At 53.8% G+C, this 57,671-nt stretch carries 38 protein-coding genes (2 of these 38 cut by a window edge); 19 read left to right on the forward strand and 19 right to left on the reverse strand.

The features are described 5' to 3' along the window. A protein-coding gene (locus HG66A1_RS21015) for an Ig-like domain-containing protein (protein WP_145188555.1) crosses the window boundary here: on the reverse strand, positions 1-5,526 show its 5' portion. 4,017 nt of this gene lie to the left of the window's left edge; only the first 5,526 of its 9,543 coding nucleotides appear in the window; the start codon lies at positions 5,524-5,526; its stop codon lies beyond the left edge, outside the window. A gap of 333 nt (positions 5,527-5,859) precedes the next feature. Between HG66A1_RS21015 and HG66A1_RS21020 the strand changes: the two genes are divergently transcribed. The 5 genes from HG66A1_RS21020 to HG66A1_RS21040 are packed head-to-tail and all read left to right on the forward strand — an operon-like array spanning position 5,860 to position 14,751. Beyond that, positions 5,860-7,977, forward strand: coding sequence for a TolC family protein (locus HG66A1_RS21020; protein WP_145188558.1), 2,118 nt, complete (start codon positions 5,860-5,862; stop codon positions 7,975-7,977). Then, on the forward strand, positions 7,974-9,857 hold the full coding sequence (locus HG66A1_RS21025) for a hypothetical protein (protein ID WP_145188561.1): 1,884 nt from the start codon (positions 7,974-7,976) through the stop codon (positions 9,855-9,857). The genes HG66A1_RS21020 and HG66A1_RS21025 overlap by 4 nt, the downstream gene beginning before the upstream one ends. A gap of 55 nt (positions 9,858-9,912) precedes the next feature. After that, positions 9,913-10,731, forward strand: coding sequence for an efflux RND transporter periplasmic adaptor subunit (locus HG66A1_RS21030; protein WP_145188564.1), 819 nt, complete (start codon positions 9,913-9,915; stop codon positions 10,729-10,731). Positions 10,732-10,737: 6 nt separating this feature from the next. Further along, on the forward strand, positions 10,738-12,594 hold the full coding sequence (locus HG66A1_RS21035) for an efflux RND transporter periplasmic adaptor subunit (protein WP_145188567.1): 1,857 nt from the start codon (positions 10,738-10,740) through the stop codon (positions 12,592-12,594). Between the two features lie 18 nt (positions 12,595-12,612). Then, a complete protein-coding gene (locus HG66A1_RS21040; protein ID WP_145188569.1) occupies positions 12,613-14,751 on the forward strand; it encodes a biotin/lipoyl-binding protein in 2,139 nt (712 codons plus the stop codon). Between the two features lie 122 nt (positions 14,752-14,873). Here the strand turns inward: HG66A1_RS21040 and HG66A1_RS21045 are convergent, their stop codons facing one another. From HG66A1_RS21045 to HG66A1_RS21065, 5 genes are all read right to left on the reverse strand, one after another. Further along, the gene (locus HG66A1_RS21045) at positions 14,874-16,676 is read right to left on the reverse strand and encodes a TolC family protein (RefSeq protein WP_232106631.1); all 1,803 of its coding nucleotides are present in this window, start codon (positions 16,674-16,676) and stop codon (positions 14,874-14,876) included. 689 nt (positions 16,677-17,365) lie between these two features. Further along, complete coding sequence (locus tag HG66A1_RS21050; protein WP_145188572.1) at positions 17,366-20,836, reverse strand: efflux RND transporter permease subunit; 3,471 nt, start codon at positions 20,834-20,836, stop codon at positions 17,366-17,368. 18 nt (positions 20,837-20,854) lie between these two features. Next, the gene (locus tag HG66A1_RS21055; protein ID WP_145188575.1) at positions 20,855-22,078 is read right to left on the reverse strand and encodes an efflux RND transporter periplasmic adaptor subunit; all 1,224 of its coding nucleotides are present in this window, start codon (positions 22,076-22,078) and stop codon (positions 20,855-20,857) included. Positions 22,079-23,515: 1,437 nt separating this feature from the next. Continuing rightward, complete coding sequence (locus HG66A1_RS21060) at positions 23,516-23,773, reverse strand: Imm31 family immunity protein (protein ID WP_197996733.1); 258 nt, start codon at positions 23,771-23,773, stop codon at positions 23,516-23,518. Between the two features lie 94 nt (positions 23,774-23,867). Continuing rightward, positions 23,868-25,469 (reverse strand): hypothetical protein, encoded by a 1,602-nt coding sequence (locus tag HG66A1_RS21065; RefSeq protein WP_145188581.1) that lies wholly within the window; start codon positions 25,467-25,469, stop codon positions 23,868-23,870. 167 nt (positions 25,470-25,636) lie between these two features. Between HG66A1_RS21065 and HG66A1_RS21070 the strand changes: the two genes are divergently transcribed. Together HG66A1_RS21070 and HG66A1_RS21075 are read left to right on the forward strand one after the other, a co-directional pair. Then, the gene (locus HG66A1_RS21070; RefSeq protein ID WP_145188584.1) at positions 25,637-26,224 is read left to right on the forward strand and encodes a DUF1294 domain-containing protein; all 588 of its coding nucleotides are present in this window, start codon (positions 25,637-25,639) and stop codon (positions 26,222-26,224) included. A gap of 321 nt (positions 26,225-26,545) precedes the next feature. Further along, a complete protein-coding gene (locus HG66A1_RS21075; protein ID WP_145188587.1) occupies positions 26,546-26,968 on the forward strand; it encodes a hypothetical protein in 423 nt (140 codons plus the stop codon). A 52-nt stretch (positions 26,969-27,020) separates the two neighbouring features. On the opposite strand, the gene HG66A1_RS21080 is transcribed toward HG66A1_RS21075, so the two are convergent. The 4 genes from HG66A1_RS21080 to HG66A1_RS21095 all read right to left on the reverse strand — a co-directional run bounded on the left by HG66A1_RS21080 (position 27,021) and on the right by HG66A1_RS21095 (position 29,666). After that, a complete protein-coding gene (locus tag HG66A1_RS21080) occupies positions 27,021-27,497 on the reverse strand; it encodes a hypothetical protein (RefSeq protein ID WP_145188590.1) in 477 nt (158 codons plus the stop codon). A 49-nt stretch (positions 27,498-27,546) separates the two neighbouring features. Continuing rightward, complete coding sequence (locus tag HG66A1_RS21085; RefSeq protein ID WP_145188594.1) at positions 27,547-28,089, reverse strand: hypothetical protein; 543 nt, start codon at positions 28,087-28,089, stop codon at positions 27,547-27,549. Positions 28,090-28,166: 77 nt separating this feature from the next. Beyond that, positions 28,167-29,093, reverse strand: a complete 927-nt coding sequence (locus tag HG66A1_RS21090) for a hypothetical protein (protein ID WP_145188596.1) — start codon at positions 29,091-29,093, stop codon at positions 28,167-28,169. Positions 29,094-29,129: 36 nt separating this feature from the next. Beyond that, positions 29,130-29,666 (reverse strand): hypothetical protein, encoded by a 537-nt coding sequence (locus tag HG66A1_RS21095; RefSeq protein WP_145188599.1) that lies wholly within the window; start codon positions 29,664-29,666, stop codon positions 29,130-29,132. 89 nt (positions 29,667-29,755) lie between these two features. On the opposite strand from HG66A1_RS21095, the gene HG66A1_RS21100 reads away from it, so the two are divergent. Next, a complete protein-coding gene (locus HG66A1_RS21100; protein WP_145188603.1) occupies positions 29,756-30,025 on the forward strand; it encodes a MafI family immunity protein in 270 nt (89 codons plus the stop codon). Positions 30,026-30,131: 106 nt separating this feature from the next. Here the strand turns inward: HG66A1_RS21100 and HG66A1_RS21105 are convergent, their stop codons facing one another. The 6 genes from HG66A1_RS21105 to HG66A1_RS21130 all read right to left on the reverse strand — a co-directional run bounded on the left by HG66A1_RS21105 (position 30,132) and on the right by HG66A1_RS21130 (position 39,007). After that, positions 30,132-30,566, reverse strand: coding sequence for a hypothetical protein (locus HG66A1_RS21105; RefSeq protein ID WP_145188606.1), 435 nt, complete (start codon positions 30,564-30,566; stop codon positions 30,132-30,134). 212 nt (positions 30,567-30,778) lie between these two features. After that, positions 30,779-31,156 (reverse strand): RDD family protein, encoded by a 378-nt coding sequence (locus HG66A1_RS21110; RefSeq protein ID WP_197996734.1) that lies wholly within the window; start codon positions 31,154-31,156, stop codon positions 30,779-30,781. A 321-nt stretch (positions 31,157-31,477) separates the two neighbouring features. Then, positions 31,478-32,824 (reverse strand): DUF1501 domain-containing protein, encoded by a 1,347-nt coding sequence (locus HG66A1_RS21115; protein WP_145188612.1) that lies wholly within the window; start codon positions 32,822-32,824, stop codon positions 31,478-31,480. 155 nt (positions 32,825-32,979) lie between these two features. Further along, positions 32,980-34,509, reverse strand: a complete 1,530-nt coding sequence (locus HG66A1_RS21120; protein ID WP_197996735.1) for a DUF1254 domain-containing protein — start codon at positions 34,507-34,509, stop codon at positions 32,980-32,982. A gap of 56 nt (positions 34,510-34,565) precedes the next feature. Further along, complete coding sequence (locus HG66A1_RS21125; RefSeq protein WP_232106632.1) at positions 34,566-37,250, reverse strand: arylsulfatase; 2,685 nt, start codon at positions 37,248-37,250, stop codon at positions 34,566-34,568. Between the two features lie 326 nt (positions 37,251-37,576). Then, the gene (locus tag HG66A1_RS21130; protein ID WP_145188615.1) at positions 37,577-39,007 is read right to left on the reverse strand and encodes a carbohydrate porin; all 1,431 of its coding nucleotides are present in this window, start codon (positions 39,005-39,007) and stop codon (positions 37,577-37,579) included. A 404-nt stretch (positions 39,008-39,411) separates the two neighbouring features. On the opposite strand from HG66A1_RS21130, the gene HG66A1_RS21135 reads away from it, so the two are divergent. The 7 genes from HG66A1_RS21135 to HG66A1_RS21165 all read left to right on the forward strand — a co-directional run bounded on the left by HG66A1_RS21135 (position 39,412) and on the right by HG66A1_RS21165 (position 51,490). Beyond that, entirely contained in the window at positions 39,412-40,383 is a 972-nt protein-coding gene (locus HG66A1_RS21135) for a magnesium transporter CorA family protein (RefSeq protein WP_145188618.1), read from the forward strand. Between the two features lie 313 nt (positions 40,384-40,696). Continuing rightward, a complete protein-coding gene (locus HG66A1_RS21140) occupies positions 40,697-41,950 on the forward strand; it encodes a sodium-dependent bicarbonate transport family permease (RefSeq protein ID WP_145188621.1) in 1,254 nt (417 codons plus the stop codon). A gap of 76 nt (positions 41,951-42,026) precedes the next feature. Beyond that, positions 42,027-42,338, forward strand: coding sequence for a P-II family nitrogen regulator (locus tag HG66A1_RS21145; RefSeq protein ID WP_145188624.1), 312 nt, complete (start codon positions 42,027-42,029; stop codon positions 42,336-42,338). Between the two features lie 328 nt (positions 42,339-42,666). Continuing rightward, complete coding sequence (locus tag HG66A1_RS21150; RefSeq protein WP_145188627.1) at positions 42,667-44,070, forward strand: DUF1501 domain-containing protein; 1,404 nt, start codon at positions 42,667-42,669, stop codon at positions 44,068-44,070. Between the two features lie 366 nt (positions 44,071-44,436). Then, complete coding sequence (locus HG66A1_RS21155) at positions 44,437-47,157, forward strand: MGH1-like glycoside hydrolase domain-containing protein (RefSeq protein WP_145188630.1); 2,721 nt, start codon at positions 44,437-44,439, stop codon at positions 47,155-47,157. A 301-nt stretch (positions 47,158-47,458) separates the two neighbouring features. Next, complete coding sequence (locus tag HG66A1_RS21160; RefSeq protein ID WP_145188633.1) at positions 47,459-49,867, forward strand: arylsulfatase; 2,409 nt, start codon at positions 47,459-47,461, stop codon at positions 49,865-49,867. Between the two features lie 213 nt (positions 49,868-50,080). Further along, on the forward strand, positions 50,081-51,490 hold the full coding sequence (locus tag HG66A1_RS21165) for a carbohydrate porin (protein WP_145188636.1): 1,410 nt from the start codon (positions 50,081-50,083) through the stop codon (positions 51,488-51,490). A gap of 41 nt (positions 51,491-51,531) precedes the next feature. On the opposite strand, the gene HG66A1_RS21170 is transcribed toward HG66A1_RS21165, so the two are convergent. From HG66A1_RS21170 to HG66A1_RS21180, 3 genes are all read right to left on the reverse strand, one after another. Further along, positions 51,532-52,101 carry a hypothetical protein gene (locus tag HG66A1_RS21170; protein ID WP_145188639.1) on the reverse strand — a complete coding sequence of 190 codons (570 nt, stop codon included), beginning with the start codon at positions 52,099-52,101 and terminating at the stop codon, positions 51,532-51,534. A 66-nt stretch (positions 52,102-52,167) separates the two neighbouring features. Continuing rightward, positions 52,168-53,205, reverse strand: coding sequence for a sodium:calcium antiporter (locus tag HG66A1_RS21175; RefSeq protein ID WP_145188642.1), 1,038 nt, complete (start codon positions 53,203-53,205; stop codon positions 52,168-52,170). 139 nt (positions 53,206-53,344) lie between these two features. Further along, positions 53,345-54,784 (reverse strand): sigma-54-dependent transcriptional regulator, encoded by a 1,440-nt coding sequence (locus tag HG66A1_RS21180; protein WP_145188645.1) that lies wholly within the window; start codon positions 54,782-54,784, stop codon positions 53,345-53,347. A 311-nt stretch (positions 54,785-55,095) separates the two neighbouring features. On the opposite strand from HG66A1_RS21180, the gene HG66A1_RS21185 reads away from it, so the two are divergent. The 4 genes from HG66A1_RS21185 to HG66A1_RS21200 all read left to right on the forward strand — a co-directional run. Beyond that, positions 55,096-56,199, forward strand: coding sequence for an NAD-dependent epimerase/dehydratase family protein (locus HG66A1_RS21185; protein ID WP_145188648.1), 1,104 nt, complete (start codon positions 55,096-55,098; stop codon positions 56,197-56,199). Continuing rightward, a complete protein-coding gene (locus tag HG66A1_RS21190; RefSeq protein ID WP_145188651.1) occupies positions 56,196-56,837 on the forward strand; it encodes a vitamin K epoxide reductase family protein in 642 nt (213 codons plus the stop codon). The genes HG66A1_RS21185 and HG66A1_RS21190 overlap by 4 nt, the downstream gene beginning before the upstream one ends. Before the next feature lie 20 nt (positions 56,838-56,857). Further along, positions 56,858-57,214, forward strand: coding sequence for a hypothetical protein (locus tag HG66A1_RS21195; protein WP_145188654.1), 357 nt, complete (start codon positions 56,858-56,860; stop codon positions 57,212-57,214). Between the two features lie 179 nt (positions 57,215-57,393). Beyond that, on the forward strand, positions 57,394-57,671 hold the start of the coding sequence (locus HG66A1_RS21200) for an aconitate hydratase (protein ID WP_145188658.1). It continues 1,675 nt past the right edge of the window; the window shows 278 of its 1,953 coding nt (coding positions 1-278); it begins with the start codon at positions 57,394-57,396; its stop codon lies off the right edge, out of view.

Below are 57,671 nucleotides of genomic sequence, written 5' to 3' on the forward strand. Positions count from 1 at the left end.
GTTCCCCGCATCAATGTCGGCCCGACTGATCACCTGATTCGACGTCACATCAACGCCAGAAAGTTGTAACGCACCGACAGACTCCAGCGATGTGATCTGGATACTCGTCAGCGTATCCCCGTCCAAGTCATTAAAATTGAAGTCGGCTGCGGTGAAGGTGTATGCCGTATCTTCGCTTGTTGACACCGTATTATCAGCCGCCGAGGGCAGATCATTCACCGGTGTCACATCCACGGTCATGGTATATGATACAGCGGAATCGGCAGTACCGTCATTCACCGAGAAACCAAAGCTGTCATAACTGACACCGCTGGCATTCGCCACCGGCCTGAATGTGAGATTCCCTGCATCAATATCCGCCCGGCTGATCACCTGGTTCAGCGTCACATCCACGCCAGATAACTGCAGAGCCCCCACCGACTCCAGCGAACTGATTCTCATACTCGCCAGCGAATCCCCATCGATGTCGCTGAAATTGAAGTCAGCGGCCGTAAAGATATAAGGAGTATCTTCATTCGTGGAAACGGTATTATTCGCCGCCGTGGGTAGATCGTTAGCGGGAGTCACATCCACGGTCATCGTGTATGCAGTAGCGGAATCGGCAGTACCGTCTTTCACCGAGAAACCAAAGCTGTCATAACTGACGCCACTGGCATTCGCGACTGGCGTAAACGTCAGATTCCCCGCATCGATGTCTGCCCGGCTGATCACCTGGTTCAGCGACACATCCACGCCCGACAACTGTAAGGCTCCCACCGACTCCAGCAAAGTGATTCTCACGCTCGCCAGCGAATCCCCGTCCATATCATTAAAATTAAAGTCTGCTGCGGTGAAGGTAAAAGTTGTGTCTTCACTGGTCGTGACTGTGTTATCCGCCGCTGTAGGCAGATCATTGACGGAAGTCACATCCACGGTCATTGAGTACGCAGCAGCCGAATCGGCGGCACCATCATTTACAGTGAATCCAAAACTGTCATAACTGGTTCCACTGGCATTCGCGACCGGCGTAAACGTCAGGTTCCCCGCATCGATATCCGCCCGACTGATCACCTGATTCAGCGACACATCCACGCCGGATAACTGCAAGGCCCCCACCGACTCCAGCGATGTGATTCTCACACTCGCCAGTGGATCCCCGTCGATGTCATTGAAATTAAAATCAGCCGCATTGAAGACATAGGGCGTATCTTCATTGATGGTAACCGTGTTATCTGCTGCGGTGGGCAGATCGTTGACTGAGGTCACATCCACGGTCATCGTGTATGCAGCAGCGGAATCGGCAGTACCGTCATTCACCGAGAATCCAAAACTGTCATAACTGACACCACCGGCATTCGCGACTGGCGTAAACGTCAGATTCCCCGCATCGATGTCTGCCCGACTGACAACCTGGTTCAGAGTCACATCCACACCGGATAACTGCAGCGTCCCCACCGTCTCCAGCGAAGTGATCCTCACACTCGCCAGTGCATCGCCGTCGATGTCATTGAAATTAAAATCGGTAGCCGTGAAAACATACGTTATATCTTCAGCAGTAGTAACCGTGTTATCTGTAGCTGTGGGGAGATCGTTAACCGAGGTCACATCCACGGTCATGATATATGTCGCCACAGAATCCGTGGTACCGTCGTTCACTGAGAAACCAAAGCTGTCGTAACCTGAACCACTCGCGTTCGCTACGGGAGTAAACGTGAGATTACCCGCATCGATGTCGGCCCGACTGATCACCTGATTCAACGCCACGTCTACGCCGGATAACTGCAGCGCACCGACCGTCTCCAGTGTTGTGATTCTCACACTCGCCAGGGTATCACCGTCGATATCACTGAAATTAAAATCGACTGCCGTAAACGTATAGGTCGCATCCTCACTCACGGTAATCGTATTGTCGGCAGCGACAGGAGCATCGTTGGTTCCATTCACATCGACGGTCATCAGATAGGCGGACGCCGATTCCAGGGTGCCATCATTGACACGAAATTCGAAGTTATCATATCCGACGCCACTCACATTCGCCCCGGGTGTAAACGTGAGATTCCCGGCGTCGATGTCAGCTCGACTGATTACCTGGTTCAACGTCACATCCACGCCCGACAATTGCAGTTCACCCACACTTTCCAAAGCGGTGATCCGAACGCTCGCCAGTAAATCGCCGTCAATATCACTGAAATTGAAATCCGCGGCGGTGAAAGTATAAGGCGTATCTTCGCTGGTCGTCACTGTGCGATTTGCTGCCTGCGGACCATCATTCACCGGTGTGACATCAATAGTCATCGTGTAACTGGCGACCGAATTGACGGTGCCATCATTCACGCGAAAACCGAAGCTGTCGTAACTCACTCCATTGGCGTTCGCCACAGGTGAAAACGTCAGGTTTCCTGCATCAATGTCGGCCCGACTGATCACCTGGTTCAACGTCACATCCACGCCCGACAGCCGTAACGCACCGACAGACTCCAGCGAAGTAATCTGCACGTTCGCCAGTGAATCACCTTCGATGTCACTAAAGTTAAAGTCGGCGGCGGTGAAGACGTAGGACACATCTTCATTTGTCGTGACGGTATTATCCACAGCCGTCGGTGCATCGTTGACCGCAGTCACATCGACCGTCAGCGTAAAGGCAGCGACTGAATTCGCCGACCCATCATTAACTGTGAATCCAAAACTGTCGTAGCTCGTGCCACTCGCATTCGCTGCTGGCAAATAAGTCAGATTGCCGGCATCGATGTCAGCCCGACTGACCACTTGATTCAGCGTCACATCTACCCCCGAAAGCTGTAAGGCTCCCAGGGTTTCCAGGGTCGTGATTCGGACGCTTGCCAGTGTATCCCCATCAATGTCGCTGAAATTAAAATCCGCGGCAGTAAAGACATATGCGGTATCTTCATTCGTCGTCACCGTGTTATCCGCCGCTGTAGGGGCATCATTCACAGGCGTGATGTCAACCGTCATAGCATACCAGGAAACTGAGTCTGCAGTCCCGTCATTCACGGAAAATCCGAAGCTGGCATAACCTGCCCCGTTGGCATTCGCCACCGGGGTAAATGTGAGATTGCCCGCATCAATGTCGGCCCGGCTGATCACCTGGTTCAGCGTCACATCCACGCCCGAGAGTTGCAAAGCCCCCACCGTCTCCAGTGAAGTAATCTGCACGCTCGCCAGCGAATCTCCCTCGATGTCACTGAAATTAAAATCGACCGCCGTAAATGTGTAGGCGGTATCCTCACTCGTGCTCACGGTATTGTCAGCAGCCGTTGGAGCATCATTTACTGGAGTGACATCGACGGTCATCGTATTGGAGGGAGCAGAGTCCAGCGTCCCGTCATTCACAGTGAATCCGAAGCTGTCGTAACCCGTACCACTGGCATTCGCCACTGGTGAAAACGTGAGATTCCCCGCATCGATGTCAGCCCGGCTGATCACCTGGTTCAATGTCACATCCACACCCGACAATTGCAGAGATCCCACGATCTCCAGAGCGGTAATCCGGACACTCGCCAGGGGACTCCCTTCGATGTCGCTATAATTAAAGTCGGCTGCGGTGAACGTGTAAGGCGTATCCTCGCTGGTGGTCACCGAATTGTCAGCAGCCGTCGGTGCATCGTTGACCGCGGTCACATCCACCGTCATGGTGTTCGAGGGTGAGGATTCCAGTGCCCCGTCGTTCACAGTGAAACCAAAGCTGTCGTACCCCGAGCCACTGGCATTCGCGACCGGAGTAAATGTGAGATTCCCCGCATCAATGTCAGCCCGGCTGACGACCTGGTTCAATGTCACATCCACGCCTGACAGCTGCAGTGCCCCAACCGTCTCCAGTGCCGTAATACGTACGCTTGCCAGGGTGTCACCGTCGATATCACTGAAATTGAAGTCGGCTGCGGTAAATGTGTATGGCGTGTCCTCACTGGTCGTCACCGTATTATCTGCTGCGGCGGGTGTTTCGTTCACGGGAGTCACGGTCACCAGAATCGTCTGCGTATCACTGCCGCCAAACCCGTCGCTGGCCTCGACAATCACTTCATAAATGTTGTCGGTGTTGTTGTCGGTCGGACTTTCATAATCGGGAGCAGAGAGAAAGGCGAGTTCCCCCGTGACGTCATCGATCGTGAAACGACCCGCATCTGCGCCACCCGATATCGCATAGCTCGGTGTATCCAGGTTCCCATCGGTCGCGGTTACGGTCGTCACTGCCGTCGAGTTCTCGGCCACATTCACCACCGCCGCTGCCCCGCCACCATCAGAGGTGATCTCCGGTGCTTCGTTGACCGTGTAACTCACCTGCACATTGTCGATGTATAAATACTCGACAAACAGGATCCCCAGCAGCCCCCCATCGTAGCCAGATTCAATCTGGATACGGATCTGTGTATCTGCTGCCATGTAGGACGAAATATCCCGGCTATAGGCTCCGTTATAATCCGTCAGGGTATCCAGCACGGTCCAGGAACTCCCCCCATTATCGGAAATCTGGACTGAGAAGGTGTCACCAGCTTCGGTTCCGCTGGAGACCGCATCGAAAGAGAGAGTTGCATCGTGAGCCGTCGTAAGATCGACTTCACGGGTCACGCTGTTGTCAGCCCCGCTGTCGCCCACCATCCGCAGTTCACCACCGGTAATTCTGACATCACCCGTACTGGCGCTCTGAGCGCTTCCCGAATTATCGTACTCCACCCAGTTGCTGTTCCAGTTCTGGGTGCCGTCATTATTACCATAAGACTGACTGCCGAACTGGTCACGCACCGTCTCCGTTGCCAGCAGGCCCAGCCATTCATTCTGTACCAGGGATGAGAACACCACGTCGGTCTCCAGATCCCCCAGTTCATACTCCAGATCCCAGTCTCCCCCCAGGCTGGCTGCACCCGTATCATCTGAACTCGCGGCGATGTCGGCTCCCGTCAGTTCCTGAATCTGTCTCAGTAGTTCCTGACCGGAATCGGTGGCTGCCAGGTCACATCCGTAAAACAGCAGATCGGTTCCTGTAGAGAACGACGCACTCCAGCCGGTGATGGCTTCCGAAAAGCGATCGAGATTCTCCAGGCTCAACCAGGTCGCCCCCAGTTTGACCGACTGCGGCGTTCCATGCGAAACAAAATGGATTGCATCCACTTCAGAATAATTTTGTAACGCTTCACTGATCTGCAGGATCCCGTCCTGCTCACTGTCCAGTAGAATGATTTCGAGTTGACGCTGCTCGTCGTTCTGGGCCAGCAGGTCATCAATCAGCTGCTGGTAATGGTCGGTCGACTCATCGATAAATACGAGTTCCAGATCGCGATTCGCCTCGTCAAACGCATCGGACAGCCCGAACTCCTGCAGCAGGTCATCGACAGAGTCACTCAGAGTGGACGATTCTTCTGCAGGCACATCTGCAACCTGCATCGTTTCAGCACCATCAACGGATGGGGCGGGACTGACACTGGTTGTAGCACTGGTATCCGCATCCGCGGTCAGGCTCGGATCGATCACATCCACGGGCAAGGGAACCGCACTCAGCATCAGCAGCTCTTCGAGCTGGAATGCCTCCACAACGCCGCCTCGGGGGCGCGTTTCAATAGACCTTCTCGTCCAGTATGTAAAGGGGTTCCAACACACTTTTGAGGACCTTTTCGGGGACAGGATCCGGTTCACCTTGTCTCGATTCCAAACGAGAGGACGGGCATTTGGAATCACGGGCTTACGCTCTGCAGAAAAACTCTAGGTCCCCGATTTCAGGCAGGTCGGCGTGAGCCTCCCCTACCAAGGCAAATTTGTACATTGCATTGTTTTCCCCTCAGAGGCTGGTAGGGCAAAGACCTTAACTGTCCGCAAAGACAGGTAAAGTAATCAAGAACAGGGATTTAAAAGAGAGATAACGATTAAATGAACTTTTATGTTGGTGGCGTACATAGAATGCACAAGGCTTTTCCCTCCATTGATCAGAACCACCACAGTCGACTCTGGCCCGTTTTTCTATTGGTCGTCTGGGGATGCTCGGGTTGCGCGCTGCTTCCGGGCCAACTCAACTCGAAAGCTCTCATCGAAAACAAAGTCACCGCAAGTGAGGCTTTACCCTCAACGTCGATCATACAGGCGGAGCACGAGACTGCTGAGTCCGATGCCGCTCAAGAAGATTCGCAGATCAGCCTGGCCGCGCACGAAGTGCAGGATTCCAGATCCCTTCCCCGTCAGAGTGCCAATACGCCGGTGGCTCTGTTGCCGCCTGACTTCGAAACACCCCCTGAGCCTCCAGTACGAACTGCAGCCGTTCCCCCTGTGAAATCAGACTACCAGCTGACGCAGGCGATCACTCCCTACACTCCGCTGCCTCCTGCCCCCGACTCTACTAAACCTTCCCGTTTACCAGAGTCGTTTGCAGGTGATGCATGGAGCACCCAATTGATTCCGCAGAACTTCACTCCCTGGTGGGCCGACAGTGTCACCCTGCAGTTCCGACCTCAGTCTCACCAGAGCCCGGTGAATGTGAATACGCTGATTCAGGAAACGCTGTTGAATTCGTCCCAGGTACGCATCATCAACGACGATCCCATCATCGCTGAAACGGCAATCACACAGGCGATGGCCGAGTTTGATCCCAAGCTGTTTATCGAATCCAAGTTCAACCGCATCAGTATCCCGTCCAGCAGCACCCTTGATACCGGGACGAATTTCAGTCGGCTGCGGGAAAACAACTGGAGTTCGAACTTCGGCGTAAGACGTAAAAACAGTCAGGGGGGGGAGCTTGAGTTTTCACAGCAGTTTGGTTTGAACACCAGCAACTCGATCTTTTTCGTCCCGCCCAACCAGGGAGATACCCGGCTGACATTGAGTTATAACCAGCCGCTCCTCAATGGCCGGGGAGAGGCTTACAATGAAAGCCTGATCGTGCTCGCGGAACTGAATACCGACATCACCACCGATCGCACCCAGGCCGCTCTGCAGGATCATCTGCTGAAAGTGACCGAAACCTACTGGGAACTCTATCTGAACCGTGTGCTGTTTATCCAGAAGCAGAAACACCTGCAGGACGGCATGCGGATCCTGAAGTACCTCGAACAGCGTTACAACATCGATTCCCTGCAGAGCCAGATCGCCCGCGCCCGGGCAGCCGTGGCCAAACGACGCTCGGAACTGATTCGCATTGAAGCCGCCGTACAGAACTCCGAAACACGCCTGCGGGCTCTGGTCAATTCACCCCAGCTCAAATCCAGCCCGAACCTGGAACTAATCTCAATTCAGCAGCCCATCGACAACAGCCTGCCCGTCACCATTGAAGACGCCATGGCCACGGCCCTTGAGTACCGCTCGGAAGTTGATATCGCTTCCCGCGAGATTGAGGCAGCCCAGGTCCGGCTGGGAGTCGCCTGCAACGACCTGCTTCCCAAACTCGACCTGGTTCTGGAAACATATCTCTCCGGCTTGAAAGGGGAATTTGATCTTTCCCGCGCCTGGGTCGATCAGTTCAGTGTCGGGGAACCCAGTTATACGGCAGGCCTGGTGTTCGAGGTTCCCCTCTATCGTCAGGAAGCCCGCTCACGTCACCTGCAGCGATCAGTCGAACTCCGCCGCCTGTTGAGCCGCTTCGAACTGACCGTGGAAAACCTGCGTGCAGAAGTGGAAACAGCCGTCCGTCAGGTCAGGACAGCGAACCGGAACTTACAGAGCCAGTACCAGGCCATGATCGCCGCGGAAGCGGATGTCGAATTCCTGCAGCGTCGCTGGGAAATGGCCCCCGGCCTGGATCGCGCATCCAGCTTTCTGCTCGAGGACCTGATCGACTCCCAGGACCGCCGGGCCGAGGCAGAGCAGGCCTTCGTCACAGCCCAGGTGGACCACGTGCTCAGCCAGACCCGCTTGAACCGGGCCACAGGCACTATCCTGCGACAGGAACGAATCGTTCCCGAAGCCATGTCCGAAGGTCCCGTCCCCAGTTCTGAACAAGACGCACCGCCGCCGGTAGTCCCCGCCGATTCTGATCAGCAACAGGGGCCTAAGCTATGAAACGTCTCTGGACCCGACAAACGCAGCCCGCACACGACCGCGAGCTACTGGCGCACGTGCCAACGCTTGCGTCTTCCTTACAGCAGCTTGGAGATACCGAACTCACCAGCCGTTACCAGCAGTTGAAACAGCAGAATCACAATCCCTCTGAGCAGACTACGATCCAGACCTTTGCCCTCGTCTCCGAAGCAGTCCGCCGTACTCTGGGATTGAATTACTATCAGGAACAACTCATGGCTGGCCTGGCGATGATCCGCGGTGAGATCGTGGAGATGCAAACCGGAGAAGGAAAAACGATCACCGCAGTCTTACCAGCCTGCTGGTACGCGCTGGCAGAGCGTGGCGTGCACGTCATGACGGTCAACGATTACCTCGCGGAACGCGATTTTGAAACACTTTCTCCGGTTTATCAACGCCTCGGCTTGACTGCAGGCCTGAATCAACCGCGTTTGACCGCAGAAGAGAAACAAACTGCCTACGCAGCCGACATCACGTATGGGCCGGGGTATGAGTTCGGTTTTGACTATCTCCGCGATCAGATCATGACGCTTTCTCAGCAACGTACCCGACTGGGGGGTCAGTTTACCCGCACTCTGAATGGCCAGTTGCTGAACACACCACAACCGGTACAGTCTGCGCATGCGGTGGCAATTATCGATGAAGCGGACAGTGTGCTGATCGACGAAGCCACCGTTCCATTGGTCCTCTCTTCGCAGGGGGGACAGCCGGCAGACAACGCAGACGTTTACCAGGCGGCACGACAGGCGGCACTTACTCTCAAAGCGGGGCAGGATTTCCTCGTCAATCAGCAGGCCTCCGAATTACAGATCACCGACCTGGGCATCCTCCGTCTGTCAGCAGATCGCAGCCTGATTCCCATCGAACGCCTTGATCGTCCCTGGATGCAATATGTCGAACAGGCACTGCGGGCCGAATTGTTTTATCATCGCGACCTGCATTACGTCGTCATTGAAAACCGCGTGCAGATTGTCGATCCGCATACCAGCCGCATTTTCACCGATCGCACCTGGCGGAATGGTCTGCACCAGGCCGTGGAAGCTAAAGAGGGAAAACCGGTCACTACAGAGAGCCAGCCGATCGCCCGGATCATGCGACAGAAATACTTCCAACTTTACGATCAACTGTGTGGCATGTCGGGAACCGTGCAAGGCTGCCAGCAGGAACTGAGAGAGGTATACGGAGCCCACTACTCTCACATTCCCCCACACCGGCCCAGTCGCAGGACGGATCTCCCCGTCCGCCTGTTTAGCGATCAACACAGCCGGGAACAGGCCCTCGTGCGTACGATTCAGGAAATGCAGCCCACTCAACGGCCGATACTGGCAGGCACAGCCGATATCGATGCCAGCCGTCGACTCTCAAATATGTTGCATGAACTGGGAATTGCACACCAGCTGTTGAATGGGATCCAGGATGCCGAAGAGGCGGCTGTGATCGCAGCCGCAGGGCAACCGCAGACAGTCACCATAGCTACGAACCTGGCAGGTCGTGGAACAGATATTCAACTGGGGCTGGGTGTCGCTGAGTCAGGCGGTTTGCATGTACTGGCCGCCGGCTTCCAGCTGACCGAACGTATCGACCGGCAGTTAATCGGACGTGCTGCCCGTAAGGGGGAACCTGGCTCAAGCCAAATCCTGGCATCGCTCGATGACGCCCTGTTCCGCCAGGCAAAGTCCGCCTGGGTCGATTCACTGAAGCTACTGGCTGACAAGACCGGCGAAATCCCTGTCAGCAGACAGATCCTGGGAAAAATTACGAAGACCCAACGCAGAATAGAAGAGACTGGCAGGCAGCGCCGGAAACAACTGACCCAGTATGATGACTGGTTAAGCAGCGCCACCTGCAGTACGTGGAACTGATCCCATTGAACTGAACTGGAAACGAGTCTGATTATTTAACAAGCGTGGAGTGCAGATGTATTCAAGACGAATCAATTTCTGGATCTTGATGAGCCTGACAGGACTGCTGGCCTGCAGCCCGCTCCGCGTTTTCGCTGTCGAACTGGAAGGGTACACCGAACCTTACCGTACGATCCGGGTCGCCACAGACGAAACAGGTGTCATCGATCAGATTTTTGTGAGCGAGGGGGAAGCGGTCCCGCAGGGAACGCCACTCGTGCGGCTCAACAATGATGTCTACCAGGCCATGCTGGCGGTCGCAGAGCAGAACATGAATGCCCGGGGACGTCTGGAAAGTGCCCGCGCAGAACTGGAACTGAAAAGCGAACGCCTCAAGATCCTGCAATCACTGCGAGAGGAAGGCAACGCCCGCCAGGAAGAGGTCGATCGGGCCCGCTATGAAAATGCCGTGGCGAAAGCCAACATCCAGACGGTTCAGGAAGAACTCCTGTCCCGCAAACTCGAGTATCAGAAAATCAAAACCCAAATCGACCGTCGCACGATCCGAGCGCCGATTTCCGGCGTCGTCAGCCTGATCCACAAAGAGCAGGGCGAATTTGTCGCCCCCAACAGTCCCGAAACCATGACGCTCGTGCAACTCGATCAGCTACTGGCCTACTTCACGCTAACCAGCCAGCAGGCCGCACAATTACACATCAACGACAAGATCAGAATTTCATTTAAACACAACCAGTCCTCAACCGAAGGAACGATTGAGTACATTTCACCAGTCACCGATGCCCAGAGCGGCACCGTGCTGGTCAAAATCCGGATCGACAACCAGAAGGGAGATTTTCGCAGTGGCGAACGTTGTACGATTCAATTGGAAAGTTAATCTGCCATGCATCCGGAAAGCACTCATCCGAAACAACGACCACCGGTTCGCGTCCTCAATCACAGGGGACGTCGACATCGTAGTCTGCACAAATCCCTGTTGCGCTGCGCACTGACAGCTCAGACATCTGACGAACTGCTACACGCATTACTTGGAGAACTGAAACAGCACTGTCAGCCGGCGCTGATCCTCTATTACCGCCCCGCGGTATCGGAAAACCAAGCCACCAGTCGAATCCTGTATCAACAGTCGACATCCACACCTGATGCCGCCCTGCTCTCACAGTTGAACCAGGTCTGTCAGAGCAGCATCCAGAGTAAAGAAGTCGAGATTCAACCCTGCGTCGACATTAACTTCATGCTTTATGCGGCCCCCATTACCGCCCGGGGACTGGCGGCTGACGCGTTGGGAGTGGTCTTTTCCGCGACAAATTCAACCGAACCGTTCTCGCTGCTCCTGCAGGCACTCGCAACTCATATCACGCTCTGGCACACGCTGCGCGAGGGGCTGCAGCAGGAACAGCATGCCCGCGACTCCGCTGCGATTGTGGAACTGCTTTCAAATCTGTCTTGTTCCACGAACTTCACCCAGGCAGCCGGCCAGACCGCCTCTGACCTGGCCGATTACCTGGATTGTCGTCAGATTGCGATCGGCAGTCAAGAAGCGACTCGCACACGCTGTCGCCTGGTGGGACTCTCGGGCTGCCCCCAATTTGACAAGGCAGCAAAATCGGTTGGACTCATCGAAGCCGCCCTGGATGAAACACTCAGGCAACAGACATCACTCGTCTGGACCGATCAACACAGTACTGAAAATCCCGAGCTTCAATCACTGCAAACGGTTGGAGAGCAACTGCAGACGAAATCTATTCTCTGTGTCCCACTCACTTGCTCTGACCAGCAGGCAGACACCGTAGTCTGTGTTGTCGACCTCCCGCTGGATCGAATGAAACAGACGCAATGCCTGCTGGAAGCCGCCAGTCAGCCCCTGGCAAATGCCTTACATGCTGCACAGAGGCGATCGAGTCTGAGAGAAAACTGGAAGGTGGCTGTCCGTCAGTCGCTGCAAGGAAAGACCCGCCGCGCAGTTCTGGCTGCTTGCCTGCTCTTCACGGCCCTGATGTTCGTTCCCTGGCCGTATCAGGTCAAATGTGCCTGTCAGCTGGAACCGGTGATGCAGCGGTTCGTCGTCGCCCCGTTTGCCGGTTCCCTGGAAACCATGCTGGTCGAACCGGGAGACCTGGTTCACCAGGGAGACGTACTGGCCCGAATGGATCCCCGGGAACTTAAATGGAAACGGGCCAGCCTGATTTCAGACCAGAACCAGGCGATCAAACGTCGCGACTCTGCCCAGGCGGCCCGCGACTTTACGACCCAGCAACTTTCACGACTGGAAGCGGAACGCCTGGGGCTGGAAATCGAGCTGCTTGATCATCGCATCAACAATCTGGAAATCAAAAGCCCTGTTGACGGGATCGTTGTCGCGGGAACTTTGGACTGGGCCGAAGGGGCTCCTCTGGAGATTGGCGAAGCACTATTTGAAATCGCCCCGCTGGATCAGATGGTCGTAGAGGTCGCCGTACCCGATTCCGAAATCAGTCATGTACGGGAAGCCCAGAGCGTTCATATTCGCCTGGAAGCGCTACCCGATTCAGACCAGACCCTGCTGCTGGAACGTATTCATCCCCGGGCAGAACTGCGGGATGAGGCTAATATTTTCGTGGCGGAAGCCGCCGTGGATAACAGCCAGGGCCTGCTGCGACCGGGGATGAAAGGGCGGGCCAGTATTCAGACCACCCCACAGCCCATCTACTGGATCCTGTTTCACAAACCGTGGAATCTGATCAGGAAGTACCTGTATTAAGTGTTGGAAGGTGAGAGCATGCAGCCCGATGTGAGTATCCGCGATTTTTTCAGCAGCCGGCTCAAACTGCGCGCGGATCTGACTTTCACGCTCCAGCATGCCAATGGTGAGGACTACTACACCATCAACGATTCGCTGCACTCGCGTTACTATCGTGTTGGTCAGACCGAATACACGTTCCTGCGACTGCTCGACGGACGGTCGACTGTCCAGGAGTGTTACAGCAAACTCTCAACCGCGTTCCCCTTTCATCAACTCTCGCAGGACGACATTATCAGTCTTTGCCAATGGGCGTTCGGCAGTGACTTACTGAAAAACCAGGATGAGCGACTGCGTCCGGCTGGCGCCGATCAACGACCAGCGACAGCCTGGCTTGCAAAATTGAATTTCCTGATCTTTCGTCTGCCGATTGGTAATCCGGACCGGCTCTTCTCCCGACTGGCAAACGCCTGGGGTTGGCTGTTCTCCGCGCCGGCGTTGATTGCCTGGTGCAGCCTGCTGCTCTGGGCCCTGTTTCGCATTGGCCTGAACTGGGACGCATTTTATAGTTCATCTCAAACGATTCTCTCCGCAGACAACTGGATCTGGCTGGTCGGCTGCTGGGTGATTCTCAAGCTGTGTCACGAGTCAGCACACGGCATCGTCTGTAAGCTTTACCAGGGCACCGTTCGCGAAGCAGGATCGCTGTTCGTCCTGTTCGCCCCGCTCCCTTATGTCGATGTCACTTCCAGTTGGAGCTTCCCCTCCCACTGGTCACGGATGCATGTCGCCGCAGCTGGACTCTACGTCGAACTGTTGATCGCAGCCCTGGCCGCTCTGGTCTGGGGACAGACTTCGCATGCCTGGCTGAACCATGCCTGCTTCAACATCGTTTTCACCGCGAGTATCACCAGCCTGCTGTTTAACCTGAACCCGTTGATGAAATTTGATGGCTACTACATTCTGGTTGACTTGCTGGAAATTCCCAACCTGTATACGAACGGGCAACTCTGGATCAGGCAGTGGGCCAAACGAACGTTTCTCGGCGTGCATACCCTGCTCCCCAACTGGTCGCGGCGCGTCCGGCTGATCATAGCCGGCTATGGAATCGCCTCGCTCTGCTGGCGGATTCTGGTCTGCATCACCCTCACGGTCGCTGCGGCGACTCTGCTGGAAGGAGCTGGAGTCATCCTCGCCGCGATCGCGATTACACTCTGGATTATCCAGCCTGTCTGGCGGTGTGTTAAGTATGTTGCAGTCGGGAAGCCGGGGGAAGCTCCGCAACGAGGCCGATTTGTACTGGTCACCGGTTCTCTGTTGTTAACCAGTTTTCTGGTCTTGGCCTACGTCCCCTGGTTGGGAAACTTCCAGGCACCGGCAATCGTGGATTACCCCCCTCAAGGAACCGAGCACGCTCCCCTCCCCGGCTTTATTAAACAGATCGAAGTGCAAAGCGGACAACAGGTTCACCGGGGACAGACTCTGATCCAGTTAGGAAATCCCGATCTGGAACTCGAGCTGGCGAAACTGAGAATCGAAATTCAACAGTCAGAGTTACGTATCCACCAGTTCGACCAGCAACGCAAAATCGCAGAGCGACAGGTCGAACAGGAAGTACTGCAGGACCTACAGACAAAACTTCAGGAAAAAGAACGACTGTTCGAAGAGCTGACGATCCGCTCTGAAATCGACGGTCGCGTGATGACCCGCAATCTGCAGGCAAAGCTCGGAACGTATGTGAAACAGGGAGATCCCATCATCACCATTGGAGACGACCGCCACAAAGAGCTGCACATCGCCGTTGCGCAGCATGAGCTCGAGCATTTCCTGAACTCACCAGGCAACACCGTCCTGGCACATCTCCCTCACCATCCAGCGATTCCCTGTCCGGTGCAGAAGGTGGTCCCTCGTGCCAGTGTGACGTTAACTCATCCCGCACTCGCAGCAGCCTACGGCGGTGCGCTGCCTGTCAAACCAGCGTCCTCCGAAAAACAGGGAGACGAATACGAGCTACTCGATCCCCGGTTCAACCTCGTTATCTCGCTCGCCTCAGAGCAGTCTTTAGAGCTTTATGCAGGACAGCGGATTGATGTCACCTGTCGGCCTCAGCACTACTCCGTCGGCCGACATCTGTACTACCAGGTTTCCAGCTGGCTCAACAAACGCCTGGAAGAGTAAGAATTACCGTTGGATCCGAACGATAGTCCTGTGACGGCCAGCTGTTCTAATCAATAAAAAAACGCCTGGTAAAACAGGAATAGATCCGTCCCACCAGGCGTTATCGTTTTCTTACTCTCAGACTACAGGCTGTCCTCACGCAGCGAAGGAGGCAGTGCCGCATCGCCGACCGGCGGTGTCAGACTGACTTCGCCCAACGAAGGCGGTTGTGACTCGTCCTCAGTCTGTGCTGATTCCAGACTGACTTTACCCGGTGCAGGTGCGGGTGGCAACACGATTTCCGTGACGGGAGCAGCCGGCGGTGCCTGGTCTTCCGAACCTGTCATCAGTCTGGCTTTACCCGAGGCCGATGTCATATCGAAATTGTCTGGTACAGGAGGCACACCCATACCACCGTCCATTTGAGGCGGCTCCGGGCTGAAGTGTTCGTCATACACTTCGCCGGCATTCGACATCAGGAAACCACCACCGAGAGCCTGGTAGGTATTGACGATCGCAGACAACTGCTGCTGCTTGGTCTCGATCAGGTCGGTTCTCGCTTCGAGCAGGTCACGCTGCGAGAACAGCACGTCGATGTATTCCGCCCGGGCGTTCTGGAACAGCTGAGTCGCTACCGAAACAGATTCTTCGAGGGCTTTCACCTGGCTATGCTTGAGCTCGACACTGGAACGATATTTCTCGACTTTGGAGATGCCGTTCGCGACTTCCGTGAATGCATTCAGCACTGTCCGCTGATAATGGTAGATCGCCTGGATCTGGCGGGCGTTTGCATTCTTGTAATCTGCCTGGATGGCTTTCTTGTTAAGCAGCGGTGCGACCAGACCACCGGCGGCATTCGCAATGAATGCACCGGGATCAAACAGGTAACGGGGATTGAAAGCCTCGTATCCCACGCTGGCAGTAATATCAAACCGGGGGAAGAAACGAGCCCGGGCGACCAGCACATCCAGACCGGAAGCAGCTACTTCGCGTTCCGCAGCCTGAATATCACGACGATTCAACAGCAGCTGTGAGGGAACACCGACGTGCAAAGGCTGCGAATCGAGCTTGATGAAATCCCAGCCAACCCGGTCCACTGCTTGTGGATAACGACCAACGAGGAAGTTGATTTTGTTCTCGACTTCAATAATCCGCTGACTCACGATCAGCTTTTCACTCTCGTTCTTACGAACTTCCGCCAGGAATCGCTGGACACCCAGCTCGGTTCCCCGAGCCGCATCCTTCTGGAACTTTGCTACTTCCAGGCTCTTCTTCTGTAGTTCAATGGTCTGATTCAGATAGACCAGTCGCTGATCCAGGGCAGCCAGTTCGTAGTAGTTGTCCGCGACCTCAGCCACCAGTTGGGTGACGAAATAGTTTCGCAGTTCAATTGCTTCGCACAAACGCTGTTCTGCAGCATCGCGGGCGTTTCTCAATTCCCGCCAGACGTCAATCCGCCATAACAGATTCGCAGACAGTCTTACGTTCCCCAGAGGATCCGGGAAATTTGCACCGCCTGAACCCGGGTAGGTCAACTGATCCTCAGCGGCTCCCAGGGGAGTGAAGCGACTGGTCCGATCAAAACCACCATCGGCTCCGACCGTGACGAAGGGAAGATAAGCACCTCGTCGCGACAGGACTTCGTTGCTGGCGACCTGGACTTCCCAGTTGCGGATCTGCAGTTCCTGGTTCGATGCCAGCCCCTGACCAATCAGAAAGGTCAGCGTCGGATCATCAAAGAATTCCTTGATGCCCACGTCAGCGGAGCTGTCGACACTTGCTCTCCCGCTGAAGTCATCCGGCAAAGGAGCTCCTTCGGAGGCACCAAACAGATCCGGGATCTGACAACCTGAAAGCAGCAACATGCTGCAGACCATCGCCAAAGCAATCACATGCGGTTGCTGGATCGCGTTATATAAAAAAACAGTGGGGGAGTTCCATCTCATTATTCTGCACCCTGCGACTGTCGTCATTCCTGTTAAACAGTGAAACTGAATTCTTCGCGATTCTTTCGGGGGGACACAGTAGCATCCGCCCCGGAGAATATCCGAAATCCTTCCGGATGGATCCGATCAAAACAATCGAACCGAGACAGCTGAAACGAGGCGGGTATCTTGAGAGCCGTCTCAAATGTTATCGGCAGTTATTTCGCTGCAGACCACAGAATCATGCAATCCACTATATTGCCTGCAGCAATTTAAATTCACATAACAGCATCAACGAAAGCGTCGTACTGCAATACAAGCACTTCCCGTGTAAGTGCAGGATAGGACTGTCACTTGTGAATTTTTTTCGTGCTGAAAAGACACAGTTACATTTGCAGAAGCTGTGGAGACTTTGCGGCCTGTCCCCACACCGGCAGGCAGTATGTAAGACGTTCGCAGAAAGATACGATCGGGAAAGCCTGTCAAACTTTTCCACCTGTTGACACGCATGAGGAACGCGTGCAGGAGTTTCATTTAACGCCCAGGCGACTCAGGAAAAGCTTGCGCAATCGATACGGTTTCACATTTGAAAATCAGAGTTTCTTGTACTGATTGATGTGACTTACAAAAAAACACGCACGGCGCTGAACCAGATATTTGTGGTCCAGCACCGTGCGTTCTCTCCTGTTTACACGACCGTCACAGGCTCGTTAATGCTCAGGTGCCTCGTGGTGATCACTGTGACTCCTGTGCTCGACCAACTCGCTGAGCGGTTCATCATGCTCATCCTTGATGAGCTTCTTCCCGTCAGACATCTTGGCGAACAGATAGTACAAACCGGGGATCACAAACACCCCGATCAGGGTCCCCATGAGCATCCCGCCGACCGCCGTGGTACCAATCGTTCGGTTACCGATGGCACCCGGTCCCGTGGCTCGTACCAGGGGAACCAGACCCGCGATAAACGCGAACGACGTCATCACGATCGGTCGGAATCGAAGCTTACCACCTTCGACCCCCGCATCCTTGATGCTCAGTCCTTCCTGGCGTCGCTGTACCGCGAATTCAATAATCAGAATCGCGTTCTTACCCAACAGCCCCACCAGCATGACCAGACCAATCTGACAGTACACATCGTTGGCCAGGCCCATCGACTTCAGCATCAGGAACGAACCAAACAGACCAACGGGCAGCGAGATAATTACCGCCAGGGGCAGAATGAAACTCTCGTACTGTCCTACCAGCACCAGGTACACAAAGATCACTACGATCGCAAAAATGTAGATCGCCGTATTCCCCTTGCTGGCCTCGTCGTACGCCAGCCCCTGCCAGCCGATACCATAACCGTGAGGCAGCGTCTTTTCCGCCACTTCCTTAATCGCATCGATCGCCTGACCGGAACTGTAACCCGTCGATGGAGCTCCCTGAATAATCGCCGTCGTATACAGGTTATAACGGTTGATTTCGTTCATCCCCTGCATCTTCTTGATCTTCATAAACGCTGAGTAAGGTACCATCTCTCCTTCATCGTTTTTGACGAACATGTTCCGCAGATCTTCAGGATACCGGCGAAACTCCGGAGCGGACTGCACATACACTTTGTAGAACTGTCCGAAGCGAATGAAACCCTGCTCCCACGTACTACCCACGACAATCGAAAGGTTTTCCATCGCGTCTGCAATCGAAACCCCCTTCTGCATCGCCACGTCGTTATCAATCACAACTTCGTACTGCGGATAGTTATTCGCGAAGAAGGTAAACAGCCCCTTCAACTCTTTTCGCTTACCCAGTTCCGCCAGGAAGTTCTCCGTGATTTTACCGAACGCGTCGTAGTCGCCACTGTTAGTCTTATCGAGCAGACAGAGCGAGAAACCACCGGCTGCACCGAAACCGGGCACCGCAGGCGGCTCGAAGAATTCAAGCTTCACGTTGGCAATCGACCGCCCTTTCTGTTCGAGCTCTTCGATGATCTCTTTCGAAGTCAGCTTCCGCTCGGACCAGGGCTTCAGGTTAATCAGACAGGTACCCGCGTTGGAACCACGACCTTCCGTCAGAATTTCGTAACCCGCCAGTGAAGTCACCGAAGTAATTTCATCGAACTCTTCACAGATCTTCTGCAGTTCATGCGACTTCGAGTTCGTATACTCCAGCGTTGAACCGGGGGGCGTCTGAATAATCCCGTAGATCACCCCCTGGTCTTCCAGCGGAATGAACCCGGAGGGCAGCACTTCGTTGACCAGCAAAATCCCGTAACCGAAGACACCAATCACAATCATGGTGAAGATACGCCGGGTGATGATCAGACCCACAATCCAGGTAAACGCATTCGTCACCTTGTCCACACCCCGGTCGAAGTAGTACAGAAAGATGCCGATCGGCCCCTTCTTTTTCTTCTCATTGGGTTCACTGCCGGAGAAGACCGCCCGGAACGTAAAGGCGAACAACACCGCCATCACGACCCCGATAATCACGGTCCGCATATGCGTCAGTTCAACCTGTTCCGAAAGCACTTCGTGCACGATCTCCACGTGCAGCAGTTCGTAAACGCCATACCCCACCGCAGCCCCGAGGAAGACACAAAGAAATCCCCGCAGCACAAAGGCATACCGGCCGCTGATCTTCTTGAGCAGGCGGTTAATCAGACCGACAATCCCCTTCTGTTCGACATAGCCGGTATGCGGCTTGAGAATCATCGCACACAATACAGGCGTCAGTGTCAACGCAACCACACCGGAGAGCACAATCGACATCGCCATCGTCAATGCGAACTGACGATAGAACACACCCACCGCCCCGGGCATGAAGGTCACCGGAATAAACACGGAGGTCATCACCAGGGTAATCGCGATGATCGCACCGCTGATTTCCCCGATCACTTCCTTGGTAGCTGCATAAGGTGAAAGGTGCTTGGCGTGCATCTTTTCGTGCACCGCTTCCACCACCACGATCGCGTCGTCGACCACAACCCCGATCGCCAGCACCAGTGCGAACAGCGTGATCAGGTTGATCGACATGCCGAACATACTCATAAAGAAGAATGTCCCGATCAACGATACCGGCACCGCGAGCGTCGGAATCAGCGTACTGCGGAAGTCTCCCAGAAACAGGAAGACCACCAGCGACACCAGGATAAACGCTTCGAACAGGGTATGCAGCACCTTCTCGATAGAAGCATCCAGGAAGTTAGAAACGTCGTAACTGATCGCGTAGTCCATCCCCGGCGGGAATGACTCCGTCTTGATCTCTTTCAGCTTCTCCTTCACTTTCGCAATCACGTCCGCAGCGTTAGAGCCTGGAATCTGCTTAAGCACAATCGACGCGGAAGGATAGCCGTCGATGTCCGAATACAGGTCGTAGAACGATGATCCCAGGTTAACCTTGGCCACATCCTTTAAGCGCAGAATCTCCCCGTTCGGGTTGGCGCGCAGGATGATGTTCTCGTACTGCTCCGGTTTATTGTAACGGCCGACCCAGGTCAACACGTACTCGATCGTCTGCGACGTCGTACCCGTCGCCTGACCGAGTCGTCCGGGAGAACCGATCATACTCTGTTCCTTGATCGCCTCCATCACGTCTGCGGAAGAGATTTTATAGGCCCGCATCCGGTCCAGATCCAGTTCGACCCGCATCGCATACGCACGGTTACCAAGGATCTTCGCCCGGCCCACCCCGCGAATACGTTTAATTTCGGGGAGCAGGTTCACCGTGGTATAGTTGTAGAGGAAGTTCTGATCGACATTCGGGTCTTTACTGTAGACGTTCACGTACATCAACATACTCGTCATGTTCTGCATGACGATAATCCCCTCACGCTCCACGATGGGGGGCAGACGGTTCTTCACCATCTGGATGCGGTTATTCACGTTCAAGACCGCCGTGTTCGGGTCGGTACCCGGTTCAAAGATGATCTTGATCGTGGCTTCACCCGCACTGGTGGCTGCAGAGCTCATGTACCGCATGTTGGGTACACCGTTGATGGCGCGCTCCAGGATCACCAGGGTGGAGTTGACCAGAATCTTGGCACTCGCACCTGGATAGGAGACGGCCACAACCACACTCGGTGGGGCGACAGACGGAAACTGGGAAATTGGCAGGGCCGTGATCGCCAGCCCACCCATAAACAGGATGAGCAGCGAGATGACCATCGCCAATGCCGGGCGATGTAGAAATTTAGCGAACATATTATTGATCTTACCTGCTTATTCCGCGTGATATTTCAGGTTACTGAGTACTTCCTTTGGGTCACGGAAATCGTATTTGATCTTGTCGCCATCCTTCACCTGACGAATACCCTCGAGAATGATCCTCTCGCCTTCCTTGAGACCACTCTTGAGCACGAAGATATCATCCTGTTCGCCCTTGATCTCAATGTCTCTCTGGTGCACGACGTTGTCCTTATCAACAACGAACGCATAGCGTTTGGCGAGAATCTCGAAAGTCGCTCTCTGTGGTATCACGAGTAGGTTCTGCAGGGTGCGATGAATCAAAATCGTTCCGGTCTGACCGTTACGCAGCAACCCTTCCGGATTCGAAAAATCCGCGCGGAAGGGGATGTTCCCCGTCATGTTATTAAAATCAGCTTCAATTGCACCGATCTTCCCTTCTTGAGGAAAGATTTCGCCGTTGGCCAGTTTGAGTTCGATCTGCAGATGGTCCGATTTTCCGCCATCCTTATCCAGCTCGGCTTTGTACTCCAGGTACTGTGCCTCGGGCACGTTAAAGTAAACCCACATCAGACTGTTGTCGGACATGGTCGTCAGCACGTCTCCCTCTTCAATCAGACTTCCCAGCTGATTCCGCTGGCGGTCGACAATCCCGTCGAAGGGGGCTTTGACATTCGTAAATCCCAGTTCCGCCTGGGCCAGTTGCACTTTGGCTTTCGCTTTCGCCAGTTCCGCTTTCTTCAGCGCAATCTCCTGTGACGAAACGATTCCTTTATCCATCAGTGACTGGGCGTTATCCAGCTCAATCTGCACGCGATTGGCTTCCGCCAGTTCTGATTCCATCCGGGCCTGGAACAGCGTCGGCAGGATCTTAAACAGCAGATCCCCTTTCTTGACGTGCTGTCCTTCTTTAATATTAATCTTTTCCAGGTAACCGCCTTCCAGGGCACGGACTTCGATGTGCTGACAGGAGTGAATCTGACAGACATACTGCTGGGTGCTGATCACATCTTTTTTGACCGGAGTCGTCACAATAATCTTGTGTATCGGGTGATGTCCCCCTTCTTCGTGTCCCTCACCGTGAGACTCTGCATGCGCACCGCCATGTTCTTCAGCGTGACCTTCCCCATGTTCTTCGCCATGTGCCTTACCTGGCGCAGCGGTGTGAGATTCGGCGTGAGTCTGCGGGAGATACTCGCAACCGGTTAACGAGAGTGAAATCAGAGCCAGAAAACTGGCGACAGTCATTGTGTTTTTCATGGTCTTAAATGTTCCTCTGATGTTAAGCCCCGGGCAGGTTGGTCAGGAGTGTCGGTAAGTGAGGAAGTAGTGGTATGAGCTAATATTTTGTTCCTCAGATGACAGCACGGGAGAAACCCGTTCCTGCCGGACTGCTGACGAGAATATGCATATCCAATGCCAAAGCACGCGGAAAACATCCACTGCTGAACAGTCGTCGTACCCGTTCGCAAAAATCTGTCATTCTTCACTTGACGAATTTCACTTCCTGTCCCATGCAGAGAATTCCCCCTGATTTTCGGGAGATTCCCGCCTTGATCGTAAACAAACAACCTGTATCCCCCCCCTGATTTCCACCGCGCGACCACACTTTTATTTTTTTATGAAACAAATCTGTATTCCCCGAACCAGGCCCCTGTCTCACTCTGGGAACAAGGAATCGCCTCAGCACCCTGAAAGATTCTGCAGACCCTGCACCCGCTGAGTGCAAACTCTTGCAGGGTGTCAAATCCCGTTCCCAGTACTCAATTTACCTCTTTTTGCTGTCGGAACGTTCCCCTGAACGTCCCCCACTTTCACCTGCAGAATTTGAACTTGATCGCCCCATTCCGAATCGTATGCTGGTTCCCTTCTGGCTCGCGCGCGAGGCGGGTCGGCGCTCACGGAAACAGTCGGAACCAGTGATACATCTGCACCTGAACCAGCATCGATTTTCACCATGTTTTCAGACAAACAGTTCGCACCGCTGTGCCATTCACGTTCCCACTGTTCAGGGCAAACCGGGACAGAGTCCGGACGAACCAGGACAAAATCCCGGACAGAGCAGGACAAAATCCGGCCACATCGGGACAAAATTCTGTCTTGACCCCCAGCCGCCAATCCCCAGGATGCAACAACAGCGGCAAGCAATATCCATACACCACAGATGAAATCATGATCCATTTGAAACTCACTTGATCGGGTGCTCCCGGATGTAATCCACGATTGCCACAGGCAATAGGAGGCCGCAGAACAAATGCGCTAGAGTGAGAAACCGATACTCACCAACCAACCGATCGCGTCTAAAAATTAGCCGCAGGGCGTTAGCCCCGGTTGAAACGATGATCGCCAACACGCATTCAATTTCAGAGGCGCACTCCGGCACCACAACGCCCCCTGCATCGGGTACTCCCGTATGCAATCCACGATTGCCGCAGGCAACAAGAGGTCGCAGAACAGATTCGCTAGAGTGAGAAACCGCACCTCACCAGCCCACCGATTTAACCTGATACCATAAGCCGTAGCGCCTATTCCCCGATCAGACGCATCCCCCCGTGAGCGGCAAAGCGCTAGCTGCCGGTAACCAGGGTCGACGCCGAATACAACACCGGTGGCGAGCGCCATTCCGCTTAGAATAACAAACCGGAATTCATACAGAACGCCAGAAATTTAGAACTTAGAACAGCCAACCGAACTGTTTTACTCCTTCAATGATCCTTCACCACTCTCAGGATCAACTATCACTCTGATAGAATCTCCAGAATAAAAATCGCTGCGCTGTTTCATTCTGCCAGTCTTAATAAGCTGGCTCTCACTGACGTCCCAGGTTTCCTGCGTGGAAAATAACGAAACCGCATACCCCCAGCAGCCGGTTTCTTCGTCTTGAGACATCCCCATAATGGCACCTTCTTCGCCAGAGATTCCCCGCAGACCCTCATCAGAACCGGCCTCGACCACAACGACTTCATAGAACTGAAATTGATTCGATTTCGAACTCACAGACTGCTCCATCCTGTTTCACATAACCTCAGCATTGAATACCGCATCGACCTCACTCCCGCGTCCCCTGCACCGTCCCCTTCAGCTTCCCATACACACCCTCACCCCAGACAACGCGCGCCTGCTGCAACCGCTTCACATCCGTCGCTGCAAACGCAGTCGCCCCGATCTCCTGACCGTCCTGACGAATCACCAGTCGCCCCGGTTCAATACAGAACTCCAGTTCCAGCGGCTGATCCTTCCATTTCAACTGCGCTGCCAGATTCCCGGGCATCTCAAATGCCAGCACGGCTCCATATTCCCGTCGCTGCGCATCGGTCAGAAAGGTGTACTGATCCGACCAGGGATAGGTCCCCTTGGAAGAGGTCGAGACCATCAACGCGCCCCCCAGCGGCACCAGTCCGGTAATGCGCTGCCCCCAGTGATTGAGCACCAGTTTGTGCTGCACCGCCTCCACCTCGTAAGGATGCACCGTCTTATCCGTCAGTTCGGGATGCGAAAACATCCGCCCCTCAGAAAACCAGCGGTCGGCGTCTGCGTCGTACCGCCACAACTCGGCCCAGGGCCAGACCCCCACAAACAGATCACCCCGGTAAATCGCCAGCGTCTGGGCTTCACGGGCACTCGGCGAAACCCCCGGCAGCCGGGGCGGCCAGCCAGAAAGCTGCCTGATTTCAGTCCCCCCCGTATACTCAAACAGCTCGCCCGACGGATACTGGGCCAGCAGCAGCCGGTCCCGAAAGTTCAGCATCGAATAAACCTGGTAGCTGCTTTTGTCGCTGGCTTCCAGAATCGTCCGCCACTTTGTTCCGTCGAACACATAGACGCCTCCCCAGTTCGAAACTGTGAGCAGTTCATTCCGAAACTGCCCCCAGGCGAACGGCGTCGCTCCCACAAATTTGCAATCGATACTCACCGCCCGCGACAGATCCACCGGTCCCCCATCCGACGGCTTCCAGGGACAGGCCACGACCTTCGTAAAGCCCCCCTGTTCGGACCGCTTGCCATGATAGAAACAGAGAAAGCCCTGCGCATAATAAAAGTTGTAATAGCGGCCTTCTGCAGGAGGCGCAAGAATGATGCGTCCATTATAGGCCGCCCGGTTGGAAGAAAACGTGAGTACGCCGGTACCGACTCTCTGCATCCCATCCCCGGATCCCACCGGCCCCGTGGGAGGCTCCGGCGTATCGATCCACTTCCCGGCTGCAGGATTCCAGGTCCGCAGCGCTCCGGGACGATAACCACTCCAGGCAGAAATCGTCTGGTTCAGATCCAGCAGATACACGCCCGTGTCCAGATCCGGATGAGGCAGACGTTTCGTCTGCGCCGTCGGTATGGTGCCCGGCTGTTTCACATAAAACTGCAAAGTATGCCGATCCCCGCGAAAGCGGGTGTTGTAGACATCCATCAACCCCGCCCCGGCAATCACGGTGCCATCCGCATCCCGCAGCTCAAACAGCGAACCGAAGCTCTGACCGACATCCTCCCCCAGATCAACCCGGGCCGAGATCTTAAGCAACGGCGGTGCAGCCTTCTCCGGTTCCGCAGCATTACTTTTGACAGACTCCAGACAAAGGAAACCAAGACAACCGGTCAACAGCAGACAGAAACGCATCATGGTGCGGCACTCCACAGGCGGGTTTTCGGAACGCATTTGAAGCATCCATCCTAAAGCTCCACCAACCGGGATACAACCAGAAATCGATTCCTGTTTTTACTCACGCGCCATCATCGAATCCGTTTCCTGCATCCGCTACAATGAGTTCCCAGTACCAGACTCACAATTCAACACATAATCCCCCCAATCAAAAAGTATTCTGAATGCGTTCACAGGGAAAAATCACACACTGGGATGATGAAAAAGGCTTTGGCTTTATCACACCCCAAGACGACGGCACTGAGGTCTTCGTGCACATCAGCGCTTTCACACGAACTACACGCCGGCCGCAGACAGGCGATCCTGTTTCGTACGAAACAACCCCGGGCAAAGACGGTAAAACCAAGGCCGAGCATGTCCGTTTTTCAGATCAGTCAGTAGTCAAGATTTTGTGCAGCGCTCCCGCTGTTCTGTTTACGGTACTCTTTATCTGCTTTCTACTGGTCTCGGTCTATTTCAACCGGCTCTCCTGGCTGGCACTGGTGGCATACGGTGCCGCGAGCGTGATCACATTTATCGCCTACGCCTGGGATAAATCAGCGGCTCAACGGGGAAAGTGGCGGACAGCAGAAGCGACCCTGCACTTGATGTCATTGGTGGGCGGCTGGCCCGGCGCCCTGGCCGCACAACGCCTGCTGCGACACAAATCCAGCAAACAGAAATTCTTAGTTGTGTTTTGGCTGACCGTCTTCCTGAACGTGGCAGCAATCGGCTATGTAGTCTGGCACGGTGATTTCGGCTTGATCAATTAACTGATCAATACGAAATCACAAGACAAACAAAATGAGTCGAAGGGTGTTGCCCCGGATAGACGCTTCCCCGTGAGCGGCAAAGCGCTAGCTGCCGGTAAGCAAGGTTGACGCGGAATATAACACCGGTGGCCAGCGCCATTCCGCTCACAAAAACGGAGTATCAAAGAGGAACAGGCCCTGGTTTCTCTTCCTGTTTACGAACCACGAACGTCACGAAAGACACGAAAATCCCCTGTGCGCAGTATTATTCAACAGGTAGTATTAAAAGGATTGAACCGGACTCCAGGTAACTCACCAGTTCTTTAACAAGGCCCGCTTAAGATGAAACAGCTCAAAGTAATTTATGAGTGTATGATGGGCTGCCTCATCGTCGTGGGCGGCGGTTTCATCATCTATCACCTGGACACAACGAATTATGCAGTTTCGCGCATCGAGAAACTGGGGGGAGGGGTTCGTTCCGACACCGCCTGGGGATCAACCCTCTACGAAATCGTCAATCTCAACGACACGCCTGCTACGGACAGTGATCTCGAATGTGTGCGGAAGCTTCAACCGTACTCAGGTGTCTATCTCAGAAATACGAACATCACGGATCAGGGCCTCAAACATCTGCATGGTCTCGCGGTAGACGAAATCGACCTGACCGGCGCCGATGTTTCAGATTCCGCAATCGCAGAGCTGCTGGCCACAATCCCCGCAGACGTAAAGTGTCACATCATACGTGATCCGAAGACTGGGATGTAGCAGGTGTCAGGAACCTTAAATATATAGTCCACAGAGCAGTCCTGGCCTCTTTTTAGTCTCCTGGCAAGAGATCTAACCAGTCAATGTCGCAATTGTCAAATTTTTGACGAGCCGGATGTGTCTCAGATAAATTCATAACCTCAATCAAATGGGCATAGAAAGGATCATATACTTCATCATATCTCGCACGAATACTGAAATCACCTCTTAGAATATCTGAGAAATACTTTGTCAATAATCGACCAATGAATTGAAAATTGCTTTCTCCTTTTTGAATCTGATCGTTTACACGACGAAGATGTTGAAGCACTAGAAGCCCCATGCATCCGCCACTCTCTGCATTCGGTTCACATATTTCGACATTCACTCCAGCACTTTCATATCGGTCAAAATTAAACTTGAGCACACAGGCATTACTCTTCAACTCATATCTCTCTTGAGCTGCATGAACGAACTTAAAATCAAGAGAGCCTGGAATAACCTTCAAGACCTCATTTACATTGTAAATCCGCTCTTCTTCTAAATTCATTTTTAGTTCTATGACCTTTTTCTGCTCATATCATCTAAACCCTCTGTCGCTACTCTTTTTCATTGTCAGCAGGTTTGATTGCCATCAGCGAAACAAGTGCGAGAACAAGGCCAATCAAACACGATGCACTGACATGCTTTAACAGGGTCAGGAGAGTATTGTCAGAGAAGATCAACACGGGAGTCTCCCCAAAGAGAACCCGCCTGATTTCCAATTCATACCAGTTACTCAATATGTAACTGTCACTCCCGATTACCGATCTGCCATCTTCAGTTTTATACTCCGATGGAAACGAAGCAATAATCAGGTAGGAAAACAACAGAATGTAAAAAGCGATCGTTGAACACATTAGCCAAACCACGCGAAAACGTTTGGTTTCGATCGCCAGCAGCGTAACAAGTGCAAGCACAAATCCCATTAAACACGCTGCACTGAGATGCCAGAACAGGATCAGGCGAGTACCATCATAACCGAACGACCCTTTAGCAACCCCAAAGAGAGCCCCCCTTACTTCCAGGACATACAAAGTGATCAGGGCACACAATATCCAGATCACGCTGAAACGTCTGGTTTTGACGAGACTCAAAATCATCTGTACGCCGCTCTTAATGATGAGACCTGCCTCCGAATGACACCTTTTACTGACTACACTCAAGCTACTTTCGTATTCTACGAGACAACAGGTTTCTGAACGTATTCTAACTTTTCGAGTTGCTGGTCAGTCATGCCATCGATACATACCTGAATAGGGCGGGCACAAAAATGAACGGCGTGAACACTGAGTAGCCAGTCCAATGCACGTTTGGAAACAATATTGGGATATGTTGAACTGAAACCACCACCATAGATGAAATCAGCACCATCCCATTTGTGACCTTCCATGATCTGAAAGCGTCTTTGCGTTACAGGTGAAAACTTCAGTCGCTTATCATTGGGCCCTTTATGCCCATCAATACTCGTTGCCACATAATTAGAACAGTCTGGACATTGCAGATTGCTAAAACCACATTCTTTACAAAAAAGATTTTGCCGACCACAAAAAGGGCATTCATCTTTCGCCCCCTGGATTCTTAGCTGGCGCGTACACTTCTTACCCATGAACTGAATGGCAAATAATAACGGAGCATCAGGATATTTTTCTCGATAGTGTGAATCTACAGTGAGAGGAAGAAAATCTGTTCCTTTAAGACCACTCTTTTCTATGCGCTCCTTGAATGATTCCGTGACTATTGGATATTGATAGTGCATGGAACTCACAAGGTTGAATTCGGAATAGAGAGTATTTTCATCATACTCAGGTTTCAGTTTGAGATAACTGGCATATTCTTCCGTGACATGATTCTTATCCAACTGACAGCGTTTATTTGCTCTGAACTTCTCGTCAGTAATCTCTCCCCGAAACCATTGTTTTCGAGTCTGTCCATGATGATTTCTAATGCTCAATTCATCTTCAGTTGGAGTCCTTGAGCTAAAGAAAGTCCAGCCTTCAGTTGTAGAATTAAAGACAAACGAATCATTGAGAGGTATTTCAATATCGAAAAAAGTACCTGATTTCAGAGTACCTGAATCGTCTAAATAAATATGATAATCACTCATGAAATTTATGCCCTGCGCCAGTTCGTTATATTCTTCTTAGTTCTTTGGGCTGATGCGATTGAAGCAATGCTGTTCCGCTAGATCACTGACATCCTCTGAATCAACATTGGATAGCAGGGCAACATGTGGGACAAGATATACTTTTCCATCTAAATCCATAACAGACATCTTGTCATAAATGGTTTCCGAAATCGGATCACCAATGCATTCGTTAAATTTGACTACCCCCGCATTTAAAGTAGCCACGCGACTTATCGAAGTCTGATGATTGGGAAAGTGAATTGAAAAGATCACTTTGTATTTATCTGTTTTTCCGGACTTGGAAGGTATAATTTTCAGTGTGACAGGTGATGTTCCTCTTTTCCAGATGCCAGATAAAGATTGGCCTGAAATGTGACCTGAATTAGCCAATAGAGCTTTGTCAGAATGGGGAGCGGTAAGATGCTGCTTCGATATCCAACTTTCCAGGTCTTCACTGGTTAAACGAAAATAATTGGATGGGAAAAAATAGCTAACCAAAACCAAAAAGCAAAAAAATAAGAGACATAACAAATGCACCATATTTTTTGGCACCAACACTCTCTTTAACATATTCAAGGCAGAGTGTTTTTCATAGATTCTACTCACATAAAAACCCAAGTAAGAGATTCAGAGTTGTATATATGATTAATGAATTAGATATAGTCCAAGGAATTTACTCAATTTTAGAAGAAATCGGTGATTCATTGCCATCAGAGAATGTTATCGATACCAAAGAGCTTCTAGAACATAATGATTGGGGAGAAGCCTTGGACCTGCTATGTACTCAGTTGTATGAATATGATGTTGAAATCAGTTCGTCTACCTATGAAAAAATAGAATGGCTTGGAGAAAAGATGGAAATGGAGCCAAAGGTATGGACGATTTTAAAAGATCTTGTGAATGAAGAATAGAGGTGGCTCTCTCTTCCAGAATGTGTATCTAGTTTATCTGATTGAAAAACAATAATGGACCAGGTCTCTTATGAAGATTTTAAGGGATCAGACCCCGTTTCCGTCCTCAATTGATTGAATAGGCTTTACCAGTAATGACAAATCCATCGTCACTACAGGTGAGGCTCTCCAGACTGTTTATTGCGAATTTACACTCGGTGGTATTTGAGCTTCCGAGCAGTCCATGCAACAGCTCAAAGAACAGATAGTCTTTGATGACATTACACAGGTCACGCCTGCTCGAACTGAGCAGTGCATCGAATGTGGGATAGCCATTTTGCACCAGTTCAGGGATCGCCTCCGATTCATCTGTTTCGTTGTCGTCTTGTTGGTTTTCAACTACAAATTCATTGAATAAATTTCGAATTACACACTGAAATTCAGCACAGGAAAGTCTCAGTTGATAAGGGATAGTGGTGTCACTCATATTTTGACCAAAGCCGAGCTCCCGGTATGTGACAGTCTCATGCCCAATACTCTTACCACCAATAGTAATCTTCACAACTAATCTCCCAGTCTCCAAAAAACAATAATGGACCAGGTCTCTTATTGTTGCCTGGATCTCACTTCAAGTTGTACTCACCGCGTTACAGCCATTGAATTTGGCGAATACTGACAACTTTGATTCCATTTTTTTCTGTACTAAAATCTCATCCACTTTTTTTTCGTAGAGGGAAGATTTCAAGGGGCCAGCCCCCGTTTCCATCCTTTTTTTCACCGTCGAACCACCACGGTCCGCGCGAGTTGATCGCCAAAACGCTGTTTATCTCGCGTTAAGAAAATGGCGAGTGCGGCGGGGATGCAGCCCAAAAGAAGCGGATTGACTTCCAGGATTCGCATCAGCGTACGGATGATAGTTTGACGAAACGAGCAAGGCCCCCCGTCAAAGTTTCGGATCGTGAGTCCGGTCAGATATTTGACCGGGGAAGTATAGAACAGGCCTTCCGAGACCAGGTAATACGCCAGATAGGTCGCCACCATCACAGCCACCTGGATAGCAGGCTGCGAATCGGGTAATTGATTCGCGACCACCAGAGCCAGAATTATTGCCAGCAGGTTATCAAAACAACCGGCGATATATCGGCGCCCCATAATTCCCTGCGGTGAATCTTTCGGAAACGGCGACGCGGGAATCTGCGAGCCGGATTGGTCAACGCAAGGATCGGTTACGTGCATCAAGGCAGCCTGTTTGGAAAGAAAGAGTCAGTCGATAACAGCAGCATGCTCAGAGTATTCGCACACAGACATTTGTATAGACATCGTACACCAGACGCGGCTCCCCTTTCAAGCAATCAACATCAGGAAATAAAAAGGGGGGAGGTCAATCCTAAAAGAGACCTGCAGAAACCCAGCTCTAATCCAGCAGGATCCCAAACCACATCCGAATAGACAGGCAAGCAAAACCAGCCGCCGTCAGATCAGTTCCCGAATCGGTGCCTGGCGTTCCAGCAGATACTGCGGACGGCCGTTATTGTCCGGGATGGTGGTCGTGGCAGGATCAATGCCCAGGTTGTGATACAGCGTCGCGAAGACCTCCTGCATATGCACGGGGCGGTCGACCGCTGCTTCGGCCCATTTATCCGTCGAGCCGATCACCTGCCCGGCTGGCATTCCACCACCCGCCAGCAGACCCGCATGCACGCGCGACCAATGATCGCGGCCGGCTTTGTCATTGATCTTGGGAGTCCGTCCAAACTCACCCCACACGATGACCGTCACGTCCTGATCCAGGCCGCGTTCATGCAGATCTTCGACCAGTGCCGCCACGCCCTGATCCAGTAACGGAATCACTTTGCGGCCTCTGCCGAAGTTATCGCTATGGTAATCGAAATCAGCGAAACTGCAGGTCACCATCCGGGCCCCTGCTTCCACCGCCCGTCGCGCCTGCAGGAACCGGGACATCAGCGCCTGGTAGCCCATCTTGGGATCGAAGCCGAGCACTTTCGGATCGTCGATCCCATACCGGGCCCGGACCTTTGGATCGACTTTCTCCAGGTCCAGCGCTTCCACCAGCCGGGACGACGTCAACACGCCCAATGCCTGTTCGGTAAAGTTGTCGCTGGACTCGGCGGCCAGCTTCTGATCGACCTTCCGCCGATACGTATCGAGTTCTTCCAGCAGCCTGGTCCGCTCGTGCAGACGGACCGTGGAAATCGAATTCAGCGTCATGTTGCTCATCACCTCGCCATCAGGGCGAAACGGTGAGTGCGCCATTCCCAGGAAGCCCGGCCCCTTAATGTTATAAGGATCGTGCGCCATCTTCTGCGACAGATCAATATAAGGGGGCACGGAAGGGTCAACGGCCCCCTGCAGTTTGGAGAGTGCCGACCCCATGGACGGCCAGCCCCCCTGCGGTTTGGGATCCCGGAACTGATGCCCGGTGCAGCATTGAAAGGAATCGTGCCGGCCTTCGGAACCCACCAGCGATCGGATGATCGAGAACTTGTCCATCATCCCCGCGACGCGAGGCATCAACTCGCTGATTTCAATGCCGGGCACATTGGTCGCAATCGGTTGAAACTCACCGCGAATCTCGGCGGGCGCATCGGGCTTCAGGTCGAACATGTCTTGGTGAGGTGGCCCCCCATTCAGGAAGATCATGATCACCGCTTTGTGAGACTGACGCTGCGGATTCTGCTGCTCGGCTCGCAGCAATTGAGGCAGCGATAAGCCCCCCATCGCCAGCCCGCCGATCTGAAGAAAAGAGCGGCGGGAGATTTGATCACAGAATTTCGTGGCACGGCCTTCTATTTTCAGCATGCGACCTGTTCCGGAAAACCAGGAATAAGGAAACCCACACTCCGTTGAGTCTCCCGATGATACACAGACCATGCATAAAATGATACCGATATCTACCGTTCGAGGTGAACCGGAATTTCCTGAGCTTCCTTCGCGTCACGCGCTTCCAGAAACGGTTACTCCTGTAGCTCAATATCTCCGGGCTTCCAGGATTTATCGAACCAGGGCTTCAATGGACCATACAGACGGAGAATCATGAACCAGCTCTTGCCGGGGATCGTCTGCACCCAGTTACTCTGCTTCCCCTTCGGCGGACTGGGGCCGAAGTAGACGTCGACCGAACCATCCGCGTTGGCCTGCAGCCCCTTGTTCTGACTGCTCACACTGGGATGCGGATCGTCGGTCTGTAACATCGACCGCGTCTGCGTGTCATACACAATCACCGACCAGAACGTCGCGACCGGGATATCCGGTGGCAGGTGCAGTTTGTAGTTCTTGCCGCCGTCAAAGGGATTGCCTTGGGAATCCAGGGCCGTCCAGGGGTATGTCGACCCTTTGCCCACAATCTGCGTGTCCATCGCCGGCGTTACACCCGTAGCGAGGAAAAAGAAAAATGCAGACGCATCGAGATTCGAGACTCCCGGCTGCCACTGGAACTTGTAACCGCCCAGAAACGCATACCGCCACTGCCGGTCGTCGAAGATCCGCCCCCCTTTCTGACGTAGCCGATAGGCAAGCGCACGGGCAGTCGCATCCCCCACGACAGCTGCTTCCTTGAGAATCTTCTTCATGCGGGCATCAGGTTTAAATGGCTTCCCTTTCTGAATGCCGATCGACGCCCAGAAGCCCAGTGTCGTCGCATCAACCGTTTCGGTCGGTTCAGTCTGCACGACCGAGTTCAACAGTTCCCAGAATTGATAACCGGCGGGACCAACCATATTAAACGGTTTGCCCGACATGTTGATAAACTTCGGACTTGCCGGATTGTCGGCCTCGGACAGTGGATAGATTTTCGTATGCTGCTTGACCAGTTCCACGCCGGGCGTCGGATTACCGTCAACCACGAAGCTTCGCCAGGCAACCCAGACACTCAGAGAACCGGGCCGCACCACAAAGTAACCTTCCGGAATGTCGTCTTGATAACCGGGTGGTAAAAGCAGATATTTGCCCCCTTTGCCTTTATCTGGTCCGGTTATGCCGATGTCGCCATTCCAGTGGTACCACATATCGTCGACCAGCCCAAGCACTTTGGGCGGTGCCTCGACCACAACGGGGCCCTCGCGCAGATCCAGCCAGAACCAGGTATAAGGGGTGTTATCATTGGCCGTCAGTTCAATCGTGGTGGAGTCGACCAGGTTTTCCCAGATGGGCACGGTTTTGTTGGCCGGTCCCATGGTGAGAATATTGTTACGGTTACTCGCCTGATTTACTACCGGCAGCGCGAGCAGGTAAGCCTGAACCGCGCGTTGAAAATCCAGGTTGTCATACAGCTTCTGAGTACTCGCTTTGTCCGGCACACCATCAATGAAATTGAGCGTTCCCAGACGCGTCTCCACCTGATCCGGAACAGCGATCCCCGGCGGGATGGGAGTCGTCATTTTAAACTTCTCGCTCGTCTGTGCCTGGACTGTGTTGGTGACAAAGAGCCCTGCCATCATCACACACGCAGATACCCACTGCCTGGTTGCTTGATGTTGTGTTTGCATGGTTTGAATTCTCCGGCGATGCGAAATAGAAATAAAGTCTGTCTTCAGATTTCCTTCTATTCCCGGCCCGCCTCCATTTTCTTCAACCCCGCTTCGAGCTCTTTGATTTCTTCCGGCGACAATTGCGGCCGATCGATTGTAATCGTCAACTTATTAAACTCTGCTGTCAGTGGGAACGGCGGGGTATAGTCCGAATCGTTCACGCCGGTAATCGTATCGGAGCCGATGTCGAAACTTTCGTCCCACTGCAGAATGATGGGAATCGTTTTCTCCATCTTTTGCGTGGACACCACTCTGCCGTCCACCTTGAGTGTACCGGTTCCGCTTTTCCCAATCCCGGAGAAGTTGTTATAGGCCATCGTCCCCAGTCCGATGCCGTCATACTTGAAGTCAAACTCCAGAATGTGTCGGCCGGGAGAGAGTGCCTCAGGAGCCTCCCATTTCAGCCGTTCCAGATCCAGCAGGTTCCACAGAAAGACCGGTTTGCCTTCGAGCAGATAGAACCCCCAGCCAGCAAAGCGTCCGCCGGAAGTGACGATCATCCCCTCGGCGCCCCCTTCCGGTACGGTGATGTCCGCCTTGACCGTATACGATGTATCCAGCAGATAAGGCGCATCCCCCTGCGGCAGCCCTGTCATGGGACGCGTATAGACCAGTTCCTTTCGCCCCGCGGTCAGGCTGGGTCGCTGGGCCGCAACACGGGCACCGACTGATGCATTCAACGGTAGAACCTGGTATTTTTTCGCTTCTTCCAGGAACATCGCCCGCATGTTTTTGACCTTCTCGGGATGTTCAGCGGCGATGTCGCTGGTCTGGTTCCAGTCGGTATTCAGGTTGTAGAGCTGAAAGGTCTGGTTATTCAGCGGGTCCGGGTTCGCTGCCGAGAACGCCTGCCAGGGCGCGCGGTTCACTTTCGTACTCATGAACCAGCCATCATGATACATCGCCCACTGGCCCATCATTTCGAAGTACTGGGTTTTGTGCTGAGACGGTGCCTCGGCGTTTGCTTTGTCGAAGGTGTAAGCGAAGCTTGTTCCCTCAATCGGTCTCTGCTTAATGCCGTCCACATATTCCGGTGCAGCAATGCCAGTCACTTCCAGCAGCGTTGGCACATAGTCGATCACATGCACGAACTGCTCCCGCAGCCCTCCCTGGTCTTTAATCCGTTTCGGCCAGGAGATCACCATATTCTGATTGATTCCACCGAGCCGCGACGCATTCTGTTTGAACCAGTCGAACGGCGTGTCAAAGGCCCAGGACCAGCCGGCTGACATATGGTTGTAGGCAAATTCGGTTCCCCAGGCATCATAGAACTTCATCTGCACATCCACCGGTGGTGCCACCCCGTTAAAGAAAGCCACCTCGCTGAAGGTTCCCTCCGGCCCCCCTTCGGCACTGGTGCCATTATCGCCGTTCTGGTAGATGACAATTGTGTTTTCAAGTTTGCCCAGGTCTTCAAACGCCTGGATCACGCGGCCCATTTCATAGTCGTTATATGCCACGTAGGCTGCAAATACTTCGACCTGACGGATAAAGAGCTTCTGGGCTTCCGGTGATAACTCATCCCAGGGCTTCAGCATCTCTTTCGGCCACGGAGTGAGCTCCAGATCCGGTGGAATGACCCCGAGTCGTTTTTGATTCGCGAAGATCCGCTCACGCAACTTTTCGTAGCCGTCGTCAAACAGATGCATCTCATGAATCTTGTCCACCCATTCCTTCTTCGGATGGTGCGGCGCGTGTGAGGCCCCCGGCACATAGTGCATAAAGATCGGCTGACTCGGGTCGCTCTGGTGAATTCGCGTCATCCAGTCGATCGCATCGTCGGCCATCGCGGTGATCAGATTCCACTTGCTCTCTTTGCCGGTGACGGGCCAGACCTCTGCTTTGGGATCGGAACGATCCATCTTCAACGTCCCTTCGTGCCCCGTCCACGGATAAATCTGCGTCGTATTCCGAAACAGGTTCGGCCCCCACTGGTTAGCATCGCCTCCTACAAATCCATAGAAGTAGTCGAAGCCCATTCCTGTCGGCCACTGGGTGAAGGGACCCACCTGGCTCGCTTCGTAAGTCGGCGTGTTGTGATCTTTGCCAAACCAGGAGGTTGCATAGCCGTTATCTCGCAGGATCCGACCAATGGTGGCGTTGTTCTCCCCAATAACACTGTTATAGCCAGGGAACCCTGTGGCCTGTTCTGCAATCACACCAAACCCAACGGAATGATGATTCCGTCCGGTAATCAACGCTGCCCGGGTCGGCGAACATAACGAAGTCGAAAACACACGGTTATAACGCAGGCCCGCTTTCGCAATCCGATCCATCGTCGGCGTTGGAATCACGCCACCGAACGTGCTGGGCACACCGAAGCCCGCGTCGTCCGTCATGATCAGCAGAATATTCGGCGCTTCCTTTGGCGGCACAATCCGCGGCGCCCACCACTCTTTCGACTGCAAGGCGTTGTCTTTGATCACACCCTCGAATTTCGGCGCTGGTGCAGGCAGCTGTTTACCGTCAATGGTCGTCGTCGCACTGGGGGAACCAATTACCCCCGTTGTCTGGGGCGTAAAAGACTTGGACGATTGCGGAACGGGCGCCTGTGTCGTGACAGTTTCTGACTGATCTGCATCCTGGGCAGAGGCGGAACGAGACATTTCCCCGGAACAGCCGGCAGATACCCCGAACATCCCCAGGGACAGACAAAGTAACAGAATGCGCGAATTAAACTCTCTATGCAGTCTTCTCATCTTGCAGTTCCCCGGGCCCGAATTCCACTGTGCTAAGGTTTCAGGAAACGCTTTTGCAATGAGACGAATTCAATAATTCAAACACGGCATACATGTTTCCCCATATCTCTGATCCAGCTGCCGTCACTTACCAGGCAGCATGAACACTTGGATCGATGCCCATTGTACCCTCGAATAAATAAAAGACAATTACATCCTGATATATTTAAAGCAGAATTAATACAGAGAGCAGAAGACGCAAGGATGAAGAATCGAGACCCTCAAGGATCCTGACAGCGCAGCAGGATAGAGACACAAGAGAGAAAACCATGGTCGCCTGCAGCTGATTAAAACCGCAGATTCGCCCGCAGGCCAGGCATAACGGACGTGTCATCATTGGCGTTGGCGTCTTCCAGAACCTGCAGATCAGCAGTCACATGGAACCAGGGAGTCCACGCCATGTTATAGTAAAGTTCAACTCCCTGCGTATTACGGATTGGCACAACTCCGTTAAGCAGTGATTTGAAATCGCTGCTCAGTTCATTGTAAAAATACCCGATCCCCAGCGAGTCCTGTTCGCGGCAGGCAAACAGGCCATTGGCCTGTAGTGCGATGTTGCCGCTCCAGCGATACGGGTTCGGATCTCCGTCAGCAATCATCCACTGACTCATCAGTCGCACGTCGCGTTTGTCATTGCAGCAATCTGCCCAGACCACCTGGTCCAGAATATAACTGATCGTCCACGATCCCGTCTGCTGACCGGCGGCAACTACCCCCTGCCCCGGAATCACGGTCCAACTGGTCGGATCGACAGAAGTGTAAGTCCGACTGCTCCAGTTTCCCAGTAGCGCATGTGAGCCAGGGAGGCCGCGCCATTCCGTGAAGATACGTCCGTAACCCAGTACAACGGCACCCTGGTCAAACAGGTCATCCAGACCGGCTGTCGTCGATGAGTTGGTCGTGTCGTAGACCATCAACGCACTCTGAATCTGCCCTTCGTGCAGTCCCATCGCTCCTGCACCGTTAATTGATAGGTTCGTGGTGCGAATAATGGGGGTGGGTGCAATCATGGAGAGGTTCATGAATCCGTTGATACCTCGACCCGTATTCGGATAGATCATATTCCACAAATCAAGCAGATTATATTTTCCCGCGGTTAAAGCAAAGTTCTCACTCAAAGCTTGCATAAACATCAAGCCGGTGATCGCCGTTTCGTGCTGTCCGGGTAACGGATAGAACATATTACTGTTCGGAAAACCCAATGCACCAGCTGCTCCATTGATATCACTGCCGAACCGGCTTTCTGCATGCAGGATTGCTGAAAAGCCTTTATTGAGCCCTAACTGTTCTCCCTGGAACGTAAACATGTAGTCGGCTTTACCGCCATACAGGAAGGTCCGACGACGACCACCACTCGCAACCCCCTGGTAGAACTGCGTCAACTGAATATCCGCCAGCACCCCATGCTCTGCCAGCCCGGAGCGCGCACCAAACAGATCCCCCGTCAGATACTGTCGCGAAAACAGAGACTCGGAACATTCATATCCACAATCAGTGGCCCCTACACATTCGTCGCCCAGGCAACCGCCGTCTGTCGATTCGCAGCAAGCCTCCTGCCCCGCAAGATGACTGATCGGCGTCAGCGCAGAATCATTCAGCAGATCATTGCCCTCCAATGCTGCTTCTGATATCAACAGCGGCGCAGGCTCGTCCGCGCGAACAGAAACACATGCCAGACTGATCGACAGCAGAACCACACTGATTACACCGGACTTCATAATTCGCTTCTTCTGAAATGGGCCAGCATGAAAATCGTTTCGCTGAGAAACAGCAGAGAGCCTTGCCCCTCTGTTGTACGAAACCGATAACTTCACTTAAATCGACAGAATCAGACCTGAAACATTGTGCATGGACCTGATTTCACACCGCATTCACAGTCCGCCGTCTGGTTATATCGGTTGTAACGGTTATCATCTTGCTGGCGGCAAACCGAAATGTACAGATATAGACACAACAGATAATATTACTACCGTTCCGAATCTGGTTGTGCTTTGAATCTGCTTATGTCATCTTGACCGAAACACAAGACTCTAATTCACAATCCATCGGGTTACCTGAAACAGTCCCGCCGTCCTGATCGCGAAACTGAAAACTGTACTGTTGGAACACTGGGAAAATATCCATGAAAATACGCGTGTTTGGCATCAGCGATAATTCCACACTGCTTCCGTTACCCGAAACCACTCTTTCCGCCTCCTGGGTAGAAGATGACGTGCATCGCTGGATCGATATCGAGGCCGCGACTCCCCAGGAACTGAATCAACTGCTCACTCCGTTTCATTTGCGACCGGAAGTGCTGGCAGCCTGTCTCACACCGGAACGTAGCGAACGTTTCATGTCGCAAAAAACAGCCCTCTACATGGAAGTCCCCACGCACCTGGGCTGGGACCAGAAGGAAAAACCTTACGTTTCTTTTCTCTGCCTGCAGTCGACAGTCATCACAATCCATCGAGATAAACTGCATACAATTGAGGACGTCATTCGGGACCTGGATGGCGATGTCCCCCTCTACTCCAATAACTCTTCGGCCCTGCTCTACTATCTGCTGGTCGAAATCGGGAAACAGACTGTGAACGCGGCCCTGCGGGTCCGCGCAGAATCAGAACAGCTGGATCAGGCCTGCCATGAAAATCCGGATGCCCTCGATCCCCAAAAAATTGCCGTGCTCCGTCGAAAGATCAGTCATTACGCTGCAGTCCATGATGACCACGCTTATTGTGCAGGCGTCCTGCAAACCGTCGAATCGGCTGCCTTTCGCTTCAGTGAGCAGTCCCGGTTCTTCGGCGATACGTTGCAGCTGTCGGGACTTGCCGGACAGATCATCGCCGGCACTGCCGACCGGGTGAACAGCCTGCAGCGGGATTATGATGCCCTCGTGCAGAGTCGCGTCGAAAGCCGTCTGCAGTTTCTGACGATCCTTTCTGCAGTTTTTCTCCCCCTGACATTAATCTCCGGACTCTACGGCATGAATTTCAACGATCTGCCCGGGATGGGAATCAAATCCGGATACCTGATCGTCATCGGAATCATGCTGGCAACGGCTTTCATCACAGCCGGTTACTTCTATCTCCGTGGCTGGTTTGACAAAAGCTGATCACATCACTTCCCCCCCGCCCCTTACACGCAAGATGCTGCACGCACCCTGCAAGTCTTTGCACTCCCCTGCTGCAAAATCTGGTTCACTCCTCTCCCTTGCGAAAAATTATTTCAGATAACTGGATCTGTATCTCAGGCAGAAAACCGGCCAAAACCCTCTCTCTACGTGCCATCCCCGATTATTTTTCCTCTGCGGCACACTGCTTGCATCTCCCCCAGTCATACTCGCCACGTTGGTCAGTCAACGTGCAAAAAATGCGCCCCCAAGCGGCACTGACGCCGACGTAACCCGCCCCCCAAGGAACACAACCATGTTAGAGGCCTTTCTGGACAATTTCCTGCATAACCTCTTTAAACCGCTGCTGCTTTTCTTTTACATGGGCTTTCTGATTCCTATCCTCAAAGTTCCCTTTGAGTTTCCCAAAGCCGTCTATCAGGGTCTGACCCTCTACCTGTTAATCGCCATTGGCTGGCACGGCGGCGAAGAACTGGCGTCCCTCTCGATCTCCGAATTCGGGCAAGCACTCGGATTCATGGTCATCGGCTTTTTCGCGAACCTCTGTATCGGGATCTTCGCCTATATCCTCCTGCAAAAAACCACCAAGCTGCGTCAGATCGACGCCGCCACCGTGGCCGGTTTCTACGGATCCGACTCCGCCGGTACCTTCGTAACCTGCCTGGGTGTCATCACTGCAGCTCAAATCGCTTATGCGGCTTACATGCCTGTGATGCTGGCAGTCATGGAAATTCCCGGTTGTCTGGTCGCCCTCTATCTCGTCTCGCGTCTGAGACAGAAAGGGATGGACGCACACGGAAACATGCCTCACGAAGCAGACTATCAGCCTCCGCATTCCGCTCCGGTGCTGGAAAGCACCGGCGGAGGAGAAGTCTCTGTCAGTAGCGAAGGTGAATCGGTCAGCCACCAGTCAACAGGAACAACTCACACTCATACCGCCGTCGCCGCGAAAACGGCAGCCCGTCGCGAACTGGCTGCCCAATTGGATGTGGAAGTCGAAGAAAAGAAAAAACCGATTTTCAGCAAGGAACTTCTGCACGAAGTCTTCCTGAACCCGGGACTCTACCTCCTGTTCGGCGGGATTATCATCGGCTTTCTCGGACGCCTGCAGGGCAAAGCAGTCACCAGCCTGGATGACACCCTGTTTGTGAATATCTTCCACGGAATGCTCTGTCTGTTCCTGCTGGAAATGGGCATCACAGCCTGTCGTCGTCTGAAAGACCTCAAAACAGCCGGCTGGCGGTTCATCATGTTCGCACTGCTCTGCCCCAACCTGTTTGCTTTGTTCGGTATTCTCGTGGCGCACGGTTACAGCATGGCCCTGGGACAGCCCTTTGACCTGGGAACCTACGCTCTGTTCTCAGTCCTCTGTGCCGCAGCCTCTTACATCGCCGTACCCGCGGTCCAGAGACTGGCCATCCCCGAAGCCAGCCCGACACTGCCCCTGGCAGCTTCGCTCGGACTGACCTTCACTTACAACGTCACCATCGGGATCCCGGTTTACATGCTCATCGCCGAGCTGGTCATGAAAACCTTACCCGTAGCATAACCAACTTCACTCCACTGATGAAATCACCGTTGAAACCAGAGAAAGTATCGAGCTCAGTCTCACAGGAAACCACGACATGGCTAACACGACAGAATTAACCAAAGTCATCGTCATCACCGAAACCCACTTCGAACAGGATCTGTTAAACGCATTCCGCGAACTGGGAATCAAAGGCTTTACCTGCATGAACTGCTGGGGACAGGGTCACCACCAGGTCTATGACGAACCCTTTATCGGACACTCCCAGACCCGCATTGAAATCATCACCACCGAAGCGATCGCAGAATCGATCGTCGATTACTGTCGGCAGCCTCGCTTCGAATCCCATGCGATTTCCGCCTACCTGGAATCCGTGCGTGTCCGAGACCCTAATAAATTCATCGCCTGAAACGGGTCAATCAACCCTTTCGCGACGGCAGATTTCGTAGTTTGCCAGTCACCTTCATGTGCTTACTTTGGCGGGTAGCTAGCATGACAGGTGACTGGCGGCTACGAATTTTAAATATCTTACCCCCCACTCCAGCCGCAGATCACCCATCCTGGAGAACGGCACCCTTCCTCAAAACCCGTGCTGGACAGATACACCTTCACATGCTAGCATATTGATGCGTTCAGTCTGCGCGCCACGGCCACGCTTCAGTTTACGCGTCCCTGGTTCGCTGCACATCACATTCCAGGCCAGCAACAGGCCTGAAGTTCAGAGTGAGGAACGGATTATGCAACGGCGTCAATTTCTGGTCGCGTCCGGTCTCGGCTTTGCCGGGATGACATTCGGCTCTCCCACCCCCGCCGTTTCCGCTGCTCCGGCTCCCACAACCCCAGGCAGAAAACCCGCTAAATCGACGATTCTGTTCTTCCTCTGTGGTGGTGCATCCCATATGGACATGTGGGATATGAAGCCGGAAGCCCCCCTGGAATACCGAGGCCCGTTTCAATCGATTCAGACCTCCGCACCGGGAGTCCACCTCTCCGAGCATCTGCCCCTGCTCGCCAAACAGGCACATCATCTGGCACTGGTCAACTCGGTTGGCGGCACCGTCAACACCAACGATCACCACGCCGGATATTACTACAACCTCACCGGACATATTCCCGATCTGACGTTCGTCACCAAAGGGAACAACCGCACGCCCCAGCCGGACGACTGGCCTTACATGGGTTCCGTGGTCGCCTCCCGGCGTCCCGCGCATCCGAATCTGCCCAACGCCATCTCGCTGCCGCACATGCCCAGCCGCGCCCCGTATACCCGCCCCGGTCAGTTCGCTGCCCGCCTGGGAGTTGAACACGATCCGATGTATATCCAGGGCACACGCGAAGAACCGCTGAAGCTCCGCGGTCCCGCACTCTCGCTGGAAGGGGGCATCACCGCCGACCGGCTCACCGATCGCATTTCCCTGCTCGAACAACTCGATTCCGCCCGGCGACAGTTCGACGACTTCGCCAGCATCTCCACGATGAATCAGCATCAGGAACGCGCCCTGTCGTTGTTAATGTCAGCCCAATCCACCTCCGCCTTTGATGTGCAGCAGGAAAAACCGGCCACACTCGAACGCTACGGCAAAACCATCAACGGCATGAGTCTGCTCGTTGCCCGCCGTCTGGTGGAAGTCGGCGTCCCCTTCATTACCGTCTTCTGGAAAGGCGATCTCAGAGCCCTCGGCAAGAAGTGCAAGAGCGCCGGCAGCTGGGATACTCACGGCAACAATTTCCAGTGCCTCAAAGAAGACCTGCTGCCCGAATTTGACCGGGCCTACTCCGCCCTCATCGAAGACCTCGCCGAGCGGGGACTCATCGATGATACGCTGGTCCTCGTCACCAGTGAAATGGGTCGCAAACCAAAGATCGGCGATCCCCGCTCCGGCGGCAAATCGGGCGCAGGCCGTGACCACTGGACGCACTGTCTCACCGATGTCCTCGCGGGTGGCGGCATTCAGGGAGGCCAGACCTTTGGTGCCAGCGACAAACATGGAGAATATCCCAAAGACAAACCGGTCACCCCCGCCGACATCACGCATACGGTCTACCACGCGATGGGCATTCACGACCTGACCGCCTACGACAAGCTCGGCCGACTCTACTTCCTGCTCGACAAATCCAGACCGATCACCGAACTCTTCTGAGTTCGCCCCGGGATCTGCAGGTTCATACACCTCTTTGCATTCCCGCGCCGTTCTGCTAAATTCCAGCCAGACCGTCAATTAGCGACTGTCCCGAGGCACGCAGATTACCTGCGCGCCACGATTATGGATTATCTTATCAAGTTCTCCCCCTGCAAATGCAGGCCTGTCCAGTGAATTGATTTTTGCCCGAATCTGACCGCAAAATCAGAGATAGATGGGAACAGGATTCGCATCGCGACTATCATCAGTGTGTAACTGGTGCCGAAACACCTGTTCTTCTGCAGGGGAGCATTGTTCCTGCGCACATTCTGCAAATTTAACAGGCACGCCTGCCTCTGCCTGAATGGAAAAGAGTTAAAAGAGTCTATGGCTGAAGTAGAATGGGATCGTCTTGCCGCTGAAGCAAATCGTGAACCGGGTGCGAACTGGAAACGCTGGGGGCCCTACCTCGCAGAACGACAGTGGGGAACCGTGCGCGAAAGTACGGCCGATGGCGATCCGTGGCTCAATTTCACACACGAAGAGGCCACCTGGCGCACTTATCGCTGGGGGGAAGACGGTCTGCTGGGTATCTGCGACCGTCAGTGCCGACTCTGTTTCGGGCTCGCCCTCTGGAACGGCGAAGACCCGATCCTCAAGGAACGTCTGTTTGGACTGACCGGCCCCGAAGGCAATCACGGTGAGGACGTCAAGGAAGCCTATTACTACCTCGACTCAACCCCCTCACATTCCTATCTCAAAGCACTTTACAAATACCCACAGTCAGAATTCCCCTACTCGGAACTCCGCGAGGAAAACGCGCGACGCTCCCGTCAGGAACAGGAATACGAACTCACCAATACCGGCATCTTCGACGAAAGCCGCTACTTCGACGTACAGATGGAATACGCCAAGGCAGCCGACGAAGATATTCTGATTCGCGTCACCATCTTCAACCGCGGACCGAAATCAGCGCCCCTGCACTTCCTCCCCACCTGGTGGTTTCGCAACACCTGGAGTTGGGGACCCACGCTCGATCGCCCCAGCGAAAAACCGAGCATGGAACAGATCGCTGACACCTGCCTGAAAGCAGAGCACGAAACCCTCGGCGAATTCCGACTCTTTACCGATCTCGGTCCCGATGGAGAAACCCCCGACTGGCTCTTTACCGAAAACGAAACCAATACCTGGCGATTTGAAGACCCGAACAGCCGCCGCCCCTCCTGCAAAGACGCCTTTCATCTGGCAGTCGTTGATGGAGTCGAAGGCGTCATCAATCCACGCCCTACAGGCACCAAGGTTGCCGCTCACTTCAAACGCGTCATTCCCGCCGGCGAATCAGTCGAGTTCCGTCTGCGTATGTCTGCCATCGATGAATTACCGGAAACCCCGTTCGGACCGGAATTCGATGAAGTCTTTGCCCAGCGAATTGACGAAGCCGATCGGTTCGCCGATTCCCTGGTCGAACCCGGACTCTCTCCGGACGAGCAGGCGATACTCCGCCAGGCCAATGCCGGTCTGCTCTGGACCAAACAGTTTTATCACTACGTCATTCCCCGCTGGCTCGAAAACGCCGGCAAGGGAAATAAGGAACCGGCCCGCCGTCTGCCTGGCATGCCCAGCCCCCGCAACGCTGACTGGGGACACCTTTACAACCGCAATATCATCTCCATGCCCGACAAGTGGGAATACCCCTGGTACGCGGCCTGGGACCTCGCGTTTCACCTGATTCCGTTCTCCAAGATTGATCCACACTTCGCCAAGGACCAGGCCATCCTGTTCCTCCGCGAATGGTACATGCATCCCAACGGACAGTTGCCCGCTTACGAATGGAATTTCAGTGACGTCAACCCGCCCGTGCATGCCTGGGCCTGCTGGCGCGTCTACCAGATGACCGCATCCAACGGAGATCGCGATCGCAATTTCCTGGAACGCGTCTTCCAGAAACTCCTGCTCAACTTCACCTGGTGGGTCAACCGTAAAGACATCCGCGGCAAACACGTCTTCAGTGGCGGCTTCCTCGGACTGGATAACATCGGAATCTTCGACCGTTCCAAACCACTGCCGACAGGCGGTCACCTGGAACAGGCCGACGGCACCGCCTGGATGGCCTTCTTCTGTTCGAGCATGCTTTCCATCGCCTTTGAACTGGCCGATGGCAATCCTGCTTACGAAGACATGGCGTCCAAGTTCTTCGAACATTACGTCTCGATCGCCGAAGCAATGAACTCCCTGGACGGCACCGGTCTCTGGGACGAAGAAGACGGTTTCTACTACGATCATCTGCACCTTGACGGACGCAGCATCCCACTCAAAATCCGTTCCATTGTCGGGTTGATCCCCCTGTTTACCGTCGACGTTCTCTTTGATGAGACCATCGAAAAACTCCCCGCCTTCCGCAAGCGGATGGACTGGTTCCTGAAAAGCCGCCCCAATCTGCAGAAGTTCATGACCTACATGGAACGCGATTCGGAAACATCCTCAGGCGGCCATCGCCTGCTGGCGATCCCCACGCGCGACCGACTGTTGCGTCTGCTCCGCTACCTGCTGGATGAAGACGAATTTCTCTCTGACTACGGGATTCGCTCGCTCTCCAAGTTCCACGAAGAACATCCGTTCGAATACGAACTCAACGGCGAAATGTTAAGGGTCCAGTATCTGCCCGCCGAATCGGACAGTGGCCTGTTCGGTGGCAACTCCAACTGGCGGGGGCCCATCTGGTTTCCTCTCAACTACCTGTTGATCGAAGCTCTCGAACGCTATCACACTTTCTACGGCAAAACACTCCGCGTCGAATGTCCGACCCGTTCGGGCAACTACATGGACCTGCAGGAAGTCGCCGACGAAATCCGCCGGCGCCTTGCCCGTCTGTTCCTCTCCGACGAAGCCGGCGATCGTCCCAGTTATGCCCGCACCGATGTCCTGCTCAACGATCCGCACTGGCGCGACCTGGTACTGTTCTACGAATATTTCGACGCAGAAACAGGACGCGGACTGGGAGCCAGCCACCAGACCGGCTGGACCGCATTGATCTCTCCCATCCTGGTCACACTGGCAAGTCGCTGTCGGCAACAGTCAGAAGCCGGCCAGCCCGCTACCGCCGAGTAAGCTGACGGAAACGCATCTGCCCTGATTCTTTATCCAGAATTAATTCGACACCCTCATTCCGGATGATTAAGATAAAATCCTGAGTGACATATATCTCTTTTCTAAATGTGTCACCAGGATTTGTCGCAGATCACTTGTGAATGACCTCAACTCAATTCAACCCGGTCATCACTGCTGCGCCTTGACTCTGCTACTGCGGGCACAAAACGTTGAGTGACTCTCATTGTCGATGATTCTCACACTGGATCGCCACGTGAGTCCAGTGTCGTATCTCCATACATACTTCTCGGGAGAAAATCCGATGCGCTCATTTCGATGCTGCCTCTACCTGCTCTGTGTCACGACAATTCCTCTTTCACTTTCCGCAGAAGAGTTCAATCGCACAAAACTGCCGATTGCCCAGCCCCCTTTCAAAGGAAAGATCGGCGTTAAGGCTTCCGAGTCAGTCAAAGACTTTCCCCAGGAGATCAAAGCCCCTAAGGGAGCCCCCAACGTGCTGATCATCCTGACCGATGATGTCGGCTTTGGGGCATCCAGTACATTCGGCGGCCCGATTCCCACCCCCACCTTTGACCGTCTGGCGAAAGCGGGGCTACGTTACAACCAGTTTCATACGACGGCACTCTGCTCCCCCACCCGGGCAGCCCTGATCACCGGTCGCAACCATCATACCGCAGCCACAGGTGGCATCATGGAAATCGGTGTCGGCTATCCCGGCTACAATACGCTGGTTCGCAAATCGTGTGGGACCATCGGACAGATCCTGAAATTTAACGGCTATAATACGTCCTGGTTCGGGAAAAATCATAACGTCCCCGACTGGCATACATCACAGGCCGGTCCCTTCGACCTCTGGCCCGTGGGACTCGGTTTCGAATACTTCTACGGATTCGTGGGGGGAGATACGAGCCAGTGGACTCCCGCCCTGGTGGAAAACACGCGCCCCGTCGAACCACCGGCCAACGACCCCAATTATAATTTCGATGAAGACATGGCTGACCGGGCCATTAACTGGATTCGTATGCAGCACGCTGTCGCTCCCGACAAACCGTTCCTCTGTTATTACGCTACGGGAACCGCGCATGCCCCGCATCACGCCCCCAAAGCCTGGATTGAGAAATTCAAAGGACAGTTTGACCAGGGCTGGGATGAAGTGCGCAAGGAAACACTGGCCCGACAGAAAAAGCTCGGAGTGGTGCCCGAGGGAACCCGACTGACCGAACGCTCAAAAGGCATTCCCGCCTGGGATTCAATGGATGACCGACAGAAAGAATTGTATGCCCGCATGATGGAAGTCTACGCGGCTGCTCTTTCCCACGCTGACCACCAGTTCGGCAGACTCATCGACTCGATTGACGAACTGGGACAACTCGACAATACACTGGTGATCTATATCCAGGGAGACAATGGCGCCAGTGCCGAGGGGAGTGCCCAGGGACTGCTCAATGAAATGACCTTCTTCAATAACATCAAAGAAGATTTCGAAGAGGTTTACCGCCGCAGGGATGAAATCGGCAGCCCGACCACCTTCAATCACTATCCCATCGGTTGGGCGCACGCCATGGATGCTCCCTTCCAGTGGACCAAACAGGTTGCCTCCCATTTCGGCGGAACCCGTAATGGCATGGTCATGTCCTGGCCGGCGCGTATCAAGAACAAGGGGGCCGTCTGTTCCCAGTTTCATCATGTGATCGATATCCTTCCCACCGTTCTGGAAGCCACGCAGCTGCCTGCCCCCGATTCTATCAACGGTATCACTCAGGAACCAATCCAGGGTGTCAGCATGGCCTATACCTGGGATGACCCCCAAGCCCCCTCGAAACGCGAAACACAGTATTTTGAAATGTTCGCTAATCGAGCAATTTATGATAAAGGCTGGATCGCCTGCACGACTCCCACAACGCCGCCCTGGGTCAGCGTGGCAGATCCAGTGGATGTCATCGACGGCTACCAGTGGGAACTCTACAACATCGATGATGACTTTTCAGAGTCCGTCAATCTGGCCGAGAAATATCCGGAAAAACTCAAAGAACTCCAGCGACTGTTCTACATCGAAGCGGTCAAAAACAATGTGCTCCCGCTGGATAATAGTAAAGCCGAACGACTCGACGTGAAAAACCGCCCCAGCCTGACCAGGGGACGCGATACCTTCACTTATTACGACGAAATGCTGCGCATCCCCGAAGGGTCTGCCCCGGACCTCAAGAACAAATCGTTTGGGATCTCTGCAGTCGTTGATATTCCTGAATCAGGAGCAGAAGGACTACTGATGACACAGGGTGGTCGTTTCTGCGGCCTTGGACTGTATGTGCTCAAGGGGAAGCCGGTCTTCCATTACAACCTGTGTGGCGTAGAACGTTATAACGTCGCTGGCAAAGATAAACTCAAGCCGGGCAAGCATGTCATTACCCTCGACTTTAAATACGATGGCGGAGGTGTTGGCAAAGGAGGCCAGGCCACACTCACTGTCGATGGAAACAAAGTCGCTGTCAGCAGAATTCCGCAGACCGTCGGTTACCGCATGTCACTCGATGAAACACTCGATATCGGCGAGGACACAGGCACCCCGGTCAGTGAGGACTACAAAGTCCCCTTCAAATTCACCGGGGACCTCGAAAAAGTAACCATCAAAATCACCGAGCACCCACTCACGGAAGAACAACTGCAGCAATACCGTGAAACCCAGGTCAAAGCAGCCCTCTCGCGGTAACCAGGCAGGGAAAGCAGTTCGGCAGCGGAATTCAGCTGCTGAGGGGCTACTCGAAAGTAAGAGTCAGCCCAACCGCTATAACCGTTACAAACTGACTGACGCCGTTCCGTTTATTCCAGTCTTAACGAAAAAAACATTCAGCAGGTACCGCCAGACGACGAAAAGTATCTAAAGGTTCAGTTTCCTCATACTCTCTACTTTTCGAGAACTACCATGGTCCCAGGCTCAACCAATCTACGCTGGTTCCTGGAACGCAGTCGCTTAACCCTCTCGATCTGCTGCCTGATTTACTTCTGTTGTTCTGCTCCCCGTAGTCGATCTGCTTACGCCGACGATGCGTTTCCAGTCTCCCTCTACGAAGAAATGCAGCAGACAGCCGAGTCTGACCTGCTCTGTACGGAGTCAACCTGCGCTGAGAACACCAGTTCCTGCGTCTCTTGTGATGGGCCCGACTTCTGGTCGCAGACAACGATGACGCAGAACCTGTTTCCCCGTCGCGCCTGTCTGGCTGAGCAGGGAATTACCTTCGATGCCGACCTGATTCAGTACTACATGGGAGTCGCCTCGGGAGGCCGTGAACAGGAATTCCGCTACTCGGGTCACGGCGACTATGTTATGAATATCGACTCAGGCAAGCTGGGCGGACCTCAGGGCCTGTTCGTCAAACTCCGCGCCGAGCACCGTTTTGGCGAAACCATCAACGAAGCAACCGGCGCAATTATTCCCGCGACCCTGGCCCCCGATTTGCCGGTTTCCTACAGTGATGAACTATACCTGACCAACGTTCTGTTTACTCAGATGTTTTCCGAATCGTTTGGTGTCTTCGCAGGGAAACTCGACACTCTCGACGGCGACATGAACGCCTTCGCCCATGGTCGTGGCAAAACCCAGTTCTCCAACACCGCCTTTATCGCGACGCCCATCGGTCTGCGAACCATCGTCTATTCGACACTCGGAACCGGCTTCCTGATCCTCCGAGAAGGCGAACCGATCTTCACCTTCACCGTCCTCAACGCGACAGATACCACCCGCACCAGTGGCTTCGATGAACTGTTCGCCCACGGTGCCGCCATCGTTCCCGAACTGCGTCTCCCCACAAATCTCTTCGGCAAACCGGGTCACTTCCTGTTCGGTGCCAGCTACAGCACTAGATCATTCGCTTCGCTGGAGCAGGATCCCCTGTTCGTTCTGCCCACTGTGCCCATCAGTCGCGAAACGGAATCCTGGTCGTTCTACTGGAACTTCGACCAATACCTGGTGGTCGATCCCGACAATCCGCAGCGTGGCTGGGGTCTCTTCGGCCGTGCCGGGATCGCCGACAAGCAGACGAATCCCATCGAGTGGTTTCTCAGCCTCGGGGTTGGCGGCAGCAGCCCCATTGCCAGCCGCGAAGCAGACACGTTCGGTATCGGCTGGTACTATTCCGCCACCAGTGACCGCCTGACCCCCTTCATTGACAAAGTGCTGGGAGGCGTAGGTGACGGTTACGGCGTTGAACTGTTCTACAACGTGGAGGTCACCAAATGGTTTCACCTGACCACCGACATGCAGGTCATCCGCCCCGCCCGTCAAACCGTTGATACCGCCCTGCTCGTCGGCTTACGTGCCGTGATTGATCTCTGATCATAACGCTCTGAATCAGTTCCGCATCGTTCTTTTCGCTCTCATCCGTGAATCGTCTCTCCCGTTTGCAGATCAATCTGCTCTAAAGCCTCGCCCTGTTCCCCTGCGTCTCCCTGAAGGTAGATCGTCTGTGTATCAATCGACTCAATCAGGTCATTCCATTTTTTTGCTCGGTGCCACACCACTCGCGATTGAGTGACCATAACCAATCCCCCCTCATACTCCACCACCACAGACTCATCAGCCTGGTAAACCTGGGTCGAATAAAAGCCCTGGTCGTCATCAGGAGATCTGAACAGCGGGAATGGCTCATGAATGGTTTGACCGGCAACATCGATTAAAACTGCTCTCCATGTTCCCAGTAACAAAATCCAGTGCTCATCTGGACTGACCTGAGTAACCCCAGTCAATAATGCGTTTCCATGAAACGGGGGCTCTCCTGTGATTTCTCTACAGGTAATAAACGCAAATGAATCAATCACTCGTTCAAATTCACTGTCAGATATTTTTATCGTGCCATGCTCTCGCACAGGTCCCACCAGATCAATCCTGACGGAATCGGTCAGTTCCACGCCACGTTCATCAAAAATGTAATCGGTTAATTCAATCAAGACAGAGGCCTCTGATCTGCGACTTAGGTTACACCATCCCTGTCGAATGACAAATTGGACGGCACATCACTGCATCAGCGACAGCACTATGAAACCAGCCAGGTAAATCACGAGCATCAACAGACTTTCGAAACCGATATTACCCGGGCCATGCTTCTGTCGGTAGATCAATCCGGAAAGCAGAACCACATTCAGCAACAGAGTGATCGTTGTCAGCAGAATTTCGCGTGTCCCCATCCCCGGGCCGTGATAGATCGAACCGCTGAGAAATGCGAAATCGGCAGCCGCGATGAACAGCACATCAAAGAAATTCCCGCCGACCACATCGCTTACGGCCAGCGTCAGTGCGCCGCGCCTGACCGCGGCCAGGCAGGTGACCAGTTCGGGGAGTGACGTCGCCCCCGCCATCAAGAGACCACCGACAATCGGCGCGGAAAGATTCGTTTTATCCTGAATGTTCCCCGCTGCCTCCGCTACCAGGCTGCCACTGATTAAGGTGAGCAAACCTGAAAATACCAGTCCTGTCCACAACAGCCAGAGCCGCTCGTGCTGTGAACCGGGTGCAGGTTCATCGAGTACCGTTTCGGAAGTATGCCGCGGATGCCACATCGGTTCTTCCTGTACGCGATAGGTCAGCCAGAACGCCATCACAGCCCCCGCCAGTAAAAGCAGAGTTGCCGGATGCACGGGCCCGATCACCACATTGGGACTTCCCAGACCGAGCAACACAATCGTGATCAGCAGGATCAGCATGATGGTCTGGATCATCGTCGTGGCCGAAGCAGCCGCATGTTCCAGATTTGCTTTACGATGCAATACATCTGCCAGCGCGAGCACCGTCGTCTGAAAGGCAATGCCTCCCATCGCATTACTCAGCGCGAGCACCGCATGCCCCTGCAAAGCTGCAGTCACAGAAGCAGCCAGCCCGGGTAGCGCGGTGATCAGCCCCAACATAATCGTCCCGGTAATCGCTTCTCCCAGGCCGGTCCGATCTGCCAGCCGATCCGCGTATTCCGCCAGCTTCACTCCCGAAACACCGATCACCACTGCCGCCATGATAAACACGGTGACATCGCCCCAGAGCGGCAGGTTCAATTCAAACATGGTGCAGTGATTCTTTTAGCGAAAGTTCGATAGCAGAATTATTCAGCGCGTCAGGTTGATTTAATTCATTCTCTGTTGTAACGGTTGAGTAGAACTCTGGCAACGCGGCGTCGCATCGACCTCTCGCTTCAGACAGACCTCACTGTGAAGTAGACATGGTCCCTGATTCGTGCAAGCCTTTCTTCGTGGCATCAGAATGACCATTCCCGCGATTGTCCCCGATCACACCCCAGGCTTTCAATTTCCTCTGCAGCGTCCTCACGGAAACTCCCAGTGAGCGGGCCGACTGAGTCCGGTTTCCCCGATAGCGTTTGAGTGTCTGTTCGATCGCCGTGCGTTCCAGGTCTTCCAGCCGGGTCCCTGCCGGAATCGGAATCTGGCCTGAAGTCAGTTGCTCGTCGTGCATCATGTCGGGCAGCTCAGCCAGTGTCAGCACTTCTTCACGCGACAGCACCAGCATACTCTCCAGACAGTTACGCAGCTGACGAATATTGCCTGGCCAGTGGGCATTCCGCAACCAGGCTTCCAGCTCAGGATCCAGCAGCGGCACATCGCGCTGCAGATCGTGGCAAATCTGTTTCAGGAAAAAGTTCACCAGTACCGGAATATCATCCCGTCGTTCTCGTAATGGCGGTAACGCCAGATTAACGACATTCAGCCGATAGAACAGATCTTCGCGAAAGTCTCCCGTCTGTACCATCTGCTGCAATGGATGACTGGTCGCCGCGATGACGCGCACATCCACATCCCGGTCCCGATTACTGCCAATCAGGGTCACACGATGATTCTCCAGCACCCGCAGCAGTTTGGCCTGCGACTCCAGTTTGAAGTCGCCGATTTCGTCAATGAACAGGGTTCCGCCATGCGCTGCCTCAAAACGTCCCACTCGGGATTCACTGGCGCCAGTGAAGGAACCTTTCACGTGTCCGAACAGTTCACTTTCCACCAGGTGTTCCGGCACCGCAGCCATGTTGATCGTAACAAAGGGATGTTCTGCACGCAGGCTGTTACGATGAATCGCCTCGGCCAGCAGTTCCTTCCCGGTTCCTGATTCTCCCGTAATCAATACCGTACTATCTGTTTCGGCGACGCGTTGCGCCCGCTCAAACAGCTGCTGCATCACCTGGGTCGTCCCCACCATCTTTTCGAATCCCACGTAACGCCCCAATCGTGCAGTACCGGATCCGTGATTCTCTTCTACAGCAACACGCGATTGCCGGGCCTGCAGATATCCCTTGACCAACTTGACCAGGGATTCAGGCTGCAACGGCTTGACCAGAAATTCGTCTGCCCCCTCTTTCATTGCGGCGACAGCCGTAACGACATCACTGGTGTGTGACAAAATCAGAAAAGGCACTTCGGGTGCCTGTTGTTTACAGAGATAAAGCAGCTCGAGAGAGATACTGACATCCTCTCCGGTATCACAGAGAATCAGGTCAACCCTCTGCTCCAGATATCGTGATACCTCACTCGGCGCACAGCACTGAGTTTGACAGAAATCCTGTTTTGAAAACCAGTTGTATATTTCTGAGTCTGAAGATTGTTCTTCTGATATGAGCAGTAAATGGTTGTTAGACATGTTTGTTCTCCCCCCTTATGAACAGACTTGCGTTACTTTTCAGTTTCGCAAAGCCCGTGCCATGGAGAATTGCACATATAATCGTTCCTTTTAGCGTTTCTCCACCCTGATTTCGGGCTGGTCAGCAAGCAGCCTGACGGCTCAGCGATCAGTGGGAAAGTCAATCTGACATACCGAAAGTCATAAGTACGGCAATATGACTGCATTCTCTGCAGATTATTGCAAACCAGAGGAAAAATCCCGGGTTGGCATTCCAGTTGCGGCACTCTTTCTCTGAATTTCAATCGAAACCGACAGAAGGGAGGCAGAGCATGAATGATACATCAATAGAAAAACCGGTTATTCTGGTCACCGGAGCAGCCGGGCTGATCGGCACACGACTCGTTCAAGCGTTCTCAGAACAGTTCCAGGTAGTCGCATTTGACGTCAAGCCACTGCCCGAAGAGCAGCATTCCTCAGAATGGATTTCCTGTGATCTGACAGACGATGATTCGGTCGCCCGCGCATTGTCAGACCTCAAGGCTCAGCACGGCAGTAAAATCGCCAGCGTGGTTCACCTGGCCGCCTACTACGACTTTTCCGGCGAGCCGAGCCCGCTCTACCAGGACCTGACCGTAGCGGGAACCCGGCGGCTCTTACAGGGACTGCAGGATTTTGACGTCGAGCAGTTTATCTTCTCGAGTTCTCTGCTGGTACAAAAATCAGTCGACGATGGCGAGCTCATCCAGGCATCGTCTCCCGTCGAAGCAGAATGGCAATACCCCCAGTCCAAGCTGGAAGCCGAGTCCACCATTCGGCAGTACGCCGGATCGATTCCGACCGTCATTCTGCGTCTGGCCGGCGTCTATGATGAGCAGTGCCACTCGATTCCCATCCGTCAGCAGATCTCTCGCATCTTCCAGAAGAAGCTGGAAAGTTATTTCTTCCCCGGCGACAAAACCCACGGCCAGGCATTTCTGCATCTGAACGATCTGGTCGGCTGTTTCAAAGCAGTCATCGGTCATCGCCGTCGACTTCCGGAACACAGCCTGTTCGTCATCGGTGAAGAAGATGTCATGAGTTACGAAGAACTGCAGGAAAAAATCGGACTTTATCTCCATGGGGACCAGTGGCCCGCCATTCGGATTCCCAAAGCAGCCGCCAAGGCAGGTGCGTGGGTGAAAGATCAACTCGCAGCTGACTCGGACGCCCCGTTCATCAAAACCTGGATGATCGATCTGGCCGACCAGAACTATCCGGTCAGCGCGGAACGGGCCCGGGAGCAGCTTGGCTGGGAACCCCGACATCTGCTCCGCGAAACACTGCCCGATATGATCGACGCGCTGCTCGACGATCCCAAAGCCTGGTATGAAGAAAACGGCCTGCCGGTTCCAGATGAACTACCGCAGCTCGAAGCCACGGGAGCCCGGAAATGAGCCAGTTATCGCTCAAAGGGTATCCCGCAGAACAGGCTGACCTTGAGGTCGCAGTTCCGCCGTTCGATTATAACCCGTCCACCTGGAGTCAGCGAATTCCGATCTGCATTCTGGCCAGCATCGCCTTCTTACTGGCAGGGCATATGGCCCTCTTTCAGTGGGGGCTGATTGAAGCCCCCTGGGATCCGGTCTTCGGCGAACAGACGCGCAAGGTACTGACCTCAGATGTCGCTTTGAAAATGCATTACTGGTTCGGAGTGCCGGACGCAGCCCTGGGTGCGCTCGCGTATCTGGGTGATGCGATCTTCGGCCTGGCCGGTTCGACACGTCGCTGGCAGTACCGCCCCTGGCTGGTCATTCTGTTTGGGATCGATGTCATTCCGCTGGGGATCGTCAGTGCGATTCTCGTCGTCTGCCAGGCAACGATTGTCGGCAACTGGTGTCTGCTCTGTCTGATCACCGCTGTCATCTCACTGGTGCTGGTCGTGATGGCTTACGACGAAGTCTACGCCTCACTCAAGCTGCTCTACCGCGTCTGGCAGCGGACACACGACAAAAAAGTGCTCTGGCAGGTACTCTGGGGACGTCCCACAAAAATCGCCGACGAAATCGCCAGTGAGATGGTTCAGAGAACCTGATTTTAAGTAGGGAGAATCGCATGTGGTCGCGCGTTATTGAATTCATGCTGGGTTGCTGGCTCGCTATCAGTCCCTTTATCTTCACTGCAGAAGAACAGGTGGCTGCATTGACGGCTGTGACTTGGGCTTCTGCCCTGCTGGTCATCTGCCTCAGCCTGGTTTCATACTGGCCGCCACTGCGCCACGCACATTTAGCGATCTTCTTCCTCGCGCTGGCGCTGATTGGCTATGGACGTTTCGCCGTCCCGGCTCCCATCCCGCCCGCACTCCAGAATCTGATCATGACTGGCTTATTATTATTGATGTTTGCCCTGGTACCCAACCGTGCCAGTCAGCCTCCCCGCTGCTGGTACAAACAATCTCCGGGGATGTCTTGACTACAGCAACACAACACTTCAGGGAGACAAATCAGCTCCGCGGCTTCTAAGACAGGGTCCGGCCCGGGTGCAACATTTAATTACAACCAATTTTTAAGCGGGTTCACTGAATCAAAGCACGACACACTCGCGCCAAGATCAATGGGCTCTCAGCGCCCGCCCTTTCCAAGGAGTCAGTCATGGCCGCTAATCTTGCTCAAAAGCTCATCCGCTCGCATCTGGTCGAAGGTTCTATGAAACCGGGAGAAGAAATCGGTCTCCACATCGATCAGACACTCACACAGGACGCCACCGGCACCCTGGTCATGCTCGAACTCGAAGCGATGCAACTCGATCGCGTGCACACCGAAGTTTCCGTGCAATACGTCGATCACAATCTCTTGCAGGAAGATTTCAAAAACCCGGATGACCACCTCTTCCTGCAGAGCGCCTGCCAGCGCTTTGGACTCTGGTTCAG

The organism is Gimesia chilikensis, from assembly GCF_007744075.1.
In the GTDB taxonomy this organism is placed as follows: domain Bacteria; phylum Planctomycetota; class Planctomycetia; order Planctomycetales; family Planctomycetaceae; genus Gimesia; species Gimesia chilikensis_A.

What these genes read in the sequence shown, in the direction of transcription:
- HG66A1_RS21020 (WP_145188558.1), top strand. Translation starts at nt 5,860, where the DNA reads ATGAACTTTTATGTTGGTGGCGTACATAGAATGCACAAGGCTTTTCCC.
- HG66A1_RS21025 (WP_145188561.1), top strand. Translation starts at nt 7,974, where the DNA reads ATGAAACGTCTCTGGACCCGACAAACGCAGCCCGCACACGACCGCGAG.
- HG66A1_RS21030 (WP_145188564.1), top strand. Translation starts at nt 9,913, where the DNA reads ATGTATTCAAGACGAATCAATTTCTGGATCTTGATGAGCCTGACAGGA.
- HG66A1_RS21035 (WP_145188567.1), top strand. Translation starts at nt 10,738, where the DNA reads ATGCATCCGGAAAGCACTCATCCGAAACAACGACCACCGGTTCGCGTC.
- HG66A1_RS21040 (WP_145188569.1), top strand. Translation starts at nt 12,613, where the DNA reads ATGCAGCCCGATGTGAGTATCCGCGATTTTTTCAGCAGCCGGCTCAAA.
- HG66A1_RS21045 (WP_232106631.1), bottom strand. Translation starts at nt 16,676, where the DNA reads ATGAGATGGAACTCCCCCACTGTTTTTTTATATAACGCGATCCAGCAA.
- HG66A1_RS21050 (WP_145188572.1), bottom strand. Translation starts at nt 20,836, where the DNA reads ATGTTCGCTAAATTTCTACATCGCCCGGCATTGGCGATGGTCATCTCG.
- HG66A1_RS21055 (WP_145188575.1), bottom strand. Translation starts at nt 22,078, where the DNA reads ATGAAAAACACAATGACTGTCGCCAGTTTTCTGGCTCTGATTTCACTC.
- HG66A1_RS21065 (WP_145188581.1), bottom strand. Translation starts at nt 25,469, where the DNA reads ATGCGTTCCGAAAACCCGCCTGTGGAGTGCCGCACCATGATGCGTTTC.
- HG66A1_RS21070 (WP_145188584.1), top strand. Translation starts at nt 25,637, where the DNA reads ATGCGTTCACAGGGAAAAATCACACACTGGGATGATGAAAAAGGCTTT.
- HG66A1_RS21075 (WP_145188587.1), top strand. Translation starts at nt 26,546, where the DNA reads ATGAAACAGCTCAAAGTAATTTATGAGTGTATGATGGGCTGCCTCATC.
- HG66A1_RS21080 (WP_145188590.1), bottom strand. Translation starts at nt 27,497, where the DNA reads ATGAATTTAGAAGAAGAGCGGATTTACAATGTAAATGAGGTCTTGAAG.
- HG66A1_RS21085 (WP_145188594.1), bottom strand. Translation starts at nt 28,089, where the DNA reads ATGATTTTGAGTCTCGTCAAAACCAGACGTTTCAGCGTGATCTGGATA.
- HG66A1_RS21090 (WP_145188596.1), bottom strand. Translation starts at nt 29,093, where the DNA reads ATGAGTGATTATCATATTTATTTAGACGATTCAGGTACTCTGAAATCA.
- HG66A1_RS21100 (WP_145188603.1), top strand. Translation starts at nt 29,756, where the DNA reads ATGATTAATGAATTAGATATAGTCCAAGGAATTTACTCAATTTTAGAA.
- HG66A1_RS21110 (WP_197996734.1), bottom strand. Translation starts at nt 31,156, where the DNA reads ATGGGGCGCCGATATATCGCCGGTTGTTTTGATAACCTGCTGGCAATA.
- HG66A1_RS21115 (WP_145188612.1), bottom strand. Translation starts at nt 32,824, where the DNA reads ATGCTGAAAATAGAAGGCCGTGCCACGAAATTCTGTGATCAAATCTCC.
- HG66A1_RS21120 (WP_197996735.1), bottom strand. Translation starts at nt 34,509, where the DNA reads ATGCAAACACAACATCAAGCAACCAGGCAGTGGGTATCTGCGTGTGTG.
- HG66A1_RS21125 (WP_232106632.1), bottom strand. Translation starts at nt 37,250, where the DNA reads ATGAGAAGACTGCATAGAGAGTTTAATTCGCGCATTCTGTTACTTTGT.
- HG66A1_RS21130 (WP_145188615.1), bottom strand. Translation starts at nt 39,007, where the DNA reads ATGAAGTCCGGTGTAATCAGTGTGGTTCTGCTGTCGATCAGTCTGGCA.
- HG66A1_RS21135 (WP_145188618.1), top strand. Translation starts at nt 39,412, where the DNA reads ATGAAAATACGCGTGTTTGGCATCAGCGATAATTCCACACTGCTTCCG.
- HG66A1_RS21140 (WP_145188621.1), top strand. Translation starts at nt 40,697, where the DNA reads ATGTTAGAGGCCTTTCTGGACAATTTCCTGCATAACCTCTTTAAACCG.
- HG66A1_RS21145 (WP_145188624.1), top strand. Translation starts at nt 42,027, where the DNA reads ATGGCTAACACGACAGAATTAACCAAAGTCATCGTCATCACCGAAACC.
- HG66A1_RS21150 (WP_145188627.1), top strand. Translation starts at nt 42,667, where the DNA reads ATGCAACGGCGTCAATTTCTGGTCGCGTCCGGTCTCGGCTTTGCCGGG.
- HG66A1_RS21155 (WP_145188630.1), top strand. Translation starts at nt 44,437, where the DNA reads ATGGCTGAAGTAGAATGGGATCGTCTTGCCGCTGAAGCAAATCGTGAA.
- HG66A1_RS21160 (WP_145188633.1), top strand. Translation starts at nt 47,459, where the DNA reads ATGCGCTCATTTCGATGCTGCCTCTACCTGCTCTGTGTCACGACAATT.
- HG66A1_RS21165 (WP_145188636.1), top strand. Translation starts at nt 50,081, where the DNA reads ATGGTCCCAGGCTCAACCAATCTACGCTGGTTCCTGGAACGCAGTCGC.
- HG66A1_RS21175 (WP_145188642.1), bottom strand. Translation starts at nt 53,205, where the DNA reads ATGTTTGAATTGAACCTGCCGCTCTGGGGCGATGTCACCGTGTTTATC.
- HG66A1_RS21180 (WP_145188645.1), bottom strand. Translation starts at nt 54,784, where the DNA reads ATGTCTAACAACCATTTACTGCTCATATCAGAAGAACAATCTTCAGAC.
- HG66A1_RS21185 (WP_145188648.1), top strand. Translation starts at nt 55,096, where the DNA reads ATGAATGATACATCAATAGAAAAACCGGTTATTCTGGTCACCGGAGCA.
- HG66A1_RS21190 (WP_145188651.1), top strand. Translation starts at nt 56,196, where the DNA reads ATGAGCCAGTTATCGCTCAAAGGGTATCCCGCAGAACAGGCTGACCTT.
- HG66A1_RS21195 (WP_145188654.1), top strand. Translation starts at nt 56,858, where the DNA reads ATGTGGTCGCGCGTTATTGAATTCATGCTGGGTTGCTGGCTCGCTATC.